Raw genomic sequence first — 57,671 nt, 5'->3', positions numbered from 1 at the left:
TTGATGGTAATTTAGATGTCTTTATACATGAAAGCTTAAAAATGGGCATCTAGATAAATTTATAATAAACTATTAGAGAAAAATTATGACTAATAAGAATGACTCTATAAATTCTGATCATGAAGAAAACAGACTTATCTTAGAAAGACGATTAAAACTTAATAAATACAGGGAAATAGGTTTTTCATACCCTAATAATATTACTCCGACTGAAAAGAATATAGATATCATAAACAAATATAAAGATTTAGATTCTGATATTATTAATTCGAAAGATATAAATGTTAGGATTTCTGGACGCATGATGCTGAAAAGAATTATGGGCAAAGCAAGCTTTTCAACAATTCAAGATAGCACAGGACGTATACAGATATATATATCCCAAAAAAATGTTAATGATGAAATATATAATAATTTTAAACAATTTGACTTAGGTGACATATTATTAATAGAAGGAAAAGTCTTTAAAACAAATAAAGGAGAATTATCTATAAATGTTAAATTGATATCAATCATATCAAAAGCAATAAGACCATTACCTGAAAAATTTCATGGTATATCTGATCCCAATATAAAGTATAGACAGAGATATGTAGATCTAATAGTAACAGAAGACACAAAAAAAACCTTTGAATTGCGTAGCAAAATAATAACTAATATTAGACAACATATGTCTAAAGAGGGTTTTATAGAAGTAGAAACACCAATGCTACATACAATTCCAGGTGGTGCCTCTGCTAAGCCATTTACCACTCACCACAACTCTCTCAATATGGATATGTATTTACGCATAGCTCCAGAGCTGTATTTAAAAAGACTAATAGTAGGTGGTTTTGATAAAGTATTTGAATTAAATCGCAACTTTAGAAATGAAGGAATAAGCCCAAGACATAATCCTGAATTCACAATGATGGAGTTTTATGCTACATATACAGATTATAATTGGATGATGAACTTTACTGAAAAGTTAATATGCGAAATATCAATGGCTATAAATAAAAAGAATTATTTAAATTATCAAGATAAAACTATAAATATCTCAAAACCATTTGAAAGATTGAATATATGTGATGCCATTTGTAAATATAATAAGAAATACAACATAGAGCAGCTGAATGATTATGAGTTTTTACAAAAAGAAATAGAACATATTGACAAAAAAATCTCACAAGATTTCCTAAAATCTTCCAAATTAGGAGAACTACAATTATGTCTTTTTGAAAAAACAACAGAAGAAAAAATCTGGGATCCAACATATATAATAGACTATCCTGTTGAAACTTCACCGTTAGCAAGACAATCAGACATTAACAAAAAAATAACAGAAAGATTTGAATTATTTATCGCTGGTAAAGAAATAGCCAATGGATTTTCTGAGTTGAATGATCCTGAAGAACAAGCAAGAAGACTATTAGAACAAGCAGAAAATAAAAATAATGATTCAGAAGATAATCATAAAATGTTTTTTGATTCCGACTACATAACAGCATTAGAATATGGCATGCCCCCAACTGGAGGATGTGGTATAGGAATAGATAGGCTAGTAATGCTAATAACAGATAAATCAAATATAAAAGACGTAATACTATTTCCTCATTTAAGAGAAAAAATATAGACTAAACAAGAACACATATCTAAATCCTTAGATATGTGTTAAATAATCTAGTTATATATTTTCTTTAGCATGGTTTATAGTATATCTGGGTATCTCAATTGATAAATCAGATTTAGAGACCTTGCACTGACATGATAATCTAGAGTTTGAAGATAAACCCCATGCTTTATCTAGCATATCGTCTTCTAAATCAGACGACTTCTCTAATGAGGAAAAACCATCTCTTATTATAACATGACAAGTTGTGCATGCCCCTACCATACCACATGCGTGTTCTATGTTAACGTTGTTATCTAACAAAACTTTACAAATAGAAACATCTTCAGGAGCATTATCTATAATAATACCAGATGGACATATATCCTTATTAGGTAGTACAGTTATCTTTGCCATATATTTTTACTATATTTATCAATTTTTTTATCTAATAAAGCATTTCTAAGAGATTTATTAATTCTTAGTTTTAAAAGATCATCATTTAATGATGAAAAATAATCCACATCATTTTTAAGTTATCAAAATCAATATTACCAACCTTCAACAAATTATTTGCGCTAATAATTTTACTCTTCACCTCAGATAACTCATTTTCACTTATAAGATCAGAATCTGTATTAAGTATTGTGTTTGTTGATTCTAATAAATTCTCTAGTTTTAATTTTAATTTGTAGAATATTGAAGAATCTTCTTTATCTACCGATTTATTATCGTCTGATAAAAGTAAACTTCTTATCTCATCATGTGACATTTTACTCAAATTATTAACTATTACACTTGATCCCAGGCCAGTCATTGACTCCTTGGCAGATACTAGTAATAAACCATCTGCATCTATCTGAAAAGTCACATTAACTCGAGCTTGGCCAGCCGGCATTGCCGGAATATTATTTAATTCGAAATAAGCTAAAGAACGACATTTAGATACTAAATCACTCTCACCTTGAAGAACATGGATCTTCATCGCAGTTTGTCCATTTTTCATAGTAGTAAAATCTTGAGAGTGAGAAACAGGGATTTTACTGTTCCTACGTACTATTCGCTCTACCAATCCACCAGCAACTTCTATACCTAATGACAAAGGAGTAACATCTAATAGTTGCCACTCTTTACTCAAGGATTCTCTATTCAATAACATATCACCGTATATAGCTGCACCAATAGCAACAACTTTATCTGGATCAAGATTGAATAATGGCTCTTTCTTAAAATATTTAGCCACAAAATTACGTATTATAGGCATTCTAGTAGATCCGCCCACCATTATGACCCCAGAAATATCATCAGTCTTTAATTTAGCATCAAGTAGTAAATTTTTAATGCATTTAGATATTCTAATAATTAAAGGATCCACCAATTTGTAGAAAATATCATTGCTTATCTCTATAGGATTTCCTATTTCTGATGGCAAATAAAACATAGATGAATCACTATATGATAAATGTTCTCTTGTTTCTCTTGCTGTTCTTATTAAACCATTTCTTTGTTCAAAAGAAAATTCTTTACTAGGAAATAAACTCATAACATAATTAACTATTGCCAAATCAAAATCATCTCCTCCTAGTGCATTATCACCTGAAGTGGCTATAACATCAAAAACACCATCAGTAAATTTTAAGATAGAAATATCAAAAGTACCACCACCTAAATCAAATACAGCATAGATGCCTTCCTTAGTATTATCAATACCATAAGCAATTGCAGCTGCTGTAGGCTCATTTATTAAACGAACCACATTTAGGCCTATTAGAGTTGCTGCTGCCCTGGTATCTTGTCGCTGAGTTTCATTAAAATAGGCAGGCACAGTAATAACAACATCTTTAACATCTTTTCCTATTTTGTACACGGCTAGCTTATATAGATGATCCAGTATTTTGGATGATATTTCTAATGGCGTAAACTCACCGTATGAAGTATTTATTTTTAAAACACCATTCTTGTCTAATAATTTATAAGTAGAATGCAGAAATTTTGAATCATCAAAAGATCTTCCCATAAATTTTTTAAAGGAAGATATTATTTCATTGCTTTTTAATTCCATAGCTTGATGACTAACTAAAATTTTGCCATCATTTAGAAAACCAATAATTGACGGGAACAGTGATCTATTAAGATCATCACATAAAACCTCTGGAATATCATTATCATTTACAAAAGCAACTAAAGAATTTGTAGTTCCTAAATCAATACCAAGAATTGTTTTCTTAGATCTTTCACAAGGTAGATCATTAGGTTCAGATATTTGTAATAGTTCCATCTGTTTAGACTTTGTTTGTGTTAAATTAATATTGCAATAATATGAGAATATTCTAGTCAGCAAGAACAAGAATTTTTTCTTCAATGTTATTATAAATTTTATCAATAAACATTAGCTCATTGATTAAAATACATGAATTTGCATAATCGAAATCTTTATCTAGCAACTTAGACAATGATATAAGCCTTTCATCTCTTTCTTTACAAAGAGTTATTCCTAATTTTTTTAAGCCATCAAGATCTCTAATGTTATATAAATCATCAACAGATTCTCTCCATACTAATTGTTGCTCAAGGAAAATAATACTAATATCAGATTTTTTATTACAGTTAAAACCATTGATTTCACATATATGGCTAGCACGTAACACTGGATCTTTTAATATCTTGTAAGCTTCATTTACAAAAGATGCCAGTTCTACAGAAGATCTTAGATCTCTATCATCAGAATTTATATATCTATCTGGATGCACAATACAAGATAAATGTTTCCAGGATTTTTCTAATTTATCTTGATCTATAGAAAATGAAATAGGCAATCCAAATGTATTAAAATAATCTAATCTTCGCATAAATAAAATTAATTCTTATACCATAAAAGATTTACCACAGCCGCATTTGGATTTTTCATTAGGATTTATATACTTAAATCCTTCTTTAAATCCATCTCTAACATAATCAAGTATAGTTCCATCCAAGTAAATTAAACTATCAGGGTCAATAAAAATTTTTATACCAAAATTTTCAAAAATTATATCATTTTCATTATAATCATCAACATACTCTATTTTATAAGAAAGACCAGAGCATCCGTTTATTTGAACTTTCATTCGCAAACCTATGCCTTTGCCTCGTTTTTTTAGAAAACGATCTATATGTGAAGCAGCATTCTTAGTTAAATCTATAGACATTTCGTATCTCTTAAATATTAATCTATCTTATTTTTTAACTTATAATCACTTATAGCTGATCTGATGGCATCTTCTGCCAATATAGAACAGTGTATTTTCACAGGAGGTAATGCTAATTCTTCAGCTATCTGCATATTACTAATTTCTTCTGCTTGTGTCAGTGATTTACCTTTAATCCATTCTGTTACCAAAGAACTAGAAGCAATAGCAGAACCACATCCATATGTTTTAAAACAAGCATCCTCGATAATGCCATCACCATTAACCTTTATCTGCAATTTCATAACATCGCCACAAGCAGGAGCCCCAACCATACCAGTACCGACAGACTCATCATCTTTACTAAAAGATCCAACATTACGAGGATTTTCATAATGATCCAAAACTTTATCGCTATAAGCCATAAGTAATATCCTTTCAAAAACTCAATATCAATGAGATGACCAATGCACAGATTCCAAATCCATACCACTTTTAACCATTTCCCATAAAGGAGACATGTCTCTTAATTTATTAACATGTGTATTCAATTCTTGAATAGCAAAATCAATATCATCTTCACAAGAAAATCTACCTAGAGTAAAACGAATAGAACTATGCGCTAATTCATCACTTCTCCCTAAAGCACGCAGTACATATGATGGTTCTAGACTAGCTGATGTGCATGCGGAACCACTAGAAACGGCTAGGTTTTTTAATGCCATAATTAACGATTCACCCTCCACGTAATTGAAACTTACATTCAAATTATGTGGAACGCTATTTTCCAGACTACCATTTATATAAACATCCTCAATATTAGAGATTCCTTTCAATAATTTGTTTCTTAGTGAAGCTATACGCACATTATCTGTATTCATATCTGTCTTAGCAATGCGAAATGCTTCTCCCATTCCAACAATCTGGTGTGTTGCTAATGTTCCTGATCTAAGTCCTCGTTCATGACCACCACCATGAATTTGTGCTTCAACACGTACCCTAGGCTTGCGACAAATGTACAAAGCGCCAATTCCTTTAGGACCATATACTTTATGAGCAGAAAATGACATCAAGTCAACAGGCATTTTTTGCAAATCTATTACTAACTTGCCGGATGCTTGAGCTGCATCCACATGAAAAATAATCCCTTTCTCTCTACATATTTTTCCTATTGCTTCTATATCTTGAATAACACCAATCTCATTATTAACTAACATTACTGAAACTAACACAGTATCTTTTCTAATAGAGTCTCTAAAGTAATCAAGATCTAGAAGTCCATTACTCATAACGTCAAGGTAACTAACATCAAATCCATGTTTCTCAAGGTTACGACAAGTATCTAGAACTGCCTTATGTTCTGTCTTAATGGTAATGATATGCTTACCTCTTTCAGAATAAAAATTTGCAGCACCTTTTATTGCTAGGTTATTAGACTCAGTTGCTCCAGAAGTCCATATAATTTCTCGTGGATCTGCATTAACTAAATTTGCAACATCTATTCTAGCTTTCTCTACCGCATCCTCAGCTTTCCAACCAAAACTATGGCTTCTAGAAGCAGGATTTCCAGGATTATCATACAACCATGGTATCATTTTCTCCACTACCCTTGGATCTACAGGCGTGGTAGCGGAATAATCCATGTAGATAGGGGATTTATTTTTTTTGCCATAATAACCTTCATGTCTTCTAAATAACTATATTCTTATACAGTAGTCAAATTACATCCTAGATTTTTTACTATATATACTTCTTGGTCCTTTTGAGGTGAATGTTTTAAACCATTACGATGAATTAGCATAAGGTCTAGTAAAGAAATCGAATTAAGATAATCAAACATTTGTCTATTTAAATCAGACCACAGATCATGCGTTAAACATTTTTTATACTCACCGGTTAATTTGTCTTTTATGCAATTAACCCTTCCACTGCAACTTGTAGAATCTATACATTCATCAACAGCAGATATAATATCTGCTAAAGTTATCTTATCTGGCAATTTAGCTAAATAATAACCACCGCTTGGACCACGCATGCCTCTTACTAAAGAACACTTCCTTAACTTAATGAACAATTGCTCTAGATAATATAGTGAAATATTATTACGCTTACTAATAGAAACTATACTAACCCTCCCTGCAACTTGATTCAATGCTAAATCCAACATAGCAGTAACAGCGAAACGACCTTTAGTAGTTAACCGCATCATAAAACCCCATAAGCAACTCCATGTGGCTATTATATCACAATTCCAGAGTATTTCTATAAGGAATTAATTAACAAAAAATTTTAAGTATATTTAAAGATTCAGATAATCTACTAAACCATTACAAGCATCTTCAATATAATCTATAACTAGTTTAAACCCATAACGTGCACTGTAATAAGGATCAGGAATTTCAAAATTATTATAATAATCGGAAAAATAAGTTAAAAGTTTTACCTTATAGAAACATTCATGAGGACAAATACCTTTTATGTATTGGATATTTTTATAATCCATTGCAAGTATAAAGTCAAAACAGAAAAAATCAATATTTTCTAATTGCCTTGCTACATGATTGCTAATGTCGTATCCCCTTAATAATGCTTCTCTTATCGAACGATCATCAGGTTTTCTTCCAATATGATACGGATGAGTACCAGCAGAATCAACATTAAAATTTCTTCCCATCTCTTTTTTTAATAGTAATTTTTTAAATACACCTTCTGCGGTTGGAGAACGGCAGATGTTACCAGTACATACGAAAAGAACATTTTTCATGGCAATATCCTAAAAAACAATAATATTTCAGCTAAATAAAAGAAGTTCTTTTAGCGCATTCAAAGAGTCGCGAACTTCGGCAGCTTTTTCAAATTCCAATCTATTAGCATGATCAATCATGGACTTCTCTAATCGTTTAATCTCTTTTGATAATTTTTTATGAGACTTAATAATTTTTCTATCAATATTAACTAGTGATGGTTTATTATTAATCACTATTCCATCTATAAGATCTCTTATATCTTTTTTAATACCAGTCGCTTTAATGCCATGTACAGAATTGAACTCTAATTGCCTCTCTCTTCTTCTTTGAGTTTCTTCTATAGCTTTTCTCATAGAATCTGTTATTTTGTCAGCATACAATATCGCATAGCCATTAATATTTCTAGCAGCTCTACCTATAGTTTGAATTAGACTACGCTCTGATCTTAAGAAACCTTCTTTATCAGCATCAAGTATTGCGACTAAAGAAACCTCTGGTATATCTAAACCTTCTCTCAGTAAATTTATTCCTACTAAAACATCAAAGGATCCAATGCGTAAATCTCGTAATATTTCAGCTCTTTCAACAGTATCTATATCCGAATGCAAATATCTTACTTTTATACCATTTTCCTTCAAGAATTCAGTTAAATTTTCAGACATTCGTTTTGTTAGAGTTGTAACAAATATTCTTTCTTTCAATATAATTCTTTTTTTTATTTGATGTAAAAGATCGTCAATCTGTGTTTCCGCTGATCTAACTTCTACAACCGGATCAACCAATCCAGTTGGTCGAACTAGTTGCTCAACCACATTACTAGAATGTTTTTTTTCATAATCAGAAGGAGTTGCTGAAACAAAAATACATTGCTTGACTATATTTTCAAATTCATCAAATTTTAAAGGTCTATTATCTAATGCTGATGGCAAACGAAAACCATATCTTACTAATGTTTCTTTTCTAGATCTGTCTCCATAATACATACCTGACAACTGACCAAGAGTTATATGACTCTCATCAATGAAAATAATAGCATCAGACGGCAAATAATTCATTAAAGTACTTGGAGGAGCCCCTGGTAATGAATTAGATATATGTCTAGTATAATTTTCAATACCTTTGCAAAAACCTGTTTCCTGTAACATCTCTAAATCAAATCTTGTTCTCTGTTCTAAACGTTTTGCTTCCAATAATTTATTGTTGTCTGTTAAAAATTCTAATTGTTGCCTTAGCTCTTCTTTTATAGTATCAATAGCTGATAATATTACTCCTCTGGGAACAGCATAATGTGATACAGGATATAAAGCAAAACGAGGGATATCCTGAACTATTTTACCTATAACTGGATCAAATAGTGATAATTTCTTTATCTCATCATCAACCAGGTAAACTCTCAGGGCTAAATCAAAGTTCTCGGCTGGAAAAATATCTATATATTCACCACGAACACGAAATGTAGATCTAGAGAATTCTGTATCATTTCTGACATACTGCATATCTACCAAGTTTTTCAAAAAATTATTTCTTGATACTAAATTACCTAAACGTAAAGAAAAGGCCATAGAGTTATAGCAAGACATATCACCAATACCATATATACAAGATACAGTACTTACTATAATGGTATCAGACCTTTCTACTAAACTTTTAGTAGCAGATAAGCGCATCTGCTCTATATGAGCATTAATGCGAGCATCTTTTTCAATGAATATATCCTTTGATGCTATATATGCCTCTGGCTGATAAAAATCATAATAAGAAACAAAATATTCAACCGCATTTTTAGGAAAAAAATCCCTCATTTCTGAATATAATTGTGCTGCTAATGTTTTATTAGGAGCTAATATCAATGATGGTCTGCCAGTTCTTGCTATGATATTAGCCATAGTATATGTTTTACCGGAACCAGTAACGCCCAATAGAGTCTGGTAACGCAAACCACTTTCTAAACCATTTATTAATTTATCGATTGCCTCTGGCTGATCGCCTGCAGGCTGATAAGGCTGAAAAAGATTGAATGGACTGTTTCTAGAAAAAGCTACAAATCTATTATTTGTCATGTTAGACTCTAAATTGTAAAGGGATTGTAAATTCATTATACTAAATCTATAACATTGACGAGCATCATGAAAGATATATTTAAATCTGTCAAACTAGCAGCTAGTGATCCTATATTGGGACTAAATGAAAAATTTAATTCGGATAGTAGGCCAAATAAGGTAAACCTTGGAGTTGGTGTATACTATGACAAAAATGGCAAAATTCCTTTAATGGAAGCTGTTAGTAAATCTGAAGAATTTCTTGCATCAAAAAAATTATCTAGAGGTTATTTGCCTATTGATGGTATTTCTAGCTACAATAAAAATGTAATGAAATTACTACTTGGAACCAACTCCAGTAAAATTGAAGAAGGACGTTCACTAACAGTACAAACTCTTGGTGGAACTGGGGCTTTAAAAATCGGGGCGGATTTGTTGCATCAATTGTCCCCGGGTGCTAAGGTCTTAATAAGCGATCCTAGCTGGGAAAACCACAGGGCTATATTTGAAAAATCAGGGTTTGTAGTAGATACTTATTCTTACTATGATCCAGATACTAACAATATTGCATTTGATAAGATGCTTGAAAATTTAAAGACTGCATCCAGCGGAACGATAATAGTACTGCATGCATGCTGCCATAATCCTACAGGTATTGATCCTAGTGAATCACAGTGGAAAGATATAGCAAAAATAATTAAAGAGCGAGATTTAATACCATTTCTAGATATTGCATACCAAGGTTTTGGAAATGGATTATCTGAAGATGCGCATGTTGTTAGAATGTTTGCAGATATGGACATACCATCATTTATCAGCTCTTCATTTTCAAAATCATTTGCATTATATGGGGAACGTGTTGGTGCTTTAACAATAACCACTAACAGCAGAGATGAATCTAATAGAGTGCTCAGTCAAGTAAAAAGATTGATAAGAACTAACTATTCAAATCCACCTACACATGGCGCCAGTATAGTCAATCATATATTGAGCTCTGATGATCTTTTTGAGACATGGAAGCATGAATTATCTGGTATGAGAGATAGAATTAAGCTAATGCGTAAAAAACTTGTTGAGGAAATTAGCAAATATAGCAATAAAAAAGATTTTAGTTTTGTATTAAATCAAAGAGGAATGTTTTCTTATTCTGGACTAACATCGCACCAAGTTGATATGCTGCGTGAGCAACATGGTATCTATGCTGTATCTAGTGGCAGAATATGTGTTGCAGCGCTAAATGACAAAAATGTCGAGATCGTTGCATCAAGCATAGCACAGGTTCTAGAGCGATAGTTAAGATATGAGCAGGAATCATTTATTTTTCCTGCTCATATAGTAAATAGTCACTAATGTTTTGTTATTTTATTATTATTTTTTTTGTATTTTTATTACTAACTATACCTTTACTTGAGGCATTCATAAGCTCAGGAGCTCTTTCTAAAGATATTTCAAGAACTTTATCTATCCATTTTACTGGTATTATCTCTAAACTTCCTTTTATAGAATCAGGCATCTCAGACAAATCTTTTATATTATCATTAGGAATTAAAACTGTCTTTACTCCTCCTCTACGAGCTGCTAGTAACTTTTCTTTTAGACCGCCAATTGGAAGAACCTCGCCTCTCAAAGTAATTTCACCTGTCATAGCAACATCAAATCTTACTGGTATTTTTGTTAATGCAGAGACCATGGCAGTAGCAATAGCTATACCCGCAGACGGACCATCTTTAGGAGTAGCTCCTTCAGGGACATGTACATGCATATCCCTTTTATCAAAGATATCATCTTGTAAGCCAAATGAACCCAATCTAGATCTAACTACAGTACGAGCAGCCTCTACAGATTCTTTCATGACCTCACCCAAAGATCCTGTACGCAAGATATTTCCCTTTCCAGAAACATCTGCCACCTCAATAGTTAATAAATCCCCACCAACTTCAGTCCATGCTAGACCAGTTACCTGTCCAACTCTATTTTCATGATCTACAGAATCAAAATTATATCGACGAACACCCAAATACTCTTCTAGACCATTTGAATTAAGCTCAATTAGAGAATTAGTCTGGTTTTTCTCACTGTTTTCTAAAATTTTCCTTACTGTTTTACGACATATTTTACTTATCTCTCTTTCTAAAGATCGAACACCAGCTTCTCTAGTATAATACTGTATTATTCCTATTAATGCAGAGTCATCTATCTTCAATTCATTTTCTAGGATCCCATTGTTTTTCATTATCTTTGGTAAAAGATGATACCTAGCTATATGCAGTTTCTCATCATCAGTATAACCAGATAGACTTATAATCTCCATTCTATCAAGCAATGCAGGCGGTATATTAAACGTATTACTGGTAGCTACAAACATTACGTCAGAAAGGTCAAAGTCTACCTCTACGTAATGATCTTGAAATGTATTATTTTGCTCTGGATCTAATACTTCCAACAAAGCTGAAGCAGGGTCGCCCCTAAAATCCATACCTAGCTTATCCACCTCATCTAATAAAAACAGAGGATTATTAACACCAACTTTTGATAAATTCTGTAAGATTTTTCCTGGCATTGATCCAATATATGTTCGACGATGGCCTCTAATTTCAGCTTCGTCCCTAACCCCTCCTAAAGCCATTCTCACAAATTTGCGATTAGTTGCCTTGGCAATAGATTGTCCTAATGAAGTTTTACCAACACCAGGTGGACCAACTAAACATAAGATAGGAGCCTTTAATTTTTTAACTCTTTTCTGCACAGCAAGGTATTCAATGATACGATTTTTTACCTTCTCTAGACCATAATGATCATTCTCTAAAACACTCTCAGCATTGACGAGATTTATATTAACTTTACTCTTTTTTTTCCAAGGTAAATTTATGACAGTTTCTATATAATTACGAATTACGTTTGCTTCTGCCGACATTGGAGACATTAATTTTAACTTAGATAATTCCGAATCTATTTTTTTAGAGGCTTCCTTAGATAAACTTGTTGAATTAATCTTCTTTTCTAGATCCTCTAAGCCGTTATCTTCTCCCTCACCAAGTTCTTTTTGAATAGCCTTAAATTGCTCATTAAGATAGTAATCTCGCTGGCTTTTCTCCATTTGTTTTTTTACACGACCACGTATCTTTTTCTCGACCTGTAGAATATCTATCTCTATATCTATATAAGATAGCAATAATTCCATTTGCTCTGATAATGAAACAGTTTCAAGTATACCCTGCTTACTTTCCAACTTGATAGGCAAATGCGCAGCTATTGTATATGCTAAACGTTCTGCATCTTTTATATCAAATAATGATGAAATAACTTCTGAAGGTATTTTTTTATTAAGTTTGAGATATTCATCAAACTGTTCTGTTAGGGCACGTCGCAATGCTTCTAATTCTGTTTTATCACTATCGACATTACTTATGTAATCAATATTACAAACAAAATGGGTATCTATATTATCAATAGCTAAAATGGATACACGTTGGACACCTTCTACTAAAACTTTAACAGTACCATCAGGAAGCTTAAGCATCTGTAAAATGTTAACCAAACAACCTATATTATATAGATCTCCAGCGTCAGGATCATCTTTGCTAGCAGATTTCTGAGCTACTAAAATTATTTTCCTGTCAGCTTCCATAGCTATTTCAAGAGCTTTTATAGAGCGAGATCTTCCAACAAATAAAGGTATAGCCATATTTGGGAAGACAACTACATCTCTTAACGGTAGCAACGGTAAACCTACAGATTCTGAGTGAACAGGCTTGCTGTCCGACATAAGCGCATCCTTGAGATAATAAAAATATTAGTTTATGAAAATAAAAATTTATTTGATACTTGAACTTTAATCAATAATGATAATATTGGTGCCAATAGACACTAATTCAATAGCAAAAGGTAACAAAACCAAACAAAAACTTAGATAAATAAAAACTATACTCGATTGTTTCTTGTAACGATAATTTTTAATTCATCCTCTTCCGCAACATCTAGAACAACCTTACATATATCTTTGTTATCAGGAATATCGTACATTATATCAAATAAAGCGCTTTCAACTATGGATCTTAAACCTCTAGCGCCAGTTTTTCTAGTTAATGCCTTATGAGCAATAGCGTGCAAAGCTTTTTCAGTAATTTCGAGATCAACATTATCAAAAGAAAATAATTTTTGAAATTGTTTAACAATAGAATTCCTAGGCTCCACTAGGACTCTAGCCAAAGCAACTTCATCAAGATCATCAAGTGATGCTATGACAGGTAACCTACCAACTAGCTCTGGTATTAATCCAAATTTAACCAAGTCCCTTGGTTCAACTTTATTAAAATTATTAGAATCATCGTTTCTTGAAAAAACATTCGCAGAAAAACCTATACCAGATTTTTCTGATCTGGATCTAATAATTTTGTCTAAACCATCAAAAGCTCCTCCTACTATAAACAATATATTAGTAGTATCAACTTGAATAAAATCTTGATTTGGATTTTTTCTTCCTCCTTGTGGAGGAACTGATGCTACTGTTCCTTCAATAAATTTCAGCAGAGCTTGTTGCACCCCTTCTCCTGAAACATCTCTAGTTATAGATGGATTCTCAGATTTTCTAGAAATTTTATCTATTTCATCTATATATATAATTGCTTTTTGAGCTTTTTCTATATCATTATCGCAAGTTTGTAATAACTTATGAATAATATTCTCAACGTCTTCTCCAACATAACCAGCTTCTGTTAATGTTGTTGCATCTGCTATTACAAATGGAACCTCTAGAAATTTTGCTAGCACCTGAGCCAACAAAGTCTTGCCTGATCCAGTCGAACCCAAAAGTATAATATTACTTTTAGCCAGCTCTACTTCATTATCGGTATCAGAACTACTAATATCATTTATGCGCTTATAATGATTATACACTGCAACAGAAAGTATGCGTTTTGGAATATCTTGCCCTATCACATATTGATCAAGATGGCTTTTAATTTGTCCAGGTGTTGGTAGATTAAATTTAAGATCATTATTTATGTTAGTTGTTGATATATGAGATTCCTCAAGCATAATCTCATTGCATAAATCAATACATTCATTACATATGCATAAAGACGAAGGACCGGATATTAGACGCTCAACCTCATTTTGTTTTCTTCCACAAAAAGAACAACAAACTTCACCATCCAAAGATTCACTTTTTACTGACATAAATCACATCTCTAAAATATAAAATTAGCAATAAAACATAAAAGATTTTGAATAAAATAAATCATCATTATCCAATGGCACGATTTACTAATATCTTATCAATCAATCCATAATTCAAAGCATCACTAGCCGACATAAAATTATCTCTATCAGTGTCATTAGAGATTTTTTCCATATTTTGTCCAGTATTTTCTGCTAATATTTTATTCAAACGATTACGTAATCTAAGTATTTCTTCAGCATGAATTTGGATGTCACTTGCTTGACCTTGTGCTCCACCTGATGGTTGATGTATCATCATACAAGCATTAGGAAGGGAAAACCTTTTACCTTTTGTACCAGAGGCTAATAAAAAAGCTCCCATGCTTGCAGCAATTCCTACACACATAGTAGAAATATCGGGCTTAACAAAATTCATCGTATCAAATATAGCCATTCCTGCATAAACAGAACCACCAGGAGAATTTATATAAAGAAAGATATCCTTGCTTGGATCATCTGATTCCAAAAATAATAACTGAGCAATCACTAAATTAGCAGAATAATCTGTCACTGGTCCAGATAAAAAAACAATCCTTTCTTTTAAAAGCCTAGAATATATATCATAAGCACGCTCAGATCTTCCAGATTGCTCAATGACAGTTGGAACATAATTAAAATTTGATATTCCTAAATAGTCTGTAATTATATTTTTATTTATCATTGTATTCCCATCAGATCTTCAAATGAGAGAACTTCATCAGTAACATTTGCCAATGAGAAAATATAATTAACTAAATTATCTTCTAGAATTAACATTTTACTATCAGAGTAATGTTTTTTATCTGAAAGATATTGCTTAATTAGCTTTTCAGAATCTTGGTAATTTTTTGCAACTGACTCGAAATATTCATTGATCTGTTCATCTGTTGGTAATAAATTATTTTTATTAGACAACTCAGATACTAACAATCCAATACCAACTCTATTTTTCGCTTCTTCTGAAAAAAGATCTGGGGAAATATTTTCCACATTATCTGCACCGTTTTTTGATTTAATATGATTTTTGAATTTATTCAACATATTATTCTTTTCATCTTCAATCAAAACTTCAGGAATGTCAAAACTTATTAAGTTTGAAAGAACATTCATAACAGATTTTTTGTTTCTATTTTTTAATCTAAAATCAATATCACGTTTTAAACTATCTAATATCTCTTGGCGAAGCATTTCAATATTGAATGATTTATCATGACTAAATAACTTAGCGAATTCGTCATTTAACTCCGGAAGAATATTTTCACAGACATCTATAATTTTAATGCTGAACTCAGCTGTTTTACCTGAAAGAGTTTTATCTTGATAGTTGTCTGGAAATGTTACATTAAAGACTTTCTCGTCATTATCAACCATTCCAAGTACAGCATCCTCAAACTCAGATAAAAGCTGCCCATTACCGACAACAAAAGAAAAAGAATCTGAGTTGCCACCCTGGAAAGGCTTGCCTTTTATTGTTCCAAGAAAACTTAATGTTACCTTGTCCCCTTTGGAAATAACTTTACCTTTTTTACTAACAAAGGATGATTTTTGCTGGCGCAAAAAATCTATAGTTTTATCCACATCTTTATCTTTTACCTCTGAAACATATCTAACGACATCAACATTAGCAAAATCAGGAATAACAACTTCTGGATAAATTTCAAATGTTGCTTCAAAGGTTAATACATTATTGTTCTCAGTGGATTTTGTTATAGGAACAATATTTGGAATCCCAACTATATTAAGATTCTCTGATTTAATAATTTTTTCGAATACATCACTCAATTCACTACTAATAATATCTTGTCGTATGCTAAAACCATGAGAGCTCTCAACCATCTTGATAGGAGCCTTCCCTGGTCTAAAACCAGGGATTTTTGTTTTCTTAGCAATGTCCTTTAATTGTTTCTGAAACTTATTCTCTACATTTGCAACAGAGACTTCTAGAACTACACGACGCTTCAAACCAGAAAGCGATTCAATCACAGGCTGCATTTAAAAATCCATTAAAAATAAATAGTTAAAAAAATTACTAACTCTGGAGAGTTTACAGGAAAGTTTTAATATTATAAATTTTTTCAAAATTATATTATATTAGATACAAATAACTCAAAAACTTCAATAAAGAAAACTATCAAAAACTAATACTTTTTTATATTTCAAAAATTAAACCTGTATCTAGTTATTACTCGACAACTAATAAAAATAAAGACCACTTCCATAGTCACAGAAGCGGTCCTTATGCGTAAAAATATTTTATCTATGTATAAAATATATTCTACTATTGCAATATTTGAATCTTTGTTGCTTGTAAACCTCTAGGTCCATTAGTAACCACAAAGCTTACTCTCTGATTTTCTTCAAGAGATTTAAATCCAGTACCTTGGATTTCAGAAAAATGCACAAAAAGATCCTTGCCTCCAGATTCAGGGGCTATAAAACCATAACCTTTTTCGGCATTAAACCACTTTACTACTCCAGTTTCCAACATATTATATTTTCCTTGAAACACATAGGCCTAAGCCTCAAAAAACACAATCAAGGAGAGAGCCAAAGAACAATAACCATAACCTGAAGTAGGCAAAGCACTGAACAAAAAACCTCAACAACCAAAATCGTGTTGTAATACTATCCTAATCTTCTAAAATCAAGTCAATAAAATTTCAATATTTAGTGCTAATAATGCAACAAATTATGTATTTAGAATAACTAAGAAGCAAAAACTAACTAGTTATCAAAAAATCACTAATAGCAAATAAAGTAATATAATAGTAAAATTATATAAGAAGTACTATTGAAACCACTTTCATTTATAATGAATAGAAAAATAGCATAAAACAATAGCGAGAGCTATGGTAGATATGCATAATGATAAAAAGTGGTGCGAAGGAAGGGACTCGAACCCACACGCCTTGCGGCGCCAGGACCTAAACCTGGTGCGTCTACCAATTTCGCCACCTTCGCTCATCCATTGGTGGTATTATAGCACTTTAATGACCAGAATTGTACATTATGAACAAAAGATTAAATAAATTAAATCCTTATCCGTTTGAAAATCTACGTGCTCTTTTAAAGAATGTAGATATTGAAAATGAAAGCCACGATGCTATTCCTATTAATTTATCTATAGGTGAACCCAAACATCCATCACCACCCATAGTAAAAAAAACAATAATAGAAAATTTGTCAGGATTGTCCGTATATCCATCAACAAAGGGAGATATAGTTTTAAGAGAAGTTATTTGTAAATGGATAAAAAATCGTTATAAGATAGAATCTGTCGATGCAGAGTCACAAGTCTTGCCTGCATTAGGGTCTAGGGAAGCATTATTTTCATTTACACAAATTGCTATTGATTCAGATTCCGATCCAGATCCCATAGTGATATGTCCAAATCCATTTTACCAAATCTATGAAGGGGCTACTTTTTTAGCTGGCGCTAAACCTTATTATATAAACTTAGATCAAGGTAGTAATTTTTCATATGATTGGGATAGTGTTCCAGAAAATATTTGGAAAAAAACAAAATTAGTATTCGTGTGTTCACCAGGAAATCCAGCAGGCAATGTTATTAATCTAGATGAATGGAGAAAAATATTTCACTTGTCTAGTAAATATGGCTTCATCATAGCTTCAGATGAATGTTATTCAGAAATATATGACGAAACAATGACCCCCCCTCTTGGCGGTATGCAAGCTGCTGATATTATCGGTGTAAAAGATTTTAAAAATCTAGTTGTATTTTCTAGTTTGTCCAAAAGATCAAGTTTACCAGGTTTAAGGTCAGGATTCATAGCAGGCGACTCGGAGTTGTTAAATAAATTCCTTCTGTATAGAACATACAATGGAAGCGCAATGGGACCGGTAGTTGTTAGTGCAAGTATAGCAGCTTGGAATGATGAAATTCATGTACAAGAAAATAGAAAGCTATACACAAACAAAATAAGTACAGTTCTACCTATATTACAAAAAGTTTTAGATGTATCGAGACCACAAGCCTCATTTTATTTATGGGCAAAAACTCCTATGTCAGATACTATATTCACGAGAGAACTATATAAAAAAACAACCGTTACTGTGCTTCCTGGAAGTTTTCTGGCTAGAGAATCTTTAGGAACAAATCCAGGTAATAACAGAATAAGAATTGCCCTGGTTTCTTCTTTAGAAGAATGTGTCGAAGCTGCAAATAGAATTGTTAACTTTGTGAAAAACAGTATCTGAAACATTAATATCTTTTATTTATACTAATTATTATGACTAATACAAAATTACAAAACACGATTGAAAATCTTTGGGACGATAGATTAAACTTATCTCCTACAAACTTAAAAACTGAAGCTTCTAATGCTGTTAAAGACACCATAGAATTGCTAGATTCTGGCAAACTAAGAGTTGCGGAAAAAATAAACGGTGAATGGATTGTTAATCAGTGGATAAAAAAAGCAGTACTATTATCTTTCAGAATAGAGGAAAATAAAACTGTAAGTAATGGATCAATGTTATTTTATGATAAAGTTCCACTAAAATTTTCTGGCTTTGATGACAAGAAATTTATGGAGTCTGGATATAGAGTTGTTCCGGGAGCGATAGCAAGAAAAGGATCTTTTATAGCTAGTAATGTAGTTTTAATGCCATCATATGTGAATATAGGAGCTTACGTAGACGAAGGTACTATGGTTGATACATGGGCTACGGTTGGGTCATGTGCTCAAATAGGTAAAAATGTACATCTTTCAGGTGGAGTAGGCATAGGTGGGGTTTTAGAACCTTTGCAATCAAACCCAACTATAATAGAAGATAACTGTTTTATCGGAGCACGATCAGAAGTAGTAGAAGGAGTAATTGTAGAAGAGAATTCTGTCCTGGCTATGGGAGTATTTATTTCTCAAAGCACAAAGATTTTAGATAGAACAACTGGAAAAATCATTTATGGAAGAGTTCCATCTGGATCAGTTGTTGTTCCAGGATCAATACCTTCTTCTGATGGATCACATAGTCTAGCATGTGCTGTAATAGTAAAGAGAGTAGATGCTAAAACTAGATCAAAGACAAGCATAAATGACTTATTGAGAACATAATGACAAATAATCTGTCAGTGATTGATATTGTAAACAATCTAGTTTCATTAAAGTCTATTACTCCAGATGATGCAGGATGTCAAAAAGTAATATCTGACATCCTGACGGATATTGGATTTAAATGTAAGACAATAGCAAAGAATGGTGTAACTAATCTGTGGGCTAGACGAGGCACTGATAATCCACTATTCGTTTTTGCTGGACATACTGATGTAGTCCCTGCTGGCAAGATAGAAGAATGGGCTAGTGATCCTTTTGTCCCAACTGAGTGTGATGGTTATATATATGGACGAGGAACCTCTGATATGAAGGGGTCTATAGCTGCTTTTTTAGTGGCCGTTAAAGAGTTTGTAGAAAAGTATCCACAGCATAATGGATCTATTGCTCTCCTTATAACCTCAGATGAAGAAGGAGACGCAGTTCATGGTACATCTTTAGTTTGTAAATACTTAAAAGAAAATAATGTGTCAATAGATTTCTGTATAGTTGGAGAGCCTACTTCAGAAAAGAAAATTGGAGATATGTGTAAAAATGGTAGAAGGGGTTCATTATCGGGCAATCTTGTTATAAAAGGAATTCAAGGACATGTAGCCTACCCACAACTAGCATTGAATCCAATACAAGCATTCTCTCCTGCATTATCAGATATACTAAACCACAAATGGGACCTAGGAAATAAGCATTTCCCACCTACCACATTTCAGATATCAAACATTCACTCTGGTAATGGAGCAACTAATGTTATACCTGGTGAACTAGAAGTGAAATTTAACTTTCGTTTTTCAACTGAAAATACTCCAGAGAATCTAAAAAAATTGGTTCATTCTATATTAGATAAATACGAATTAAGTTATAAGTTAGATTGGATGCTCAATGGAGAACCTTTCATAACTCAAAATGGATCACTTATAGATGCCATAAAAGAATCTATATTCGAAGAAACAAACATAAAAACCACACTATCCACATCAGGTGGCACTTCAGATGGGCGGTTTATAACAAAAATCAGTAAACAGATAATAGAATTTGGTCCTTGCAATGACACAATACATAAAGTCAATGAAAGAATAGATATATCGTCTCTAAATACATTAAAGAACATATATAAATTAACATTAGAAAAATTACTCTTATTATAACTTATGATGATCAACTATTCTTGTATAAATCGATTGAGAACCTTGAGAGATATTATTAGATATACAACAACTATATTTAATAAATCTGGTATTTTTTTTGGTCATGGAAGTGATAATGCATATGATGAGGCCGTGTATCTCATATTGCATTCATTGAATTTAACTGCTGATAATCTAGATATATTCTTAGACTCTAATATCACAGAAAATGAAATAAGAAAAATTCTGCATTTGATTAGTAAAAGAGTTGACCTTAGAATACCTGTTTCATATTTAACAGAAGAATCCTTATTGCAAGGGTATAAATTTTATATAAACAAAAATGCTATAATACCAAGGTCTCCGATTTCTGAAATAATACAAAATTGTATATATCCTTGGGTTAAAGATCCAGAATCAATTACTAGTATTCTGGATTTATGTACTGGCTCAGGGTGTCTTGCCATACTGTCTGCACTTTCTTTTCAAAGATCTATTGTCACTGCAACTGATATTTCTGAAAAAGCTCTAAAAATAGCTGAAAAAAATATAAACTACTATAATCTGCAAGATAGAATTAAAATAATAAACAGTAATCTATTTGATGATATACCAATCAGTCAGTATGATATCATTATATGTAACCCACCTTATGTAAATACTCAATCTCTCAATAACCTGCCTGAAGAATACTTACATGAACCGATAATAGCCCTTGATGGAGGTGAAGATGGTATGAGTATTATAAAAAATATTAAAAAAGTTAAGATATTCTTAAAAAGAGAAGGAATTCTAGTCCTAGAAATAGGTAATGAATATAATAATTTTATAAAACATTTTCAAAACATTAATCCAACATGGATAACTACTGCTAATACTGAGAATAGTATTATGTTGCTACATAAAGAACAGATACCATAAATGAATGAAATCTAGTTTTTAACTTCTAATTTAGCTACTGTTAGAGCTAGAGTTTTCATGCCATGATTTTGAAAATTAATTTGAGCTTGTGCCGAACTTCCACTACCAATCAATTTTACTATAATACCATCACCAAAACGATTATGACTAACCGATTGACCAATCGAAAATAATCTATCATTTACAATTGATCTTTTATTGGAAGAAATAGAACTATAATTAGAACTATAATTATTGACTAAATTGTTCTGATTGGGTTTTGTATGCTCAACACTTGATTTTTCTTTAAATCGTCTACTTGAATTATTTTTATAAATAGCTCCAGACCTAGACCATTGAATATGATTCATATCTATTTCATCTAGGAAACGAGAACTTGAAGAATAACGAACTTGTCCTCTCAGCATACGACTATTTGCCATAGAAATATATAGCTTTTCTTCTGCCCTAGTTATTGCAACATACATTAAACGACGTTCTTCCTCCAATCCGGAATCTTCGGACATGCTATTTTCATGAGGGAATAACCCTTCCTCAACACCTGTAATAAAAACCACCTTAAACTCTAGACCTTTAGAGGCATGTACTGTCATTAACTGTATAGAAGAAGCATGATCACCAGATATATTTTCATTTGCTTCTAAGGATGCATTTGAAAGAAATGATAATAACGGAGTAGAGATAATCCCATCATCTATATTTGAATTCATAGATAATGAATTGTTGGCAGGGGTACTATCACACTTTTCATCTATAGAAAAAACGGTAGCTGCAGTTATAAGCTCCTTCAAATTTTCTAAACGATCCTGCAAATCTTTCTCACTCTTATAATACGACCCCAGCCCACTACGTTCTATAGTGTATTCTATTAATTCAGGCAAGGTAAGCCTATTAGAATTAATAATAAGATCATCAATTAAACTAGAAAAAGATGATATACTAGCACCTCCTTTCCCAGGTACATATCTGGCCGAATCTCTTAAGCTTAAATTATTTGATCTTGCTAATTCTAAATGATTTTCTATAGTGCGTGCTCCGATGCCACGTGATGGAAAATTTACTACTCTTAACCAGGCATTATCATCGTTTGGATTCACCACAAGTCTTAAATAAGCTAGAGCATGCTTAACCTCTTGGCGTTCAAAAAATCTAAGGCCACCATAAACTGTGTATGATATATTACTAGAAAATAAAGCATGCTCTATAACCCTAGATTGCATATTGCTTCTATATAAAACGGCTATGCTACTAGCATCTATACCTTTTCTAATAAGATTCCTTATTTCTTCTACTATCCAATGAGCTTCGCCAACGTCACTAGAGCTCTCAACAACTCTAATTAGCTCTCCGTCTCCTTGATCTGTCCATAAGGTTTTCCCAAGACGACCTTTATTGTGCTTTATTAAAGAATTGGCTGCTCCTAGTATATGTCCAAAAGATCTATAATTTTGCTCTAAACGAATCACAGACCCCTTAGCATAAGTCTTTTCAAACGACGACATATTATCTATATTTGCACCGCGAAATGCATATATAGACTGATCATCATCACCAACTGCAAAGACAGATGTCTGTCTCCCAATAAGTAAACCTATCCAATTATATTGTAATTTATTAGTATCTTGAAACTCATCTATTAGTATGTGAGAAAACTTGTCATTATAGTATCCTCGAAGATTATCATTATATTTTAAAAGTTCATAACACCTTAGCAATAGCTCAGAAAAATCTACCAAATTATTTTTAAAACAATAATCCTCATACAATTTATAAAAATCTAACAAATCACGATCATAACTTCTACGAGTGTCTACACTAACATATCTAACACCATTTTCTTTATTAGAATTCACAAAACGCTGAAAATCTCTTGGTTGGTATTTTGAATCATTAATATTATTAATTTTAATTAGCTGTTTGATTAGTGATATTTGATCCGATGTATCTATGATTTGAAAATCCTTAGATAGATGTGCCTCATTGCAATGAATTCTAAGCATTCTGTGACACAAACTATGAAAAGTTCCTATCCAAAGTCTGCGTGTATCTATATTCACCATTTTCAAAACACGAGAAATCATTTCACGGGCAGCTTTATTGGTAAATGTTACAGCTAGAATATTGGATACATCAACCTGATTAGTATCCAATAACCATGCTAATCTTGATGCTAAAACTTTGGTTTTACCACTGCCTGCACCAGCTAAAATTAAGGCATGTGAAGAATCAAGAGTTACTGCTTCTTTCTGTGCTTTGTTAAGTTCTTCTAGAATCATATTTATGATGAGATAATATTAAAATAATTTCCAAGGACAAATAGGTATCAATATCATGATCCTAATGAGACTATAATACAAAATTGACAATAAACTAAATTAGAATATTCAAAAACATATCAGAATCTTTAGTGGTTTTAATTAAGATATAAAGACTTGCTGTAAAGCTATATAACCTTCATTTATAACAATACATAATTAAAAACACATTAAATACAATTACTAAAATTTTATGCTAAGCAGAGTAATCATACAAAACACGTTATTCTAACTTACTATATAGGATAGTGTAAAAAGTTGATTTTATAATTTTACTCTTACAACTAGATGAGAAATTTCATAAATCCAGAAAAACGAATAGCAGAATATTACTATAAAACATTAGCTAGATATAATATAAATTGGCATGAAATTTCTAAAAAATAAGTGAGCTAACAATCAATTTAAAAATCGGAGCTGTAAAATTATAGGAACAATGATTAATATTCCAAATAGAAATTATGTTTCCATAATACAACATTAAAAACTAACTAATAATTAATTAGCATGAAATTAAATCATAAATAAAATAAGCCATTATGATCATTCAGGATTATAGCTTTATTATCATTATTCAGAGTAACTTCACCTAAAGTTAACCAATGAGCCACGGAAGGTAAAACTTTGTGTTCAACCATAAGAACCCTTTCTGCTAGTGTTTTAACAGTATCGTGAGTAAAAACATTAGTGTAGCCTTGAGCTATTATTGGGCCACTATCTAGCTCTGGAGACACGAAATGTACAGTGCAGCCATGAATGCGCACACCACTAGCAATAGCGTTGCTGTGCGTATTTAAACCTGGAAAAGCAGGCAGTAAAGAAGGATGTATATTTATTAACTTTCCATAGTATTTTTTCACAAAGGAGTGACCTAGTATTCTCATAAAACCAGCTAGCAAAATATAATCTGGAGAGTATTTGTCTATCTCTGAGCTTAAATCACTGTCAAATTTATCTCTATCAGAATAACTACTACTGTCTAAAGATATACTATTTATGTTATTGTCTTTAGCCCAATCTAGCCCAGATGCCCTAGGGTTATTAGAGATGACAGCACTTATATCAGCAGACCAATTTTCATTTTTACAAGTCTCGACTATTTTCTGCATGTTGCTGCCTCGACCTGATATAAGTATAACAAATCGGCTTTTTTTATTAGAATGTTTAGTCAAAATAAAATCTTCCTTCTTATTTAATATATGAACTATCTATTTGACTCTTATAAATCAAAGTTACTAACTGTGAAAGAAAAATTATACATAAGTAGACATATTAAACCTAATGATAAATTCAAACCTTGTGCAATAACAATAGGGAATTTTGATGGGATTCATCTAGGACACAAAAAAATCCTTTCCTGTCTTTTTAATGAGGCTAAAACTAGAGATCTATTACCTTCAATATTAACGTTCTATCCTCATCCAAAAGAATATTTTTCAGGGCAAAAACAAAAAAATATTTGTGGATTTAGAGATAAATTTTCGATGTTGGCTCAACAAGGAATTCGCCAAATTATAATAAACAAATTTAATAAAGATATAGCAAAAATATCTGCAGAGAATTTTATTAAAGATTACCTTATCGATATATTAAAAGTACGTCTCGTAATAGTTGGAGAAAATTTTAGGTTTGGTCATAATCGAACTGGAAACATAAATACACTAAAGGAAATAGGAAAATCAAATTCATGTTTCGAGACTATTTCTATAGAAATGTTGAGAGATGGAGAATATCATAATATATCTAGTTCCAGGATACGATCTATATTAAGCAAAGGAAATATAAGCGCCGCCAACAAATTATTAGGAAGAAGGTTGTCAATTAGTGGACACGTAATACACGGAAATAAAATAGGAAGAACCATAGGTTTTCCAACAATGAATTTAAAAATTCAGCAAGATTGTGCTATCAGCACTGGTACTTATGCTGTAGTAGTCCATGGATTAAAAGGTAAAGCATTACCAGGGGTAGCATTTTTAGGAACTAGAAAAACACTAGAAAACAATGGAAAGATGTTGCTTGAAACATACTTATTGGATGAGAAAGTAAATGCATATGGTGAAATTATATCAGTTGATCTTATAATGAAACTTAGAGATGAAGAAAAATTTACTAACATGAGTACTCTTATCGAAGCGATAGAAAAAGACGTACAAGACGCACGATATTATTTTTTAAAACATGGACTATAAAAAAACACTTAATTTACCTGAAACATCTTTCCCTATGCGTGGAAATTTAGCGCAGAGAGAGCCTGTGTGGGTAAAACAATTAGAAGACAAACAAATATATACAGCTATTGAATCCGCATGTAAAGACAGAGTAAAGTTTACTTTACATGATGGCCCTCCTTATGCAAACGGGGATATACACCTTGGACATGCTATTAATAAAATCCTAAAAGATATAATAATTAAGAGTAAACTGATGCTTGGGTATAATGCACAGTATGTTCCTGGTTGGGATTGCCATGGTATGCCTATAGAAATTCAAATAGAAAAGAAATATGGCAAAAATCTAGAAACTAAGGAGTTGCAGCAAAGGGCCCGTAAATATGCAAGCCAACAGGTCGAAAGACAAAAATCCGAATTTAAACGTCTTGGTATATTGGGACACTGGGATAATCCATATTTAACAATGAACTTTAAAAATGAAGCTAATGAGCTTAGGGTGTTAGCTAAAATTTTAAAAAATGGATATCTTTACAAAGGACTGAAGCCTGTTAACTGGTGTTTTGATTGCGGATCAGCTTTATCTGATGCAGAGGTTGAGTACAACGACCGCCTAGATACTTCTATATTTGTATCCTTCAAGTTTACTGAAAAAGATAAATTATCAAGAGCTTTTAATTTAGACAAAATCCAAGAAGATGGAGGTATTGTTATATGGACAACAACTCCTTGGACCATACCTGTTAATCAATTTATAAATGTACATCCTGATTTAGAATATTCCCTGGTGCGAGTTAAGCCATCATTTATTCATGGTTCTTTAATAATAGTAGCAAAAGACAGAATTAATTACTTTATTGAAAAAACAAATATTAAAGAATTTGAAATAATAGCCACTACCAAAGGAAAATATTTACTGAATTTAGAATTTTTACATCCATTATCCGAGACACATAATTTTTATAATAGACGATCTAAGCTATATCTTGCTAATTATGTAACATTGGATAATGGTACAGGTGTAGTACACTCTGCACCAGCGCATGGCGTGGAAGATTTTGCTGTTTTTAAAGAAAATGGCTTTCAAGACAAAGATATACTTAACATGGTTAATAGCAATGGCAAGTATGATAAAAACCTACCAGTTTTTGGTGATAAAATAATTTGGGATGCAAACAAAGAGATACTAGATCTTCTAGAAAAAAACGGATCATTAGTAAAATCTGAAGACTATTCTCATAGTTATATGCACTGCTGGCGCCATAAAACACCAATCATATTAAGAGCAACACGTCAATGGTTTGCTGGAATGGATATCAAGCATAATGATATAACAATTAGAGAATCAGCTTTATCAAACATTGACAACATAACATTCTACCCTACATGGGGAAAAGAACGTTTGAAATCTATGATAGCTAATAGACCAGACTGGACACTCTCAAGACAAAGAAAATGGGGTGTGCCTATAGCTTTTCTAGTAAACAAAGAAACTGATGAAATTCACCCTAGAACTATAGAAATTCTAGAGAAAATAGCTCTAAGAGTAGAGAAAGGTGGTATAGAGGAATGGCAAAAAATAGATATAAGTGATCTGATAGATGAAAGTGAAGTAGAGCTTTATAGAAAAAATCAAGATACATTAGATGTGTGGTTTGACTCTGGGTCAACGCATGCCACTGTAATAGGAGGTCTTAATAATGACATCGATGGTTCTCATAAAAATATACTGAGCTGGCCTGCCGATTTATATCTAGAAGGCTCAGATCAACACAGGGGATGGTTTCATTCTTCTTTGTTGGTTGGTTGCATGCTGTATGGAAAATCACCTTACAAATCAGTCTTAACACATGGATTTTTTGTGGATCAAAATGGCCGCAAAATGAGTAAATCATTAGGAAATATAATATCACCTAAGGAGATATGTAATTCTCTAGGAGCAGAAATACTAAGGTTATGGGTTGCTACTACAGATTATTCTGCAGAAATGCACATTTCAGATGAAATACTTGATAGAGTGGTTGAAAGCTACCGAAGAATGCGCAATACAGTAAGATTTCTCCTTGCCAATCTTAACGATTTCGATAGAGCTGAGCAATTCATAAAGTTTGACAATCTGTTAGAAATAGATAAATATTTTCTGTGCGTAACATATCAAATACAAAAAGAAGTGATTTGTCATTATGAAAAATATGACTTTCATACAGCAATATCTAAATTACAAAATTTTTGTTCGGAAGAACTAGGGGCATTTTATTTAGATATTTTAAAGGATAGATTATACACCACAAAACCAGATAGTTTCGCTAGAAAATCTGCTCAGAGCGCCTTATCAGAAATTGCTCAATCTTTGATAAAGATGCTAGCTCCTATACTATCATTTACAGCAGAAGAAGCATGGAAATCATTGCTAGAAACAAAAGCAATAGATTTTAATACAAAAATGAATAACAATATTACAATATTCACTGATGTATATAATAATTTAGGGCTTGATAATAATGATTATAGCTTGCTGGTTAAAAAATGGGATCGTATTAGATTAATTAGAGACTTAACACAAAAAAAGATAGAGGAAATACGCAATACTGGTAAACTAGGATCATCCCTGCAAGCTGAAGTAAATATATATGTGAACTTGTCTGATAAAAAAATATTAGACAGTTTAAAAGAAGAATTGAAGTTTGTATTAATTGTATCAAAAGTATTAGTTTATAAGCATGATAGTAATGATGTAATAATTAATGTCAATGTATCTAGCAATAAGAAATGCGAACGTTGCTGGCATTATACCGAAGATGTTGGATGCAATGATAGATATAAAGACCTATGCATCAGATGCGTGGAAAACATACTATCGTCAGAATCTACCTGTATGTAGTCATAATTTTGTGCTTATAGAGGATATGAATTATGACTAATAATAGTAGGTGGCGGCTTGTTAATTTTATCAGTCTTAATAATATATTATATGTTATTGGTGTGCTTCTCTTCGTTTTTCTGGACAAAGGAACAAAAGCATATTATAACAACCATTTATCTTACGGCAGCAGTTTAAATGTATTTCCATTTTTAGATTTAACGCTGATATATAACGATGGAGCAGCATTCGGGTTGCTATCAAATCAGCAAGTATGGCAAAAATATCTACTTATCTCTATTGGAATTGTTGCATCGATATTCATAATGATATTTATACATCGATTAGCCAGTGATAAAAGTGATTTGTCTATTAAAATAAGGTTTGCTGCTATATTAGTACTTAGTGGTACTCTTGGAAATGTTTCTGATAGAATAGTCTACGGATATGTAATAGATTTTATATCCTTGCATTACCACAATTTTTACTTCCCAGTATTTAATATAGCAGATATTATGATAAGCATAGGTTTTTTGATTTTTGTTACAAATGATTTTATGTCAAAAAACCAAAATACATATGAAAGCTAGTGAATTCAATAAATTAATAAAATGCTAGATCTTGATAAGAAACGTATAGTCTTAGGAATGACTGGTAGTATATCTTGCTATAAAATAGCAGAATTAACTAGAAGACTAATAAGTAATGGGGCAATCGTAGATATTGTAATGACAAGATCTGCTCAAAAATTCATTACTCCAATTACAATGGAGGCTTTGTCAGGTAGGCCTGTATTTAGTGACGAAAATGAAGATAAATTTTATAATGGCATGACTCATATAAGTCTAGGCCGTTGTAATGACTTAATATTAATAGCGCCAGCAACTGCAAATTTCATAGCAAAAATAGCTAATGGAATAGGCGATGATTTATTATCAACAATTTGTTTAGCTAGGAAATGCCCTTTGTTTATAGCTCCAGCTATGAATAAAGAGATGTGGGATAATTCCAGCACACAAAGAAATATTAAGCAACTAATAGAAGATAAAATAAATATTATAGGACCAGAATCTGGAAAACAAGCATGTGGCGATATTGGTATAGGAAGATTATCTGAAACTACTAGTATAGTTAACGAAATAATAGCCTCACTACAAGACAAGTTATTAAAAGGAAAAAAAATACTTATAACTGCTGGACCAACTATTGAACCGATTGATCCTGTTAGATTTATTAGTAATAGATCCTCAGGTAAGACAGGTTATGCTATAGCAAGAGCAGCAAGCGAATTAGGAGGGATAGTAACAATGATTACCGGCCCAACATCATTAGAGATTCCTTATAATATTGAATGTTATAAAGTAACAACAGCTGAAGAAATGTATGAAACTGTTATGAATAATGTTCGAGCTACAGACATATTCATATCTGTAGCTGCTGTTTGTGATTGGAAAATAAAAAATTTTAGTAAAAATAAAATCAAAAAAGATAATATTTTGAAAACTATTCCTAATATATCATTAACTTTTAATAAGGATATACTGGCAGAAGTAGCTAGAATTGATAATGGTCCTTGGTGTGTAGGATTTGCCGCCGAAACAGATGATTTAGATAAAAATGCTAGACTGAAACTACTAAGCAAAAAAGTACAACTAATAGTAGGAAATATAGCTAGCGAAACATTTGAGCTGGATACAACAACATTGGTACTTTTTGACTCTAATGGATCATATAAATTCCCTAAAATGAGTAAAATGCAAGCAGCAAGAAAATTAATGCTTGAAATTCACAATAGAACAAAAATAGTTTAGTTAAAAATATGAATAACATTTCTATAGAAATAAAAATATTAGATGATCGAATAATAAAATTATGGGGGCCTCCAACCTATCAAACAGATCTTGCAGCTGCTATAGATCTATACGCTTGTATAGATAGTACAATAAAAATAAAACCTGGAAATCCTGCTCAGTTATTATCATCTGGGATATCTATTCATATAAATAATAAAAATATTATGGCAATGATATTACCAAGATCTGGATTAGGGCATAAGAAAGGTCTAGTGCTGGGAAATACAGCGGGGGTAATTGATGCAGACTATTCAGGTCCTATATTAATAAGTGTTTGGAATAGAAATAATATAGAGTCAGGAATAGATATAGATATCGCACCAGGAGAGAGAATAGCTCAAATGATATTTATCCCCATAATAAGACCTGATTTTAAAATAGTTGAAAATTTCTCACATCAAAATACCAGAGGAGAAAAAGGTTTTGGATCAACAAATACTTGATAACTATTTAATTGGCTCAATCTAACATTTATTGAAAAAATTAACAATAGCATCCATCGCTTCTTCAGAGTCTATTCCAATAGTCTCTATTTTGATGTTTGCTCCATTACAAGCAGCTAACATCATAACACCCATTATACTTTTTGCATTTACTCTACGAGAATTACTAGAAATAAAAACATCACTTTGGAAACCACTAGCAATATTGGTCAATTTGATAGACTCAGTTGCGTTTAACCCGTATTCATTATTGACAGTAACATTTTTGGCTAACATAATACACACTATTTATGAATAAATTTAAATATAAAGACTAATTTACTTTTTTCTCTAAGAACTCTACTAAGATATTTGCAATATCAAGTCCAGTTTGATTTGAAATCTCTACAAAACATGTTGGGCTTGTTACATTTATTTCAGTTAAATATTCACCTATAACATCTAAACCAACTATATAAAGACCATGTCCATATAATTTATTGTAAACAGTATTAGCTATACTAATATCTCTTTCAGATAGTTTCTGAGTTTTCCCTTTTCCTCCAACTGCAAGATTGCCTCTATGTTCGCCTGATAAAGGAAATCTGGCTAAACAGAATGGTATTATTCTATCTCCAACGATTAGTATCCTTTTATCACCATTGGTTATATCAGATATATATTTCTGTGCCATGACAGTAGTTCTACCGTTATTTGTGGAAACCTCTAAAATAACATTTAAGTTTGAATCACCATCTTTTATTCTAAAGATACCAACTCCGCCCATTCCATCAAGGGGTTTGACTATTATATCATTATGTGAATAATAAAAATCTTTAAGTAAGTCTACATTACTGGTAACTAAGGTAGGGGCTATTATCTCAGGAAATTTCATTATAGAAAGTTTTTCAGGATAATTACGTATAGCACTAGGGCTATTAAAAATTTTTACACCTTGTTTTTCTGAAATTTCTAATAAATGTGTAGTATAAAGATATTCTAAATCAAAAGGAGGGTCTTTACGTAGTAATACTATATCAAAATTATTCAATGGCACCCTATAGTAAGTATCAGTAATGGTCCACCATATTTTTTCATTTAAATTGTCGTTAATGCAAATAGACTTAGTATTCGACTTAACTATATTATCAGAATCAATAAAGATATCATTCTGCATTGCAATGCTAACACGATGTTTTTTATCAAGCAAAGCACGCATTATAGCAACAGAAGTATCTTTATACGCCTTCAAAGAATTTATAGGATCGATAATAAACAAAATATGCATAAAAATAACCTTAGGTCGACATGGCTCGTATAAAACAGAAATACACGAGCCACTCGATTATAATAGACCATCAGAATATTTTCTATTCTGTTGATAGGTAATAACAATATCAATCTTTATTAGGCGTAGTCTTTTTATTAGGGGCAAGCATCATTACCATTTGCCTTCCCTCTAACTTTGGCATGGACTCAACTATGACAGAATCAGACAAATCCTTGCGGATTCTCTCTAGTACACGCATACCCAACTCTTGGTGAGCCATTTCACGGCCTCTGAAACGCAGTGTTACCTTAGCCTTATCTCCCTCATCCAAAAAACGTCGTAGATTTTTAAGCTTAACATTATAATCACCTTCATCTGTAGAAGGTCTAAATTTTACTTCTTTTACCTGAATTACTTTTTGTTTAGCTTTTGCCTCAGCCTGACGCTTCTGTTCTCTGTACTTAAATTTACCATAATCCATCAATCGGCAAACTGCAGGAATAGCATTAGGTGCGATCTCAACAAGATCAACCTGATGCTGTTCAGAAAGACGTAAAGCTTCAGAAATCTTTACGATCCCTAATTGCTCCCCATTTATTCCTATAAGACGCACCTCGGGGATACGGATTTCACCATTGATGCGATTAGTTTTTTCGGTGACGATATTAAAAACTCCTAAAAAATATTTATCTTATGACCTAAGAAGATACCATACACTTCTTAGATATCTCTGAATTCAAACGAATCATAAAATCTTCCAAACTCATAAGTCCAAGATTTATAGAACCATGACATCGAACTGAAATATTACCATTATTTTTCTCATTTTCACCAACCACAATAATATAAGGTGTCTTTCTTAGACTATGTTCACGAATTTTACGTCCGATTTTTTCATTACGCAAATCAACCTCAACCCTGAATTCTTTATCGAACAAGACAGAATAAATTGATCTTGCATATTCAATAGATTGTTCAGAAATACAACATACAACAACCTGGATTGGAGCTAACCATAGCGGCATTACACCAGAATAATGCTCAATTAAAATACCTATAAAACGTTCTATAGATCCTAATATGGCTCTATGAATCATAACTGGATTCTGACGACAATCATCACTGTTGATATATTCAGCATTCAATAGATTAGGCATTGAAAAATCAACCTGCACAGTACCGCATTGCCAACTTCTACCAATAGCATCTTTAAGAGTATACTCAATCTTCGGGCCATAAAAAGCACCCTCCTCTTTGTTTATGGAGAAATCACAACCAATACTATTTAAACTGTCCATCAGGGCTGATTCTGCCTTGTCCCATATAAGATCACTACCTATTCTTTTTTTAGGCCTAGTTGCAACACTATAAGTGATATCATTAAAACCAAAATCCATGTATACTTTTTGCAACAATTTTGTAAATAAAGTACATTCTTCAAGTAGCTGGTTTTCTGTGCAGAATATATGTCCATCGTCTTGCGTAAAACCACGCAATCTCATTAATCCATGCAGAGAACCAGAAGATTCATTTCTATGACAATTTCCAAACTCTCCATACCTAATAGGAAGATCTTTATATGAATGCAACTTAGAATTAAATATTTGTATATGACCTGGACAATTCATTGGTTTTAAAGCATAAGTTCTGTTTTCAGAATTTACAGTGAACATATTTTCACGATAATTATCCCAGTGTCCTGTTTTTTTCCATAATGACACATCTATTATCTGAGGAGCTTTTACTTCTTTATATCCATTTTTAGAATAAATATCCCTCATATAATATTCAATTTGTTGCCATATTAATAAACCATTAGCATGCCAAAATACTAAGCCAGGAGCCTCTTCTTGAAAATGAAATAAATCGAGATCCTTGCCTATTTTACGATGATCATTATTCTCTGCAAGCTTCAACATTTCTACATACTTGTCTAGATCATCTTTAGTGGCCCATGCTGTTCCATATATCCTTTGTAACATTTCATTATTACTATCTCCATTCCAGTAAGCACCAGATAGTTTTAATAATTTAAAATACTTTAAATATCCAGTTGATGGCACATGTGGGCCTCTACATAAATCTACAAAACTACCTTCTTTATAGATAGAAATTTTTTCATCTAAAGGTATTCTGGATATTAGTTCAACTTTGTATATTTCGTTTTGATTTTTAAAGAAATCGATAGCATGATTCCTATCCCATTCCTCTCTAGTAATATTTTCATCCCTAGATGATATTTCTATCATTCTTTTTTCGATCATTTCAAGATCATCTTCGTTGAACGATTTTTTACAGGAAATATCATAGTAAAAACCATTTTCTATAACTGGACCTATTGCTATCTTAGCATCTTCAAATAATTCCTTGATAGCATAAGCAAGTAAATGTGCTGTGGAATGCCTTAATATAGATAACCATTCACTATCATTCTTTTTTATCAATCTTACTTTAGCATTACTTTTTATAGAGGCACTAGTATTTAATATCTCTAATTGCTTCCCATCAATGTCTACCTGAGCAGCAACTATTTCTCCGGCGTTGAAATTAGCATCTATAATTAATTGTGAGATTGTAACCTGACTTTTATACCTAAGTTGAACACCATCTGGAAAGGTAATTATTATCATCAAATATCCGTTATCTAAAAATTAACCGTTAATAAAAATGCTAGTAATACATTTTGCCAGACACAATAAAAAAATTATATTTATATAATGGTAAACAAAATATGCATGCTAGAAAGTAAAATAATTTAAGTTATTGACTCAGATAAGATAACAATTTGCGTTATAAATATTCCATAAGAAATATTACCAATGAACCACCTATACATCATACCAATGATGAACAAACAAATTGCTAGCATTAAGATCATAAAATAATGGTAGGCGGTATTGGACTCGAACCAACGACCTCTACGATGTCAACGTAGCGCTCTAACCGCCTGAGCTAACCGCCTTCATAAATCTGTAATTCTATATCTTATTTAAAAAATCTGCAAATAAAAACATAATACACATTGTTGTAATATTATTTAACTAGTAAATCATATATTCACTGCATTAATTATTTCTTGAATTTTAGCAGAAGACTTTATACCCGGTTCTATCTCTACCCCACTACTTATATCAATAGCCCACGGATGCAAATAATTTATAGAATCAACAATGTTATTTATGGATAAGCCACCAGATAATATTACAGGCCTTTTACATACTGATTGAGCGCATACAGTCTTTAATATACTATGATCAAAAGTCTTTCCGCTTCCACCATAACCATAGCTATAACTATCAAATAACCATCCACAAGCACTATTATACTTTAAACACTCTTCTAATAAAAGATTACTAGAATCTAGTTTCGGAGAACCAACACGGAAAGCTTTTAAATATTTCTGATTAAAGCTATCACAGAATTCTGGAGTTTCATCACCATGAAACTGTAAATAATCAGGACAAACAGCATCTTGAATCTCGTTAATCATGTCTTTTGATGCATTAACAAACAAGGCAACCAGATCCACAAATGGAGGTATCTCTTTTTTTAATTTAATTGCTCTATCTATCGAAATGAAACGTTTACTTTTTTCATAAAAAACCATGCCTATAGCATCTATTCCCAAGTTTACAGCAGATATAATATCTTCCTCCCTTGTGAATCCACACACCTTTATTCTAACTCTATTATTGATCATAATAACTACTAATTATTCTAGAAATGCATAAAAATTTGATTATCACAATTTTCCTTTATGTGAAAATCAGATGGATATTCAACGTTCATTAAGTACAACCCATTAGGAGAAAAAGTTGGAAAACCTTTTGTTCTATCTTTAGCCAATAATAGCTCTTTAATTCGAATAGGATCTATATTCCCTCTTCCAACCTGAATTAATGAGCCTACTATATTACGAATCATATGGTGAAGAAAAGCATTAGCCGTTATACTAAAAACTATAAATGGTCCTTTTCTATTAATGTCAGCATTATAAATGGTTCTAACAGGAGTTTTAGACTGGCACTGTGATGACCTGAAGCTGCTAAAATCATGTTCTCCTACCAAAAAATCAATAGCATTTCTCATCAAATCAACATCCAAAACATAGAAGCTCCATCCAACCAATTCATTATAAATAGCTGATCTTACTTTAGAACAATATATAATATAGAAATATGTTCTAGATATAGCGCTAAAACGGGCATGGAAATTATTATCTACAAACTGAGCCCATTTTACAGAAATAGAATTGGGTAGAAAAGAATTAACACCTCTGACCCAAGATTCAATTTCCCTGTTTAAATCTGTATCAAAATGTATAACCTGATTAACAGCATGAACCCCTGCATCAGTACGTCCGGCGCAAACCACTCTGGTTTTTTTAAACCCAGAGAAATTATACAAAGCATTTTCTATAATATCTTGTACTGCGCAAAGATTTAATTGAGTTTGCCATCCACAAAAACTAGCGCCATTGTAAGAAATGCACATAGCAATTCTATACATACTAAAAATACTCTTTAATTTTTGATGAATAAATATAAAATTTTAAAAATATCACACAATAAGGCACAAGTTCCCATAGCTAATACCCTATTGTGTTATAAAAACCTACGCCTCTTCTAGAACTATGCGTAGCATACGTCGCAAAGGTTCAGCAGCTCCCCACAATAATTGATCACCAACTGTAAAGGCACTGAGATATTTTGATCCCATAGATAATTTTCGTAGTCTACCTACAGGAATATCTAAGGTTCCAGTTACTGCAATTGGAGTTAATTTTGACATAGTCTCTTCCTTATTATTAGGAATGACTTTAGCCCATTTCGTGCCGGTGCTTATAATATCTTCTATTTCTTCTAATGGAATGTCTTTTTTAAGTTTCAATGTAAGAGCTTGACTATGACATCTCATAGCTCCTACACGCACACATAATCCATCTATACTTATAGAATCAGATTTGCTACGACCAAGAATTTTATTAGTTTCAGCTCCAGCTTTCCACTCTTCTCTAGACATTCCATTGCCAAGATCCTTATCTATCCATGGTATTAGGCTACCGCCCAGTGGAACACCAAAATTGTTTTGCGGCAAATCACTACTTTTTTGAAGACATAAAACTTTCCTATCAATTTCAAGAATCGCCGAAGCGGGATCATTTAATAAATCAGATACCGAATTATTTATAAACCCAAACTGATTCAACAACTCACGCATGTGTTGAGCACCACCACCAGAAGCTGCCTGGTAAGTCATTGAAGTTGCCCATTCTATAAGATTATTATTAAATAATCCAGCTAACCCCATAAGCATACAACTTACAGTACAGTTACCACCTATAAAATCTTTAACGCCTTTTTGTAAAGCAGAGTCTATGACAGAACGATTGACAGGATCAAGGATAATAATAGCATCATTATTCATCCTGAGGGTACTAGCAGCATCTATCCATATACCAGTCCAACCATCTTGTCTAAGTTTACTATGTACCTGTGTTGTATAATCTCCACCCTGGGCAGTAATAATAATTGGTAATTTTTTTAATTCTTGAATATCATAAGAATCTTTTAATTTTCCTGTGCCATCAGCCCATTCTGGAGCATTAGCACCAGGGTTACTACTAGAGAAAAAAACTGGCTCTATAAGAGAGAAATCTCCTTCATCTCTCATTCTTTTCATTAGAACAGAACCAACCATTCCACGCCATCCTACCAAACCGACCGCTTGAACCATTTTTATTCACTCTTGCGAAATAAGTTTTAAACAAAATTAAATAATGAAAAATTTAACTCATAAAACACAAATAAATTTTCATAAGTGTTAAGGCAACCTTAATTCATTTATAACAGCATTACCCATTTCAGATGTTCCTACTTTGGTGGTACCATTTTCATAAATATCAGCGGTACGCAATCCATTAGACAAAACCCTTTGTACTGCTTTATCTATCAAATCAGCATAATTAGATAAGTTAAGTGAATATCTTAACAACATAGAGGCAGAAAGTATGGTAGCTAAAGGATTTGCTATTCCTTTCCCTGCTATGTCAGGAGCAGAACCGTGACTTGGTTCATACAGTCCCTGATTATTAGAATTTAACGAAGCAGAAGGTAACATGCCTATAGATCCAGTCAGCATTGCTGCCTCATCTGATAATATGTCGCCAAATAGATTTCCTGTAACAATTACGTCAAATTGACATGGGTTCTTTACAAGCTGCATAGCCGCATTATCAATATACATATGAGATAACTCTACATTAGGATACCCTTTAGCAGTATCAATGACTATGTCTCTCCAAAATTGAGAAGTCTCCAAAACATTAGCTTTATCCACACTACATAATCTTTTGCGACGCTTCATTGCTGATTCAAATGCTAATTTAGCTATCCTTCGAACCTCGGACTCCGCATACCGCATAGTGTCAAAGCCCTCTCGCTCTCCAATAAAATTACCATCATTTGCATTTCTAACACCTCTAGGGGTTCCAAAATACACATCACCTGTTAATTCACGAACTATCAATAAATCTAATCCAGAAACAACTTCAGGTTTTAAGGTAGATGAATTTGACAACTCATTATATAAAAAAGCAGGCCTTAAATTAGCAAACAAACCTAAGCTCTTACGCAGACCTAGAATTGATTGCTCCGGGCGTAACTCTCTAGGCAAGTGATCATACTTCCAGTCGCCAACAGCACCAAAAAGCACAGCATGAGAATTTTTTGCTAAATCCAAAGTAGACTTAGGTAGAGGGTGCTCAAATTTATCAAATGCGGCTCCTCCTACAAGAGCTTCCTTCATTTCAAAGTTCAAACCTAATGATGATAAAACACGAACTGCTTGCTCAACAATCTCAGGCCCTATCCCATCACCAGCTAAAACAGCAATAGTATTAGTCATATTACCTACCAAATAACAATTATTAATTTATAAACAGATAATTAAATATTTAACCAAGGATATTTTTTTAAATGAATATTTTCAAACTCTCTAATATTTTCTTTATGTTGTAATGTAAGGCTTATATCATCAAGTCCATTAACTAAACAATATTTTCTGAATGGTTCTATATCAAAATTTATCAAATTAGCGTTATCTGTTATAACAACTTGATTAATTAAGTCAACTTTGATTTTATAACCAACTTTATTCTCTACTGATTTAAACAAAGAATCTACATCATCTTCAGGCAATACTATAGGTAACAAACCATTCTTAAAACTATTATTAAAAAAGATATCAGCATAAGATGGGGCTATAATCACTCTAAAACCATATTGAGTAAGAGCCCAAGGAGCATGTTCTCTACTTGATCCACAACCAAAATTTTTCCTAGTCAGTAGTATAGTAGCACCTTTATATCTGTCCTTATTAAGGACAAAATCTTTGTTTAAAGGACGCTTACTATTATCCATTCCTGGTTCGCCATGGTCCAAATATCTTAACTCATCGAATAAATTTGGACCAAAACCTGTACGTTTAATAGATTTTAAAAATTGCTTAGGAATAATAAGGTCCGTATCAACATTCTCTCTGTCTAACGGAACCACTAGACCTTCATATACATTAAATTCTTGCATAGTGTATTAATACTTAATTATAAAATTCTCTATAATCTACAAAATGACCAGCAATTGCTGCAGCTGCCGCCATAGTAGGGCTTAATAAATGAGTTCTACTACCTTGACCTTGACGACCCTCAAAATTACGATTGGAGGTCGATGCACAACGTTCTCCAGGATTTAATTTGTCAGAATTCATGGCTAAACACATAGAACAACCTGGTTCTCTCCATTCAAAACCAGCATTGATAAAGATCTTGTCAAGACCTTCTTCTTCAGCTTGCTTTTTAACTAATCCAGAACCCGGAACTACCATGGCTAATTTAATATTAGATGATATTCTCCTTCCATTAACGACAGAAGCTGCAGCACGTAAATCTTCGATTCTGGAATTGGTGCAAGATCCTATAAAAACCTTATCTATTTGTATATCAACTATAGGTGTATCTGGCAAAAGTCCCATATAATCTAAAGCCCTCTCTATGCTGCTTCTTTTTACAGGATCTTTCTCATTATTAGGATTTGGAACTTTAGCACTAATAGGAAGGACCATCTCCGGAGATGTTCCCCAAGTTACTTGAGGTTGTATTTTGTTAGCATCTATATTAACAATCCTATCGAACATAGCCCCATCATCACTATGCAAACTTTTCCAGTATTCTACAGCTTTATCCCACATCTCGCCTTTTGGAGAAAATGGCAGATCCTTAAAATAGCTTATTGTCTTAGAATCTACGGCTACCATGCCTGATCTTGCACCAGCCTCAATGGCCATATTGCAAATAGTCATTCTGCCCTCAACAGACAAATCATAAATAGCCTTACCAGCAAACTCTATTGCATATCCTGTGCCACCAGCGGTACCTATCACACCAATAATATAAAGAATAATGTCTTTTGCAGAACAGCCTTCAGGTACTACACCTTCTACATTTATTAGCATATTCTTATTTTTCTTCATTAATAAGGTCTGAGTTGCTAAAACATGTTCGACATCTGATGTTCCTATACCAAATGCCAATGCACCTATCGCTCCGTGAGTGCTGGTATGAGAATCACCGCAGACAACTGTCATTCCTGGTAATGTAGCACCTTGTTCTGGACCAACAACATGAACGATTCCTTGTCGTAAATCATTCATTTTAAATTCAACTATGCCGTATCTTTCACAGTTATCATCTAATGTGTCTACTTGTAGTTTAGATACAGGATCATCTATTCCATTATCACGATTACTAGTTGGAACATTATGATCTGCCACAGCTAAATTAGCATTTATACGCCAAGGTTTCCTACTAGATAAAGACAATCCTTCAAAAGCTTGAGGGCTAGTTACTTCGTGTAGTAAATGTCTATCAATATAAATTAAACTAGTACCATCTGATTCGCTTCGGACAACATGCGCATCCCAAAGTTTATCATATAGAGTTTTTGCCATAAAAACCTCTTAAAAACAACAATTAAATTATAAAAAATTTATAGATAATACATAAAAGTATCTATAAACCACACTGACCTCTATATCTCAAAACATGATCCATGAGAACTATTGCCAACATAGCTTCTCCTATAGGAACTGCTCTTATTCCCACACAAGGATCATGCCTACCAAATGTTTGCACCAAACATTGTTTATTTTCTCTGTCCACAGATTTTTTCACTATTCTAATACTAGATGTAGGTTTAATAGCCAAAGAAACAATAATATCTTGACCAGTTGAAATACCACCTAATATTCCACCAGCATTGTTAGTGAGAAATCCATTAGGAGTAATTTCATCACCATGTATTGATCCAAGTTGAGATACACAATCAAAGCCAGATCCTATTGAAACACCCTTTACTGCATTTAATCCCATCATTATATGAGCTATATCAGAATCCAATCTATCATAAATAGGCTCTCCCAAACCACATGGCAAGTTCTCTGCTATTATTTCTATACGAGCTCCAATGGAATTACCATCTTTCCGTAAATCATCCATGTAACATTCTAGTTCTTGAACTATTCTTTTATTTGGGGAAAAAAAAGGATTATCTATCTCATCCCAAGACACGAAAGGTATTTTTATGGATCCTAATTGACTCATGTATCCACGGACAATAATATTTTTATGCTTTAAAAGCCACTTTTTAGCGATTGATCCAGCAGCAACAGTAGGAGCAGTTAATCTTGCTGAAGATCTTCCTCCTCCCCTAGGATCTCTAATTCCGTACTTGTGCCAATATGCATAATCAGCATGGCCAGGTCTAAAAGTGTCTTCTATATTAGCATAGTCCTTACTGCGAGCATCTGTATTTCTAATAAGCAAACCAATAGGAGCGCCGGTTGTTTGCCCATTATATACTCCTGACAAGATTTCAACTTTATCCTCTTCTTGTCTTTGAGTAACATGGCGTGATGTACCAGGGCGACGTCTATTCAACTCATTTTGAATATCAGAAACACTGAGCTCCATACCAGGTGGGCATCCATCAACTACACAACCAATTGCTGGACCATGAGATTCGCCAAAATTAGTTACACAAAATAACTTACCTAAAGAATTACCAGACATGTTTTATCGCATAAAATGTGTTAAATTATTCACCTAATTACTATTAAATTACAACCATAGCATACTGCTCTCTAAAAGGAATAGTCTATTGATAATTCTCATAAATCATCAATTTACGAGGCAGAAAGCTAGAGTATTATGACTAATAGAATTAAGCACTAGAATCAAAAAAAATTTGTTTTAAATTTTACAAAATGGCGACTTTCTACATATTACATTCCATGCTGCAGATATTAGTCCTGGGTTATTATTTGATAAAGATACTGTGTCAGATAACATTCTGCGCCACAAACCAGCACCAGGAAAACCTTTAAACAAATTCAGCATTGGTTGAACTATAACACGAAGTGGTACCCCTTTGTTTATTTCCTTATAAGCATAATCAATCAAAATATTTATTAGATTATCATAATTAAATCCAAGTTTTTCTTTGTAAAAAGTAGAATCTATTTCTAATAAAAAAAGTGGGTTAGACATAATGCAACGTCCAATCATAAAACCATCAACAAAATTTTCTGTGTCTATTATAGAATTTATATTGCATATACCTCCATTTAAAACAATTACCGCATCTGGAAAATCTTTTTTTAAGTTGTACACATAATCGTATTTTAAGGGAGGAATATCTCTATTCTTTTTTGGAGAAAGACCGTTTAAAACAGCATTTCTTGCATGAACTATGAATACATTACAACCAGCATCATAGATTCTGCCAACAAAATCCCTAACAAATTGATAAGAATCAGCATAATCTATCCCAATACGATGTTTTATTGAAACAGGAATACTAACAGAATCCATTATAGCTTTTAAACAATCTACTACTAAATTAACATCTTTCATTAGATGTGCACCAAACGAACCATTTAAAACTCTATTTGATGGACATCCACAATTTATATTAATCTCGTCATACCCACACTTCTCTCCGATAAGAGCTGATTTTGCTAAATCTACAGGATCATTACCTCCCAACTGAAGAGCAATAGGATGCTGAGACTCATCAAAAACCAAGTGTCTAGAAAAGATATCTTTACTTCTCATTAAAGTAGCAGTAGTAATCATCTCCGTATATAAACGAATATGTGGATTTAAACATCTATAAAGAAAACGGCAATGTCTATTAGTTACTCCTAGCATAGGAGCAACGCAAAATTTCCAAGCATCCCTATTAATATTTTCCACTCTATACTTTTTTACTTACTTATAAGTTACTTTGATCTTTATAATATCTAATACTATTTAAAATCTCCTCGTGTGCACTCTTACTGTCTTTCCATCCTTTTATTTTAACCCATTTCCCTTTTTCTAGATCCTTGTAATGCTCAAAAAAATGTTGTATACGTCTTATTTCATTTTCCGGAAAATCCTTGTATGAACTTATACTACTATAAGTAGAATATATCTTGCTTATAGGTAATGCTAATATTTTTGCATCAATGCCTGCCTCGTCCTCCATTTCCAACATCCCGATAGCGCGACATTTAATAACAGACCCTGTTTGCACAGAAAATGGTGTAATTACAAGCACATCAGATGGATCACCATCCTTAGAAAGAGTTTTAGGTATATATCCATAATTACACGGATAACTCATTGATGTAAGGATAAAACGATCCACAAAAATGGCGCCAGTCTCCTTATCAACTTCATATTTAACTGGCATTGAATTCATTGATATCTCTATAACCACATTGAATTCTTCCGGAATATTATTACCGGGTGTAACATTACTTAAGCTCATAAAACATAACCTTTTAAATAATAAAACATTCAACTACTTCAAGCCCTTATTTATTTTTTCATCATCTGTATCATCAAAAAATAGCACAGGCAAAGGATCACTATCAAAATATTGATCATCTGACACTTGTTTATTATTGTTATTTATTTCCTTATTGGAATACTCAAACTCTTCCTTATTATTTGAGTCATTAGCTAATCCATTCAGTGAAGACCTATAATTATTTATTATTTCTGGAACAAATAAACTATCAGTGTTATTTAAGGACTTAAATAATTGAGCTATAGATTCTTCTTCTCTATCAAGGCATTTATACATGATACCGAACAACAAATGAATTTGGGAATCGTCTCTTATATTCAAACTTTTAGAGAAATAATAATCAGCTTGCCCCCACAACTGTGAATGTAAACATAAAATACCTAATGCATTGAACAAATCCGGATCATTTCCATAAATCTCTATCCAGGACTCAATTTTAGATAAACGTCTAGGTATTCGAGATAATTCGCATTTTGTATATTCATATAAGAGTTTATTATTAAGCTTCTTGGAAAGGATTAGTTCTAATAATTTTTCCGATTCTGAATAATCACCCTCACTAACAAAGGCTCTAGAGGCAACTAAGGCTATCTCAGGCAATAAGCGTTCATTATAGCTAAAATTTCTCCATTGCTGTTTCCATTGTAAACCTTTATCTATCAAATCTTTTAAAAGTTCTGCTCCAGACTTGTTTATTACATCATACAAAGAATCCTTATCTATACCATTGTCGTATAACAATAGTCGAGCGGTATCAATTACTTTAATATGATTTCCTAACATAATTTCTACTTTTAAAGATAACTGCAGAATAATAGAATACTGAATATCAATTATACCGTTAAGCCTTAATAAGCATTCAGCAGCATCTTCTGGCAGGTTCATATCTATAAGAATAGAAGATTTTAATGTTAGTATATCCTCTAGAAGTTCTGAATTGCTATTTGACAAAACCTCTGCATATCTTACCATTTCAATGGATTCATCATTCTTGCCTAGTAAAAAATATGTTTTAGCTAAGGATAGCGCAACAATAATTTTTGATCGTTTATCAATATCGGAATCTATCAGTTTTGAAAAGACCTCTGAGGCCTCAGTGAATCTATTCTCCAAAAAGAACATCCATCCCTGCTCAATACTTCTTTTATTAGACTCAAATAATTTCTTTTTTCTATATGAAATAATCCTAGGCCAAATATTAAAAAAATAATGGAATAATCTTAATGTATAAGATAAAAATAAATTCAGGAATATTACTATAAAAAATGCAGATAGTAGAGATAAACGTAGGCGCCAAGAATTAAATACTACAATAACATAATTATCATTCTGTCCAAAAACAGATGAGCATAACAAAAAAACACAGCAAAACATAAGAAGTTTATAAAACCAGGAACGCATATATCAAGTACCTATTTAATTATTGATAACATATTTTTTTATGCTATTTAAGCTTCTAGATATATCAGGAAGTTTATCCTCAATATTTAAAGAATTAATATCACTGGCTATAGCTAAAGCTTCCACCACATTAGTTGAATTAACATCAAAAAACATATTTATTGTTTCTATAATACAATTTATACTGGACTTTAATAGAAATGGTTGTTTCATAACTAAAGAAAATTGTGCTATAGATACCTGCTGGATCAGCAATAGATTTATATTTTTAAAACTAATGTCTGGCAAATCATCAACTTTACTTAACTCTAAAACATTAGGGAATCTAGTTATTAAAGATTTGGTGATTTTAGAAAAATCATCAAAAACTTTATTTATCCAAAAATACTGAGAATTAGCTGGCGGCCCATCGTTGTTTTTTTCGGTTTCAACTATAATGTCTACATGTTTACTCTGTGGTAAAAATTTTTTATCAGGAAAGCCCATCTTTATCAAATCAAGTAATCTATTGAGACTATTAATTCTATCTACAAAATCAACAACATGAATCTTACGAAGTGCAGATAAATCAATCTTAATATCTTCTATCAGTTTATTAAATAATAAATTATTAGGAGATACTTCATTTATGAATAATAAAATAGATTCCAGAGTTGACGCTGCTCCTTCAATATTATTACCAATTGATAACTGACAATTTGCGATAAACAACAATCTGTCTATCTCCCTTATAACTAATTCATCTTTTGATGAATTAGTTAAGTGAAACAAATAATCTTGTTTATGTTTTATATCATTAAGCGCCTTATTAACCTTATATAATAAATCATTATCATGATTTATTATTTTTTCTTCCAATGAATTAATTTTACTAATATTCTCTAATTTTTCGAATTCAATATAATTTATTACTTGCCTTTTAATAGAAAAGAAAAGAAACATAAAAACAAAAAACAGGAATATGACTAATGATATTCTTTTTAAATAATGCATATTTAATTACATTTCCAGTATTCAAAAACTTATAATATGATTATGTTTTTACAAAACAGAGCAACTAAAAACTTAATAAACTAAATATCCTTACATGCTGAAATAATAGATTCGTTATAAGGCAAACACTCTTTTATAAAAATCTCTGAAACTCTACGTTTTAGAAAATAATCTGATAAAAAATTGTAGATCCTACGATGAGTAACTATAAATTTACAACTGTTAAACCAATTACTAAGATTTAGAATAGTTATATTTCTAATAGTAGCTTCCACGCTCTCTGTGCTAGTAAATAACCATATAACTGTAGAAGTTGATCCAACCGATATTGATTTTAGTTGCTCTGAATCATTGTAGGACCATTCTATATTATCTCTTGAATATACAGAGCATATATCAACTTCACAATACTTAGAAACTTTATTAATAAGCCAATCCCTACCAGTAGTTCCCCTAACAAAAAGAAATCTTTTGCCATACAAAGACTGATTTCTTAGAACTTTCCATAAAGATTCAGAATCTAGTTGTGCAGCAGAAGAATCAGGACTAAGTATTGTCAATAAATCCATGTTAATAAAATTACAAGAACGGAAACTATCAGCAGTTGCAGAGCCTACTGTAACGATTACCGTCTTGGTAGGCCATGTTTTTATAGGACCATAAATTTTATTTAATTGGATTAAATAAAATTTAACAGCATTACTACTTGAGAAAAAGATAAAATCATAAATTTCTGGTAAAGGAACATTCTGCAAATCTAAAGATACAATTTTCAAAGAAGGAAGGGATAGAGATTCAAAACCAATATCACTAAGTCTATCAGACAATATTTTGTTGCTATTTGGTCTTGTTAGAATAAAAACTTTTTTGGCAAGCATAAATTCCAATATTGCAGAGATTTATAAAAGTTAAATAAATTAATTAAACACTATGCAAAATCTTATAAGCACCTTTACTTAACAAATCATTAGCCACACTCTCACCAAGATTCTGCCAATTATCAATACTAACAGACCCATTGGAACGGATAACTTCTTTACCATCTATAGAAGAAACCATTGCTTTTAGAAAAATATTACCATTTTCTATATAAGCATTAGCAGCCAATGGTACCTGGCACGAACCTCCTAACACCTTCATTACAATTCTTTCTGTCTTTACGCATAATTCAGTATCAATACAGGATAGAGATGCTACTAAATCTCTAATATCGCTTCTATCATTTCTAATCTGTATTCCTATTGCACCCTGACCAGCTGCTGGTAAACTAATGCTAGTATCTATATAAGACGATATGCGATGACCTAGATTAATCCTTTCTAAACCAGCTGCGGCTAGTATTATTCCAGAATAATCTCCAATATCTAATTTCTTAAGTCGGGAGTCAACATTCCCTCTCAAACATTTAACAGAAATTTGAGGGTATGCCGATTTTAATTGAGACTCTCTACGTAAACTCGAAGTACCTACAATTGCTCCAAAGGGCAATTCATCTAAAGATGAATACTTATTCGATACAAAAACATCTCTAGAGTCATGTCTTTTTAGAATGGAACATATATCTAAGGAATCAGTCATCTCCGCAGGAACATCTTTCATGGAATGAACTGCCATATCAGCATCACCATGCAACAAAGCCAATTCAATCTCTTTTACAAATAAACCTTTACCACCAACTTTAGCTAAGGCCCTATCAAGTATCTTATCTCCTTGAGTTACTATAACTAGAAAATCAATCATGAACTCTGGATATAATGATTTTATAAGATCACGAACATACTCCGCCTGCGCAGAAGCAAGTTTGCTAGCACGAGTAGCTATAGTTATTTTTTTATTCATTATACTAAAATTATAAAAATATTATTAAACATATATCATAAATAGAGAATAAACCTTCTAATGAAGTTATCGATTAATAGCTAGGCTAAACAATTTAACAATAAGAAGTACTCGACTGTCATGATAACTATATATATACTAAATAGCTGAGGGGCACTCCCTCAGCTATTTTACTAAAGAACAGACTTAAGTAATTTACCCATTTCTGATGGATCTCTTGTGGTCCTTATACCGCACTCTTCCATAACTTTAAGTTTAGCTGAAGCTGTATCAGCTCCACCAGAGATTAAAGCACCGGCATGACCCATTCTTTTACCAGGAGGAGCAGTAACTCCAGCGATAAACCCAACAACTGGTTTTTTCATATTATCCTTAGCCCAAATAGCAGCATTAACTTCATCAGGCCCACCGATCTCTCCAATCATAATTACAGCATCGGTTTCCGGGTCATCATTAAAAAATTTCAATATGTCTATATGTTTTAGGCCATTTATAGGATCTCCTCCTATACCGACAGCACTAGACTGACCAAGTCCGAGCTCAGTAACTTGTGCTACAGCCTCATATGTTAAAGTACCAGAACGACTAACAACACCTATACGCCCTTTTCTATGTATATGTCCAGGCATGATTCCTATTTTAATCTCATCTGGAGTAATAAGACCAGGACAATTAGGACCGAGCAATAAAGTTTTACTATTAACAGAAGACATTTTGTTTTTTACTTCTAGCATGTCTTTAACTGGTATTCCCTCAGTTATACAGATAACCAATTCCAAATTTGCTTCAACTGCTTCCAATATGGCAGCCGCAGCACCTGCCGGAGGAACATATATAACAGATACCGTTGCCCCTGTGTGTAACTTTGCTTCTTTAACTGAAGAGAAGATTGGAATACCTTCAAAATCTTCACCCGCTCTTTTAGGATTAACTCCAGCGACAAAAGCGTTTTTACCATTTCCATACTCACGGCACATACGAGTATGGAACTGTCCTGTCTTGCCGGTAATACCCTGGGTAATCACTTTGGTATTTTTGTTTATTAAAATCGACATTTGTAAAAATCCTTGGCAATTTTTATTTAACAGCAGAAACAACTTTAGTTGCAGCTTCAGCCATAGTATCAGCACTAATAATAGGCAATCCAGATTCAGCTAGCATTTTCTTTCCTAGTTCCTCATTAGTACCCTTCATTCTAACAACCAAAGGTACTTTCAGATTTACTGCCTTGCATGCTTCTATAACACCCTCAGCTATAACATCACAACGCATAATTCCACCAAAAATATTAACAAGAATGGCTTTTACGCATTTATTTTTTAGCATAATTTTAAAAGCTTCTGTTACCTTGGATGCAGTTGCTCCACCACCAACATCTAGGAAATTTGCAGGCTCACCGCCAAACAATTTTATTGTATCCATAGTTGCCATAGCTAAGCCAGCACCATTTACTAAACAACCTATATTTCCATCTAGCTGAATATACGCAAGATCAAATTTACTAGCCTCGATTTCAGAAGGATCTTCTTCATCCAGATCCCTGTAATCAAGTATTTCAGGATGACGGAACAAGGCATTAGAGTCGAAGTTAAATTTCGCATCTAAGCAAATTATGTCTCCACTACCGTTTAATATCATAGGATTTATTTCAACTAAAGATGCATCTGTATCGCAATATGTTTTGTACAGTTTTATGAATTCTGATGACGCTTTCTTTACAGATGACTCTGGAATACCTATACCGCGTGCTAGATTTTCTGCCTCTATATTTGTTAGTCCTTCTGATGGATTCACAAATACTTTCAATATTTTTTCTGGGCTTTTCGCTGCAACTTCTTCTATATCCATCCCACCTTCGCTAGAAGCCATAATACAATTTTTCTGAGTACCTCTATCTGTTACTATACTGAAATAGTATTCTTTTTTTATATCAGCACCTTCTTCTACTAAAAGTCTACGAACTTTTTGACCATCAGAACTAGTCTGATGAGTTACTAATTGCATTCCGAGGATCTCTGATGAGATTTTTTTAACCTCATCTAGGGAACGTGCTAATTTTACACCACCACCCTTACCTCTACCACCTGCGTGAATCTGTGCTTTAATAACCCAAGCTGCACCGCCAAGTTTTTTTGCTGCAGAAACAGATTCTTCAACAGAGAAAGCTGGGATACCGCGTGGAACAGTCACATTAAACTGCCTAAGCAATTCCTTGCCTTGATATTCGTGAATTTTCATGTGTTACCTGTCATGACTTGTTAAATAAGAAAACCAACAGTCATCTCTGACCTGACTAAATATAAATCATCTAAATATATGAGTGCTATATAATTTTTTCAATCTATACCATATCGATAATTAAATCTTACATGCAATTGTTCCAAAATAATAAACACTCACAAACACCATTGGTAAGTATACAGCAAATATATGTTCTTCAGAAGATCAAAATATTAGTAATTATTTAAATCTAAGAACTATGATAGAATCATCTAATTAATACTAGCCATTGATTTTATAACTTTATATACAACATCTTTGGCGAATCCTCTATTGCTTAAAAAACGAGCACATTTAGAATAAGTTTTAATATCTGACGAGATGCCTTTTGGAAATTTTCTTTTCATCAAAGAATAGGCTCGGTCTAATTCACTATCCTTCAAAATAGAGATTTCATCTAGAATTAGATCGATATCAATACCATTATTTTTTAGTAAATTAATTATAAAACTATATCCGTAGTTCATAGAATATTTATCTATAGTATTATCCACAAAACGTTTATCACAAATGAATCCCTTGGTCTTTAGATATTCAATAGCATTATCTATTTCATACTGATTATCACAGTAAATACTTAACTTTTTACGCAAAGATTCTTGTGAATAATCTTTCCTGGATAAATACTTGATAGCTAACGAGATTAAACTATTAACCACAATTTTTCACAAAAAATCTATTACGAAACATATCTGTCATCACTATTATCACAAGAAAGAACCGTACGATTTGTAGCTATACAATTGTCACGAATTCTTTTTTCAATTTCTGAGACAATATCCCTATTGTTTTTCATATACTCACGAACATTATCTTTTCCCTGTCCTATCCTATTGCCAGAGTAGCTATACCATGCCCCAGCCTTATCAATGACTCCTGTTAGGACACCTAAATCAATTATTTCGCCTTCACGTGATATACCATGACCATACATAATATCAAATTCAGCTTGTTTAAAAGGTGGAGCTACTTTATTTTTTACAACTTTTACCCTTGTCTCGCTTCCTATAACTTCATCGCCTTTTTTTATCGAGCCAATACGTCTTATATCTAGACGAACGGATGCGTAGAATTTCAAAGCATTTCCACCCGTAGTAGTCTCAGGGTTTCCAAACATGACTCCTATCTTCATTCTTATTTGATTTATAAAAATCACCATACAATTTGTTTTTTTTATAGTAGCCGTAAGTTTCCTTAGGGCCTGACTCATTAAACGAGCTTGTAATCCAGGCAATGAATCACCCATATCTCCTTCTATTTCAGCCTTTGGCACTAAAGCAGCAACTGAATCAATAACAATTAAATCAACAGACCCTGAACGCACTAATGCATCCGCTATTTCTAATGCTTGTTCACCGGTGTCAGGTTGCGATATTAAAAGATCAGGTAAAATAATACCTAGCTTTGATGCATACTGAACATCTAAAGCATGTTCTGCATCGATAAAGGCACACGTTCCGCCTATTTTTTGCATTTCTGAAATTATTTGAAGTGTTAAAGTGGTCTTACCTGATGATTCTGGGCCATAAATTTCTATTACACGACCTCTAGGCAAACCTCCAACTCCAAGGGCTATATCTAGACCCAATGACCCTGTTGAAACAACTTGTATGTCATTCTGTATATCATTATCACCATAACGCATAACAGAACCCTTGCCAAACTGTTTCTCAATCTGAGACAATGCAGCTGAAAGAGCTTTTTCCTTATCAGATTTTTCAACCTTAATGTTTTTTTCACTCATATTTAATCCTGAAGACGATCATTAACTGCGTAACAAACACTTATAACTAAAAAACCAACTTTGATAAACATCACTATAAACAGTAAAAAGGAGAATCATCAGGTCCAATGTAAGCAGGTAAAGACCATTGCACATCCTTTAGTGAATTATCAATCAAATGATCTACACCTAACAGTATTGCGAATATTGCCATTCTTACTGGAATTCCATTATCAGCCTGACGGAATATTGCTAAACGGATATCATTATTTAAATCAGTACTTAGATCATTAGCACCAGGACGACTATCACGAGGTAAAGGATGCATCACAATAGTATCTTTTTTACATTTAGAATTTATTTTAGAGAGATCTATTTGAAATCTTTTATCAAAGCACTCATCCATTGGATTTTCAAACCGTTCTTTTTGAACACGGGTGGCATAAACAACATCAACTCCATCTAATCCTTCTTCCAAAGAAGATTTTATATCTATATGATTACCATTAACCGAAGCATAATTAACTATGTTGTCAGGCATTTCAAGCCCAGGTGGAGAAAATAATGATATTTTTAATCCTTTGTATAAAGAAAGGAGTTTTAGTAAAGAATGAACAGTCCGACCATATTTCAAATCACCAACCATTACTACACAAGATCCATCAATACTCTTACCCAATCTGGAAAACTCTGTACGTATAGTATATAGATCCAATAAAGCCTGACTAGGATGCTCACCAGGACCATCTCCACCATTAACAACTGGTATATTTGTAGCACTAGAAAACTCAGCAACTGATCCTTGTTCAGGATGACGAACCACCATTATATCAACATAACCACCCATTACCCTACTTGTATCATAAATTGATTCCCCTTTAGCCATAGAGGAAAATGTAAAACCAGTAGTGTCGCATACAGATCCACCCAAACGACAAAAAGCAGCTCCAAAACTAACTCTGGTACGGGTACTAGCCTCAAAAAATAAATTTCCTAAAACAGCACCTTCTAGTATCCTAGAAACCTTTTGGCGACGAGAAATAGGTTTCATAGAATCAGTGACTCTAAAAAAATCTTCCAAAGAATCTCTATTAAATTGATCTACTGACAAAAGATGATTTTTACCATTTATTGCAATACTATCTCTTAAGGAATATTTAATAACATTACCTGTATTACATAGTAAATGTTTAGATATAAATGCTTCTATTGCACCAGGCATACGTAGAAAACCTATTGAATCTTCTTGTAGTAACCATGAATCTAGCGTACACAAATTAACTCCCAACTTAGCTGCAAGAATATTTTTAGTAATATTCAACTTTTTAATAACAGAAAATAGGAATTCTTGTTGAGAAATAATCATTTATCAATAGCTCCGTAATTATTACAAAAGTAACCTTTTAAATAAAGGAATCAAGCGAAATATCTCTAAAACAAAAGAAATTGCTCTTATAAAAACAAGTTTATAACTGAGAATCAAGAAAATTTAACTAACATTAACTATTGGATTCTACCAGTCAAAGATTATCTGATTCAATAAGAAGATTATTAGGGAAAATTAAAGCTTACACAGAAAAGAAGTTTAGACATAACAGAATGGTTGCGGGGGTAGGATTTGAACCTACGACCTTCGGGTTATGAGCCCGACGAGCTTCCAGACTGCTCCACCCCGCGCCAGTTATTTGTTGATTATATATTGATTTTCTAAAATATACAATTGTTTTTTACAAAGCACATTTAAAATATAAACAAAAAATAATAGTCAGAAATTATTAAATATAAATAAGATTTAAAGTTGCACATATACAATACTAATCATCAATATACTTTTGTTCTATAAGTAATTCTACAATACAATAATCTCAAATAGCAAAGTATTAATAATAAATCATTTATAACAAAATTATTCCTTAGAGTACATTATGGCAGGACATAGTAAATGGGCTAATATCCAACATCGCAAAAACCGTCAAGATGAAAAAAAGGGGAAACTCTGGACTAAGATAATTAGAGAAATAACAGTAGCAGCAAGAAATGGCGTTACTGATATTAACTCGAATTTTCAATTGCGAGCGGCCCTTGGTAAGGCATCGGCAGCAAATATACCAAAAGATAATATAAACAAAGCTCTACAAAGAGGATCTAAAGAATCAGACGGATACGAAGAGATAAATTATGAAGGTTATGGAATCGAAGGATCTGCTTTTGTTGTAAAAACATTAACAGATAATAAAATAAAGACAGCTTCAGAAATTAGGCATGCCTTTACAAAAAATAGTGGTAATCTCGGACAAGATGGCTCCGTTTCTTTTCTTTTTCGTAGTTGCGGAAAATTTATATTTTCAACTGCCTCCTCATCTGAAGAAAATATATTCAACATAGCTTTAGAAGTTGGAGCAGAAGACGTTGTTAAACTAGATGAAAATACAATAGAAGTAACGTGCTTACCTGAACAATATATTAAGTTATGCAATGCATTTGATAATGCTAAAATAGCAATTGAGAGTAGCGATATTATTATTGAACCATTAATTACAGTAAAATTAAATCAGGAAAAATATATAAAAATACAAAAACTAATAATGGATCTAGAAAATTTAGATGATGTACAATCTGTATATACTAATGCTGTATTGGCAGATAATAATTAGTTTCGAATGATAAACTCCGTATAAGTCAAGCGCAACTAATAAAATAAAATGTCAAGTCTTATAACATATTTGAGCACAAAAAATGAAAATATTAATAGTTGGGTCTGGAGGTCGTGAGCACGCATTAGCATGGAAAATTGCTCAATCACCTCGAGTAAGTCAAGTATATATTGCCCCAGGAAATGGAGGGACTTTTTATTCTAAAGTAATAAAAAATATACTGATAACTGATATAAATGATCTAGCTAAGTTTGCTATAGATCAAGATATCAATATAACAGTTGTTGGACCAGAAGTACCATTATCTGATGGCATAGTTGACGTTTTTAGATCTAAAAATTTAAAAATTTTCGGTCCTACAAAAAGTGCTGCTAGATTAGAGAGTTCGAAGGATTTTGCTAAAGAATTTATGGTTCGCAATAATATTCCGACAGCAAAATACTCTACCTTTACAGATGTTTCTATGGCTAAATCATATGTACAAAAAGAAAAATTGCCCATAGTTATAAAAGCTGACGGCTTAGCTGCCGGCAAGGGTGTTGTTATAGCTCAAACAATAGAAGAAGCTTATAACACCATAGATGATATGATAGGTGAAAACGAAAACTCTTTAAAAAAAGTCGTCATAGAAGAATATTTAGTAGGGGAAGAAGCATCATTTATAGTAATGTCTGACGGAAAGAATATATTTCCTTTAGCAACAAGTCAAGATCATAAACGCCTAAAAGACGGAGATAATGGCCCCAACACAGGAGGAATGGGAGCATATTCTCCTGCTAATCTGGTAACTCCTGATCTTCATTGCAAAATAATGGAAGAAGTTATTATCCCAACAATAAAAGGCATGTCTAAAGAAGGAAATACTTTTACTGGATTTCTATATGCTGGAATAATGATAGGAACAACTGATGGATCAGATAAATGGGTAAAAACCCTAGAATTTAACTGTAGAATGGGTGATCCAGAAACTCAACCTATAATGATGAGAATGAAGAGTGATTTCATCGATATTTTAGATCATGCTATAAATGGAACCTTAGATAAAGCAGAAATAATATGGGATGATAGATTTGCTTTGGGTGTTGTTTTGGCTGCTTATAACTATCCTGAAAATCCAAGAACAGGAGATGAAATCAAACAATTACCTCTGGAAGCTGAAAATATGATGATCTTCCATGCTGGAACAAAAATTTCTAATGGCCTTCTCAAAACAAATGGCGGTAGAGTAATGTGTGTTACAGCTTTAGGAGATTCTGTGAAAAAAGCTAGAGAAATAGCATACGATACGATAGCTAAAATAAATTTTAATGGGATGCAATACCGGAAAGATATAGGATGGAGAGCTATTAAATGATTTATTGAGGTCAATTCGGGATATTTATAGGAATTAAACAGTTTTGCAATAAAATATTATGATCATTTAAGGCTGTAGTGGCTATCTACAGCCTATTTGATAGATAATCTTTAAATAAAATTTAACATGAAATAGACTCATCAATTTCAAATAAAAATATTATGATGTTTTATAAAAATACATTAATAAATATAGAATATCGCAGTATATTTAAGTAGAGAATGATAATGAAAAAAAGAATAGGAGTATTTGGAGGAAGTTTTGACCCTGTGCATATTGCACATATCAATTTAGCAAAAATAGCTCTTGAGTCTTTAAGTTTAGATGAAGTACATTTAGTGCCGGTATTTAGTCAATGTCAAAAATATAAACCACAGGCAACAACTACAGACAGACTAAATATGTTAAAACTAGCAACGATAAATGATACTCTTTTAAAAATAAACGATATTGAAATAAAAAATAATAAAATTAGTTATACAATTGAAACTATCAAAATTCTTCGAAAAAAATACGACTGTACTATTATATTAGGCTCTGATCAAATAAATAATTTTTGCACTTGGAAAGACTGGGAAGAAATTATTGAAAATGTTAATATAGCTGTTGCACAAAGGTCAAACGTTCCCATTGATTTGTCATATGAACTAGTATCATCTATGTGTAAACTACATAAATGTATTAGTTTACTACCTCTAATTCAAACAGAAATATCCTCCTCCATTATAAGAGAATATATTTTTAAGAAAAATGAAGAATCTATTAAC

The 57,671-nt window shown here is 32.3% G+C and carries 53 protein-coding genes and 3 tRNA genes (2 of these 56 running past the window's edge); 15 read left to right on the top strand and 41 right to left on the bottom strand.

The window, feature by feature from the left end; translation table 11 throughout:
* Nucleotides 1-53: the 3' end of a peptide chain release factor 2 gene (gene prfB, locus ST1E_RS01345; RefSeq protein WP_015389449.1), read on the top strand. Its footprint begins 1,051 nt before the window's first position; 53 of the gene's 1,104 nt are visible here — the last part of the coding sequence; its start codon lies off the left edge, out of view; its stop codon occupies nt 51-53.
* 32 nt (nt 54-85) lie between these two features.
* Nucleotides 86-1,615: a lysine--tRNA ligase gene (lysS, locus tag ST1E_RS01340; protein WP_015389448.1), complete on the top strand. Its 1,530-nt coding sequence runs from the start codon at nt 86-88 to the stop codon at nt 1,613-1,615.
* A 51-nt stretch (nt 1,616-1,666) separates the two neighbouring features.
* Here the strand turns inward: lysS and fdx are convergent, their stop codons facing one another.
* The 9 genes from fdx to uvrB form a co-directional block, all read right to left on the bottom strand.
* The gene (fdx, locus tag ST1E_RS01335; RefSeq protein WP_015389447.1) at nt 1,667-2,008 is read right to left on the bottom strand and encodes an ISC system 2Fe-2S type ferredoxin; all 342 of its coding nucleotides are present in this window, start codon (nt 2,006-2,008) and stop codon (nt 1,667-1,669) included.
* Nucleotides 2,009-2,093: 85 nt separating this feature from the next.
* Nucleotides 2,094-3,869 carry a Fe-S protein assembly chaperone HscA gene (gene hscA / locus ST1E_RS01330; RefSeq protein ID WP_015389446.1) on the bottom strand — a complete coding sequence of 592 codons (1,776 nt, stop codon included), beginning with the start codon at nt 3,867-3,869 and terminating at the stop codon, nt 2,094-2,096.
* Between the two features lie 52 nt (nt 3,870-3,921).
* Nucleotides 3,922-4,440 (bottom strand): Fe-S protein assembly co-chaperone HscB, encoded by a 519-nt coding sequence (hscB, locus tag ST1E_RS01325; protein ID WP_015389445.1) that lies wholly within the window; start codon nt 4,438-4,440, stop codon nt 3,922-3,924.
* 15 nt (nt 4,441-4,455) lie between these two features.
* Complete coding sequence (locus ST1E_RS01320) at nt 4,456-4,779, bottom strand: HesB/IscA family protein (protein WP_015389444.1); 324 nt, start codon at nt 4,777-4,779, stop codon at nt 4,456-4,458.
* Between the two features lie 17 nt (nt 4,780-4,796).
* Nucleotides 4,797-5,183, bottom strand: a complete 387-nt coding sequence (gene iscU / locus ST1E_RS01315) for a Fe-S cluster assembly scaffold IscU (RefSeq protein WP_015389443.1) — start codon at nt 5,181-5,183, stop codon at nt 4,797-4,799.
* A gap of 27 nt (nt 5,184-5,210) precedes the next feature.
* Nucleotides 5,211-6,401: an IscS subfamily cysteine desulfurase gene (locus tag ST1E_RS01310; RefSeq protein WP_015389442.1), complete on the bottom strand. Its 1,191-nt coding sequence runs from the start codon at nt 6,399-6,401 to the stop codon at nt 5,211-5,213.
* A 62-nt stretch (nt 6,402-6,463) separates the two neighbouring features.
* Nucleotides 6,464-6,964, bottom strand: a complete 501-nt coding sequence (locus ST1E_RS01305) for an Rrf2 family transcriptional regulator (protein WP_041186006.1) — start codon at nt 6,962-6,964, stop codon at nt 6,464-6,466.
* A 93-nt stretch (nt 6,965-7,057) separates the two neighbouring features.
* Nucleotides 7,058-7,522, bottom strand: coding sequence for a low molecular weight protein-tyrosine-phosphatase (locus ST1E_RS01300; RefSeq protein WP_015389440.1), 465 nt, complete (start codon nt 7,520-7,522; stop codon nt 7,058-7,060).
* Between the two features lie 27 nt (nt 7,523-7,549).
* The gene (gene uvrB, locus ST1E_RS01295; protein ID WP_015389439.1) at nt 7,550-9,565 is read right to left on the bottom strand and encodes an excinuclease ABC subunit UvrB; all 2,016 of its coding nucleotides are present in this window, start codon (nt 9,563-9,565) and stop codon (nt 7,550-7,552) included.
* A 66-nt stretch (nt 9,566-9,631) separates the two neighbouring features.
* On the opposite strand from uvrB, the gene ST1E_RS01290 reads away from it, so the two are divergent.
* Nucleotides 9,632-10,837: an amino acid aminotransferase gene (locus ST1E_RS01290; protein ID WP_015389438.1), complete on the top strand. Its 1,206-nt coding sequence runs from the start codon at nt 9,632-9,634 to the stop codon at nt 10,835-10,837.
* Between the two features lie 64 nt (nt 10,838-10,901).
* On the opposite strand, the gene lon is transcribed toward ST1E_RS01290, so the two are convergent.
* The 6 genes from lon to ST1E_RS01260 form a co-directional block, all read right to left on the bottom strand.
* A complete protein-coding gene (gene lon, locus ST1E_RS01285) occupies nt 10,902-13,310 on the bottom strand; it encodes an endopeptidase La (RefSeq protein WP_015389437.1) in 2,409 nt (802 codons plus the stop codon).
* A 155-nt stretch (nt 13,311-13,465) separates the two neighbouring features.
* Entirely contained in the window at nt 13,466-14,722 is a 1,257-nt protein-coding gene (clpX, locus tag ST1E_RS01280; protein ID WP_015389436.1) for an ATP-dependent Clp protease ATP-binding subunit ClpX, read from the bottom strand.
* A gap of 67 nt (nt 14,723-14,789) precedes the next feature.
* Entirely contained in the window at nt 14,790-15,425 is a 636-nt protein-coding gene (clpP, locus tag ST1E_RS01275; RefSeq protein WP_015389435.1) for an ATP-dependent Clp endopeptidase proteolytic subunit ClpP, read from the bottom strand.
* Nucleotides 15,422-16,735 (bottom strand): trigger factor, encoded by a 1,314-nt coding sequence (gene tig, locus ST1E_RS01270; protein WP_015389434.1) that lies wholly within the window; start codon nt 16,733-16,735, stop codon nt 15,422-15,424. The genes clpP and tig overlap by 4 nt, the downstream gene beginning before the upstream one ends.
* A 286-nt stretch (nt 16,736-17,021) precedes the next feature.
* On the bottom strand, nt 17,022-17,228 hold the full coding sequence (locus ST1E_RS01265; RefSeq protein WP_041186005.1) for a cold-shock protein: 207 nt from the start codon (nt 17,226-17,228) through the stop codon (nt 17,022-17,024).
* Between the two features lie 391 nt (nt 17,229-17,619).
* Nucleotides 17,620-17,704: transfer RNA gene (locus tag ST1E_RS01260), tRNA-Leu, on the bottom strand.
* Between the two features lie 48 nt (nt 17,705-17,752).
* On the opposite strand from ST1E_RS01260, the gene dapC reads away from it, so the two are divergent.
* The 4 genes from dapC to prmB are packed head-to-tail and all read left to right on the top strand — an operon-like array spanning nt 17,753 to nt 21,857.
* Nucleotides 17,753-18,961, top strand: a complete 1,209-nt coding sequence (gene dapC / locus ST1E_RS01255) for a succinyldiaminopimelate transaminase (RefSeq protein ID WP_015389432.1) — start codon at nt 17,753-17,755, stop codon at nt 18,959-18,961.
* 32 nt (nt 18,962-18,993) lie between these two features.
* Nucleotides 18,994-19,818, top strand: a complete 825-nt coding sequence (gene dapD, locus ST1E_RS01250) for a 2,3,4,5-tetrahydropyridine-2,6-dicarboxylate N-succinyltransferase (RefSeq protein WP_015389431.1) — start codon at nt 18,994-18,996, stop codon at nt 19,816-19,818.
* Nucleotides 19,818-20,957, top strand: a complete 1,140-nt coding sequence (gene dapE / locus ST1E_RS01245) for a succinyl-diaminopimelate desuccinylase (protein WP_015389430.1) — start codon at nt 19,818-19,820, stop codon at nt 20,955-20,957. The genes dapD and dapE overlap by 1 nt, the downstream gene beginning before the upstream one ends.
* Before the next feature lie 6 nt (nt 20,958-20,963).
* Entirely contained in the window at nt 20,964-21,857 is an 894-nt protein-coding gene (gene prmB, locus ST1E_RS01240) for a 50S ribosomal protein L3 N(5)-glutamine methyltransferase (RefSeq protein ID WP_041186004.1), read from the top strand.
* Nucleotides 21,858-21,868: 11 nt separating this feature from the next.
* On the opposite strand, the gene ST1E_RS01235 is transcribed toward prmB, so the two are convergent.
* Together ST1E_RS01235 and purN are read right to left on the bottom strand one after the other, a co-directional pair.
* Nucleotides 21,869-24,133 carry an ATP-dependent helicase gene (locus tag ST1E_RS01235; protein WP_015389428.1) on the bottom strand — a complete coding sequence of 755 codons (2,265 nt, stop codon included), beginning with the start codon at nt 24,131-24,133 and terminating at the stop codon, nt 21,869-21,871.
* 557 nt (nt 24,134-24,690) lie between these two features.
* Nucleotides 24,691-25,344, bottom strand: coding sequence for a phosphoribosylglycinamide formyltransferase (gene purN / locus ST1E_RS01230; RefSeq protein ID WP_015389427.1), 654 nt, complete (start codon nt 25,342-25,344; stop codon nt 24,691-24,693).
* Nucleotides 25,345-25,371: 27 nt separating this feature from the next.
* Between purN and ST1E_RS01225 the strand changes: the two genes are divergently transcribed.
* The 5 genes from ST1E_RS01225 to dut are packed head-to-tail and all read left to right on the top strand — an operon-like array spanning nt 25,372 to nt 31,499.
* Nucleotides 25,372-26,364 carry a bifunctional riboflavin kinase/FAD synthetase gene (locus ST1E_RS01225; RefSeq protein WP_015389426.1) on the top strand — a complete coding sequence of 331 codons (993 nt, stop codon included), beginning with the start codon at nt 25,372-25,374 and terminating at the stop codon, nt 26,362-26,364.
* Nucleotides 26,354-29,224, top strand: coding sequence for an isoleucine--tRNA ligase (ileS, locus tag ST1E_RS01220; protein ID WP_015389425.1), 2,871 nt, complete (start codon nt 26,354-26,356; stop codon nt 29,222-29,224). The genes ST1E_RS01225 and ileS overlap by 11 nt, the downstream gene beginning before the upstream one ends.
* Before the next feature lie 32 nt (nt 29,225-29,256).
* The gene (lspA, locus tag ST1E_RS01215) at nt 29,257-29,793 is read left to right on the top strand and encodes a signal peptidase II (protein ID WP_015389424.1); all 537 of its coding nucleotides are present in this window, start codon (nt 29,257-29,259) and stop codon (nt 29,791-29,793) included.
* Between the two features lie 21 nt (nt 29,794-29,814).
* Nucleotides 29,815-31,014 (top strand): bifunctional phosphopantothenoylcysteine decarboxylase/phosphopantothenate--cysteine ligase CoaBC, encoded by a 1,200-nt coding sequence (coaBC, locus tag ST1E_RS01210; protein WP_015389423.1) that lies wholly within the window; start codon nt 29,815-29,817, stop codon nt 31,012-31,014.
* An 8-nt stretch (nt 31,015-31,022) separates the two neighbouring features.
* Nucleotides 31,023-31,499, top strand: a complete 477-nt coding sequence (dut, locus tag ST1E_RS01205) for a dUTP diphosphatase (RefSeq protein WP_015389422.1) — start codon at nt 31,023-31,025, stop codon at nt 31,497-31,499.
* 21 nt (nt 31,500-31,520) lie between these two features.
* Here the strand turns inward: dut and ST1E_RS01200 are convergent, their stop codons facing one another.
* The 24 genes from ST1E_RS01200 to ST1E_RS01085 form a co-directional block, all read right to left on the bottom strand.
* Nucleotides 31,521-31,775, bottom strand: coding sequence for an HPr family phosphocarrier protein (locus ST1E_RS01200; RefSeq protein ID WP_015389421.1), 255 nt, complete (start codon nt 31,773-31,775; stop codon nt 31,521-31,523).
* A 37-nt stretch (nt 31,776-31,812) separates the two neighbouring features.
* Nucleotides 31,813-32,766 (bottom strand): glutathione synthase, encoded by a 954-nt coding sequence (gene gshB, locus ST1E_RS01195; protein ID WP_015389420.1) that lies wholly within the window; start codon nt 32,764-32,766, stop codon nt 31,813-31,815.
* A gap of 109 nt (nt 32,767-32,875) precedes the next feature.
* Nucleotides 32,876-33,412 carry a translation initiation factor IF-3 gene (infC, locus tag ST1E_RS01190; RefSeq protein WP_015389419.1) on the bottom strand — a complete coding sequence of 179 codons (537 nt, stop codon included), beginning with the start codon at nt 33,410-33,412 and terminating at the stop codon, nt 32,876-32,878.
* Between the two features lie 34 nt (nt 33,413-33,446).
* Nucleotides 33,447-35,378: a threonine--tRNA ligase gene (gene thrS, locus ST1E_RS01185; protein ID WP_015389418.1), complete on the bottom strand. Its 1,932-nt coding sequence runs from the start codon at nt 35,376-35,378 to the stop codon at nt 33,447-33,449.
* Between the two features lie 255 nt (nt 35,379-35,633).
* A tRNA-Val gene (locus ST1E_RS01180) sits at nt 35,634-35,710 on the bottom strand.
* Nucleotides 35,711-35,797: 87 nt separating this feature from the next.
* Entirely contained in the window at nt 35,798-36,448 is a 651-nt protein-coding gene (locus ST1E_RS01175; protein ID WP_015389417.1) for a phosphoribosylanthranilate isomerase, read from the bottom strand.
* Between the two features lie 17 nt (nt 36,449-36,465).
* On the bottom strand, nt 36,466-37,257 hold the full coding sequence (truA, locus tag ST1E_RS01170) for a tRNA pseudouridine(38-40) synthase TruA (RefSeq protein WP_015389416.1): 792 nt from the start codon (nt 37,255-37,257) through the stop codon (nt 36,466-36,468).
* Nucleotides 37,258-37,362: 105 nt separating this feature from the next.
* Entirely contained in the window at nt 37,363-38,484 is a 1,122-nt protein-coding gene (asd, locus tag ST1E_RS01165; protein ID WP_015389415.1) for an aspartate-semialdehyde dehydrogenase, read from the bottom strand.
* 87 nt (nt 38,485-38,571) lie between these two features.
* Nucleotides 38,572-39,654: a 3-isopropylmalate dehydrogenase gene (gene leuB / locus ST1E_RS01160; protein ID WP_015389414.1), complete on the bottom strand. Its 1,083-nt coding sequence runs from the start codon at nt 39,652-39,654 to the stop codon at nt 38,572-38,574.
* Nucleotides 39,655-39,695: 41 nt separating this feature from the next.
* Nucleotides 39,696-40,334, bottom strand: coding sequence for a 3-isopropylmalate dehydratase small subunit (gene leuD, locus ST1E_RS01155; protein ID WP_015389413.1), 639 nt, complete (start codon nt 40,332-40,334; stop codon nt 39,696-39,698).
* Nucleotides 40,335-40,347: 13 nt separating this feature from the next.
* Nucleotides 40,348-41,754: a 3-isopropylmalate dehydratase large subunit gene (leuC, locus tag ST1E_RS01150; protein ID WP_015389412.1), complete on the bottom strand. Its 1,407-nt coding sequence runs from the start codon at nt 41,752-41,754 to the stop codon at nt 40,348-40,350.
* 61 nt (nt 41,755-41,815) lie between these two features.
* Nucleotides 41,816-42,874 carry a chorismate synthase gene (gene aroC, locus ST1E_RS01145; protein ID WP_015389411.1) on the bottom strand — a complete coding sequence of 353 codons (1,059 nt, stop codon included), beginning with the start codon at nt 42,872-42,874 and terminating at the stop codon, nt 41,816-41,818.
* Nucleotides 42,875-43,054: 180 nt separating this feature from the next.
* Nucleotides 43,055-44,059: a tRNA dihydrouridine(20/20a) synthase DusA gene (dusA, locus tag ST1E_RS01140; RefSeq protein ID WP_015389410.1), complete on the bottom strand. Its 1,005-nt coding sequence runs from the start codon at nt 44,057-44,059 to the stop codon at nt 43,055-43,057.
* Nucleotides 44,060-44,078: 19 nt separating this feature from the next.
* Complete coding sequence (gene ppa, locus ST1E_RS01135) at nt 44,079-44,618, bottom strand: inorganic diphosphatase (protein WP_015389409.1); 540 nt, start codon at nt 44,616-44,618, stop codon at nt 44,079-44,081.
* A 33-nt stretch (nt 44,619-44,651) separates the two neighbouring features.
* Complete coding sequence (locus tag ST1E_RS01130; protein ID WP_041185953.1) at nt 44,652-46,061, bottom strand: heme biosynthesis HemY N-terminal domain-containing protein; 1,410 nt, start codon at nt 46,059-46,061, stop codon at nt 44,652-44,654.
* 15 nt (nt 46,062-46,076) lie between these two features.
* Complete coding sequence (locus ST1E_RS01125; protein WP_015389407.1) at nt 46,077-47,003, bottom strand: uroporphyrinogen-III C-methyltransferase; 927 nt, start codon at nt 47,001-47,003, stop codon at nt 46,077-46,079.
* A 131-nt stretch (nt 47,004-47,134) separates the two neighbouring features.
* Nucleotides 47,135-47,932: a uroporphyrinogen-III synthase gene (locus ST1E_RS01120; RefSeq protein ID WP_015389406.1), complete on the bottom strand. Its 798-nt coding sequence runs from the start codon at nt 47,930-47,932 to the stop codon at nt 47,135-47,137.
* Nucleotides 47,933-47,975: 43 nt separating this feature from the next.
* Nucleotides 47,976-48,893 carry a hydroxymethylbilane synthase gene (gene hemC / locus ST1E_RS01115; protein ID WP_015389405.1) on the bottom strand — a complete coding sequence of 306 codons (918 nt, stop codon included), beginning with the start codon at nt 48,891-48,893 and terminating at the stop codon, nt 47,976-47,978.
* Between the two features lie 173 nt (nt 48,894-49,066).
* Nucleotides 49,067-49,948 carry a succinate--CoA ligase subunit alpha gene (gene sucD / locus ST1E_RS01110; RefSeq protein WP_015389404.1) on the bottom strand — a complete coding sequence of 294 codons (882 nt, stop codon included), beginning with the start codon at nt 49,946-49,948 and terminating at the stop codon, nt 49,067-49,069.
* Between the two features lie 22 nt (nt 49,949-49,970).
* Nucleotides 49,971-51,131: an ADP-forming succinate--CoA ligase subunit beta gene (sucC, locus tag ST1E_RS01105; protein WP_015389403.1), complete on the bottom strand. Its 1,161-nt coding sequence runs from the start codon at nt 51,129-51,131 to the stop codon at nt 49,971-49,973.
* 254 nt (nt 51,132-51,385) lie between these two features.
* Complete coding sequence (locus ST1E_RS01100; RefSeq protein WP_015389402.1) at nt 51,386-51,832, bottom strand: regulatory protein RecX; 447 nt, start codon at nt 51,830-51,832, stop codon at nt 51,386-51,388.
* Between the two features lie 20 nt (nt 51,833-51,852).
* A complete protein-coding gene (recA, locus tag ST1E_RS01095; RefSeq protein WP_015389401.1) occupies nt 51,853-52,917 on the bottom strand; it encodes a recombinase RecA in 1,065 nt (354 codons plus the stop codon).
* A 73-nt stretch (nt 52,918-52,990) separates the two neighbouring features.
* On the bottom strand, nt 52,991-54,262 hold the full coding sequence (locus ST1E_RS01090; RefSeq protein WP_015389400.1) for an aspartate carbamoyltransferase: 1,272 nt from the start codon (nt 54,260-54,262) through the stop codon (nt 52,991-52,993).
* Nucleotides 54,263-54,496: 234 nt separating this feature from the next.
* A tRNA-Met gene (locus ST1E_RS01085) sits at nt 54,497-54,573 on the bottom strand.
* Between the two features lie 248 nt (nt 54,574-54,821).
* Between ST1E_RS01085 and ST1E_RS01080 the strand changes: the two genes are divergently transcribed.
* From ST1E_RS01080 to nadD, 3 genes are all read left to right on the top strand, one after another.
* Nucleotides 54,822-55,550 carry a YebC/PmpR family DNA-binding transcriptional regulator gene (locus ST1E_RS01080; protein WP_015389399.1) on the top strand — a complete coding sequence of 243 codons (729 nt, stop codon included), beginning with the start codon at nt 54,822-54,824 and terminating at the stop codon, nt 55,548-55,550.
* Nucleotides 55,551-55,632: 82 nt separating this feature from the next.
* The gene (purD, locus tag ST1E_RS01075; RefSeq protein ID WP_015389398.1) at nt 55,633-56,904 is read left to right on the top strand and encodes a phosphoribosylamine--glycine ligase; all 1,272 of its coding nucleotides are present in this window, start codon (nt 55,633-55,635) and stop codon (nt 56,902-56,904) included.
* Nucleotides 56,905-57,131: 227 nt separating this feature from the next.
* Nucleotides 57,132-57,671, top strand: the 5' portion of a protein-coding gene (gene nadD, locus ST1E_RS01070) for a nicotinate (nicotinamide) nucleotide adenylyltransferase (RefSeq protein ID WP_148283597.1). The gene runs 84 nt beyond the window's last position; 540 of the gene's 624 nt are visible here — the first part of the coding sequence; it begins with the start codon at nt 57,132-57,134; its stop codon lies off the right edge, out of view.

Origin of the sequence: Candidatus Kinetoplastibacterium galatii TCC219 (assembly GCF_000340905.1) — a bacterium.
GTDB classification, from domain to species: Bacteria; Pseudomonadota; Gammaproteobacteria; order Burkholderiales; family Burkholderiaceae_B; genus Kinetoplastidibacterium; species Kinetoplastidibacterium galati.
This window is presented reverse-complemented; position numbering and strand designations above follow the sequence as displayed.

Excerpts from the sequence above, each read along its gene's own strand:
- lysS (WP_015389448.1), top strand. The coding sequence starts at position 86 with ATGACTAATAAGAATGACTCTATAAATTCTGATCATGAAGAAAACAGA.
- fdx (WP_015389447.1), bottom strand. The coding sequence starts at position 2,008 with ATGGCAAAGATAACTGTACTACCTAATAAGGATATATGTCCATCTGGT.
- hscA (WP_015389446.1), bottom strand. The coding sequence starts at position 3,869 with ATGGAACTATTACAAATATCTGAACCTAATGATCTACCTTGTGAAAGA.
- hscB (WP_015389445.1), bottom strand. The coding sequence starts at position 4,440 with ATGCGAAGATTAGATTATTTTAATACATTTGGATTGCCTATTTCATTT.
- ST1E_RS01320 (WP_015389444.1), bottom strand. The coding sequence starts at position 4,779 with ATGTCTATAGATTTAACTAAGAATGCTGCTTCACATATAGATCGTTTT.
- iscU (WP_015389443.1), bottom strand. The coding sequence starts at position 5,183 with ATGGCTTATAGCGATAAAGTTTTGGATCATTATGAAAATCCTCGTAAT.
- ST1E_RS01310 (WP_015389442.1), bottom strand. The coding sequence starts at position 6,401 with ATGGATTATTCCGCTACCACGCCTGTAGATCCAAGGGTAGTGGAGAAA.
- ST1E_RS01305 (WP_041186006.1), bottom strand. The coding sequence starts at position 6,964 with ATGCGGTTAACTACTAAAGGTCGTTTCGCTGTTACTGCTATGTTGGAT.
- ST1E_RS01300 (WP_015389440.1), bottom strand. The coding sequence starts at position 7,522 with ATGAAAAATGTTCTTTTCGTATGTACTGGTAACATCTGCCGTTCTCCA.
- uvrB (WP_015389439.1), bottom strand. The coding sequence starts at position 9,565 with ATGACAAATAATAGATTTGTAGCTTTTTCTAGAAACAGTCCATTCAAT.
- ST1E_RS01290 (WP_015389438.1), top strand. The coding sequence starts at position 9,632 with ATGAAAGATATATTTAAATCTGTCAAACTAGCAGCTAGTGATCCTATA.
- lon (WP_015389437.1), bottom strand. The coding sequence starts at position 13,310 with ATGTCGGACAGCAAGCCTGTTCACTCAGAATCTGTAGGTTTACCGTTG.
- clpX (WP_015389436.1), bottom strand. The coding sequence starts at position 14,722 with ATGTCAGTAAAAAGTGAATCTTTGGATGGTGAAGTTTGTTGTTCTTTT.
- clpP (WP_015389435.1), bottom strand. The coding sequence starts at position 15,425 with ATGATAAATAAAAATATAATTACAGACTATTTAGGAATATCAAATTTT.
- tig (WP_015389434.1), bottom strand. The coding sequence starts at position 16,735 with ATGCAGCCTGTGATTGAATCGCTTTCTGGTTTGAAGCGTCGTGTAGTT.
- dapC (WP_015389432.1), top strand. The coding sequence starts at position 17,753 with ATGAACAAAAGATTAAATAAATTAAATCCTTATCCGTTTGAAAATCTA.
- dapD (WP_015389431.1), top strand. The coding sequence starts at position 18,994 with ATGACTAATACAAAATTACAAAACACGATTGAAAATCTTTGGGACGAT.
- dapE (WP_015389430.1), top strand. The coding sequence starts at position 19,818 with ATGACAAATAATCTGTCAGTGATTGATATTGTAAACAATCTAGTTTCA.
- prmB (WP_041186004.1), top strand. The coding sequence starts at position 20,964 with ATGATCAACTATTCTTGTATAAATCGATTGAGAACCTTGAGAGATATT.
- ST1E_RS01235 (WP_015389428.1), bottom strand. The coding sequence starts at position 24,133 with ATGATTCTAGAAGAACTTAACAAAGCACAGAAAGAAGCAGTAACTCTT.
- ST1E_RS01225 (WP_015389426.1), top strand. The coding sequence starts at position 25,372 with ATGAACTATCTATTTGACTCTTATAAATCAAAGTTACTAACTGTGAAA.
- ileS (WP_015389425.1), top strand. The coding sequence starts at position 26,354 with ATGGACTATAAAAAAACACTTAATTTACCTGAAACATCTTTCCCTATG.
- lspA (WP_015389424.1), top strand. The coding sequence starts at position 29,257 with ATGACTAATAATAGTAGGTGGCGGCTTGTTAATTTTATCAGTCTTAAT.
- coaBC (WP_015389423.1), top strand. The coding sequence starts at position 29,815 with ATGCTAGATCTTGATAAGAAACGTATAGTCTTAGGAATGACTGGTAGT.
- dut (WP_015389422.1), top strand. The coding sequence starts at position 31,023 with ATGAATAACATTTCTATAGAAATAAAAATATTAGATGATCGAATAATA.
- ST1E_RS01200 (WP_015389421.1), bottom strand. The coding sequence starts at position 31,775 with ATGTTAGCCAAAAATGTTACTGTCAATAATGAATACGGGTTAAACGCA.
- gshB (WP_015389420.1), bottom strand. The coding sequence starts at position 32,766 with ATGCATATTTTGTTTATTATCGATCCTATAAATTCTTTGAAGGCGTAT.
- thrS (WP_015389418.1), bottom strand. The coding sequence starts at position 35,378 with ATGATAATAATTACCTTTCCAGATGGTGTTCAACTTAGGTATAAAAGT.
- ST1E_RS01175 (WP_015389417.1), bottom strand. The coding sequence starts at position 36,448 with ATGATCAATAATAGAGTTAGAATAAAGGTGTGTGGATTCACAAGGGAG.
- truA (WP_015389416.1), bottom strand. The coding sequence starts at position 37,257 with ATGTATAGAATTGCTATGTGCATTTCTTACAATGGCGCTAGTTTTTGT.
- asd (WP_015389415.1), bottom strand. The coding sequence starts at position 38,484 with ATGGTTCAAGCGGTCGGTTTGGTAGGATGGCGTGGAATGGTTGGTTCT.
- leuB (WP_015389414.1), bottom strand. The coding sequence starts at position 39,654 with ATGACTAATACTATTGCTGTTTTAGCTGGTGATGGGATAGGGCCTGAG.
- leuD (WP_015389413.1), bottom strand. The coding sequence starts at position 40,334 with ATGCAAGAATTTAATGTATATGAAGGTCTAGTGGTTCCGTTAGACAGA.
- leuC (WP_015389412.1), bottom strand. The coding sequence starts at position 41,754 with ATGGCAAAAACTCTATATGATAAACTTTGGGATGCGCATGTTGTCCGA.
- aroC (WP_015389411.1), bottom strand. The coding sequence starts at position 42,874 with ATGTCTGGTAATTCTTTAGGTAAGTTATTTTGTGTAACTAATTTTGGC.
- ppa (WP_015389409.1), bottom strand. The coding sequence starts at position 44,618 with ATGAGCTTAAGTAATGTTACACCCGGTAATAATATTCCGGAAGAATTC.
- ST1E_RS01130 (WP_041185953.1), bottom strand. The coding sequence starts at position 46,061 with ATGCGTTCCTGGTTTTATAAACTTCTTATGTTTTGCTGTGTTTTTTTG.
- ST1E_RS01125 (WP_015389407.1), bottom strand. The coding sequence starts at position 47,003 with ATGTTTCTTTTCTTTTCTATTAAAAGGCAAGTAATAAATTATATTGAA.
- ST1E_RS01120 (WP_015389406.1), bottom strand. The coding sequence starts at position 47,932 with ATGCTTGCCAAAAAAGTTTTTATTCTAACAAGACCAAATAGCAACAAA.
- hemC (WP_015389405.1), bottom strand. The coding sequence starts at position 48,893 with ATGAATAAAAAAATAACTATAGCTACTCGTGCTAGCAAACTTGCTTCT.
- sucD (WP_015389404.1), bottom strand. The coding sequence starts at position 49,948 with ATGTCGATTTTAATAAACAAAAATACCAAAGTGATTACCCAGGGTATT.
- sucC (WP_015389403.1), bottom strand. The coding sequence starts at position 51,131 with ATGAAAATTCACGAATATCAAGGCAAGGAATTGCTTAGGCAGTTTAAT.
- recA (WP_015389401.1), bottom strand. The coding sequence starts at position 52,917 with ATGAGTGAAAAAAACATTAAGGTTGAAAAATCTGATAAGGAAAAAGCT.
- ST1E_RS01090 (WP_015389400.1), bottom strand. The coding sequence starts at position 54,262 with ATGATTATTTCTCAACAAGAATTCCTATTTTCTGTTATTAAAAAGTTG.
- ST1E_RS01080 (WP_015389399.1), top strand. The coding sequence starts at position 54,822 with ATGGCAGGACATAGTAAATGGGCTAATATCCAACATCGCAAAAACCGT.
- purD (WP_015389398.1), top strand. The coding sequence starts at position 55,633 with ATGAAAATATTAATAGTTGGGTCTGGAGGTCGTGAGCACGCATTAGCA.